A 43,011-nucleotide genomic window follows, 5' to 3' on the forward strand; every position below is an offset into this window, starting at 1 on the left:
GACGCCTGCAGAAGCTCTGGACGAATACCTAAAATCTGTTCAACAATCCAGTGTTGCGACGACCGGTTGAATCCGCCCTATATACGGACGGCGGGATGATCCACGATACGGCAGGCAGCGTGCCCTTCTGGATGTCGTCGCGAAACGTTTCGAGAAAGCCTTGTGGCATGGTGTTGCCGAAGCCTTTCGCGAGCGGACTCAGGGCGTCGTCGATCGATGAATCGTAGAACGCGCCCGCCGCCGTCACGGGTTGCGTGATGTCCGTATTCGCCACGTACACCGGTCGCCGTGCGGCGGGCATCTGCTCGATTGCGGTGCGCCAGTGGCGAAAGCTCATCATCTCGTTGCAGCCGAAATTGTCGATGAGGCTTTGATACACCTTCCAGCTCACGCCCGCGTTTTGCAGACGGTCGGCATAGGTCGTCCAGGTCCAGCCGGTTGACGACGAGCCAATGTCATTGCCGCCATTGAACTCGTTGTTCAATGCGGCCACCTTGACCGGCGCGTTGGTCGACGGACTCAAACCGTTGGGACCGTTCGTGCCGGTCCAGTAGAAGAGACGGTTTGCAATCGTGCCGGTGTGCATGCCGCAGTGATACGAATCGCACAGCGTGAAGGCGTCGGCGAGCGCGCGATGAAAGGGCACTTCGACCGTTTCGTAATAGCCCATCGACAAGGGCTTCTTCGCGGTCGGCCATGCGGCCATGCGGCCGTTGTCCCATGCGGCCTGCGAGTCGGACCACGTATGCGGTGTGCTGCCCGCGCGCAGTGCGTTGCCTTTCGACTCGTCGAGATGATAGGGAATCAGCGTGCTCGTCGAGCCGGAACTCGTGTAGTTCTGATAGAAGACGTTTGCGCCGTTCGGCGAGGGAATGGCAAAGCGGTCGCCATAACCGCGCACGCCCTTGAAGGTGCCGAAATAGCTGTCGAACGAACGGTTTTCCAGCATCAGCAACACGACGTGCTGAACGTCCCTGATCGTGCCCGTGACGTTGTTCGCGTCGATGGCGAGCGCGCGCCGAATAGCAGGCGGGAACGTCGAAAGCACGGCGGCGGAAGCGGCGGTGCCAAGCGACGTCTTGATGAAGCTTCGTTTAGATGGACTGAATGTCATGCCATTGATGAGTTTTTGATGTGGGAATGCGACTCAGGGAGCCGGCGCGCAGTGGCTGATCTTGCAGGACGACGCGTTGGTCGAGGCGGGCGTTGCCGACTTGTCGTCGCCTCCGCAAGCGGCGAGCGTAAGCGCGATGCAAATCAGCGCGCTTGCCAGCGACGGTCTGCCGAGCGCAGTCAGGTGGGGCATGGTTGTCGTCATCAGAAAAAGAACGAGTGAGAAACTGGATGGAATTTTCCGGCCGGACATTCCATGTTCGTAAGCAGGCGCCTAATTTCTGACGGAAATGTAAAGGTAATTTTTGGCAGAAATATGAAGGTTCAAGAAAGTCGTTCGAAATTCGGTAGGCTTGATGCCTTTCGGACGGCGGGCGCCAGGCTCGCTGCTTGCGCTGCACGCCAGGTTCATCGCGCTTCGACTTCACTCGTACTCAAGGAAACTGACTCATGCTGAAAATCCATCACCTCGGGCACTCGCAATCCGAGCGTATCGTCTGGCTGTGCGAGGAACTCGATGTTCCATACGAGCTCGTCAAGTACACGCGCGATGCACGCACCATGTTGTCACCGCCCGAACTCGTCGCGTTGCATCCGCTGGGCGCGGCGCCGCTCATCGAAGTCGATGGCATGTTGCTCGCCGAGTCCGCGGCTATCGTCGAGTTCATTCTCGCGCGCCATGGCGACGGCAGATTGCAGCACGCGCCGGATCATCCCGACTTCGCGTCCTATCTCTACTGGTTTCACTTCGCGAACGGCAACCTGCAGCCGGTCATGGGACGCTCGATGATGATCGGCCGCGCCGGTTTGCCGGTGGATCATCCGGTGCAAACCGCCGTGCAGGGACGGCTCGATAAAGTGCTGGCGCTCATCGAAGATCGGCTGGGACAGGCGGACTATCTTGCGGGCAGCGACTTTACGGCCGCCGACATCATGAGCGTATTTTCGTTGACTACCATGCGTATTTTTCAGCCGCTGGACCTTTCGCCGTATCCCAACATACGGGCTTATCTGCAGCGAATCGGCGAACGCCCGGCGTATCGGCGAGCGATGAAGAAGGGCGATCCCGACCTGACGCCGATGCTTACCTAGGGACATCGATGAAACGCCGGGCGCAGGCCGGTTCCGGCGTTGTCGTTCCTCGTTGCGCGGTCTCGCCCAAAGCCCGCTACGCCGAAAATCCAGTAGTAGATCGCATTTTGGCGCAGTAACGTCGATGCACGGAGCGACCCTCTGTCGGACGCAGCTCAACGTTACCGAGGAAAACGATATGGTTTCCAGAAGCGACGGCCGCCTCGCCGGCAAGGTGGCGATCATCAGCGGCGGCGCGGGTGGATGCGGCGCGGCGGCATCGGAACTGTTCGCGCAACAGGGCGCGAAGGTCGCCATCATCGACCGGGACGTGGATGCCGCCATTGCGCTCGCCTCCCGGCTCAACGAAACGGGATTCGAAGCGCTAGGTCTGGGTGCGGACGTCTCGCGTCAAGCCAATGTCCGGAAAGCCGTCGCAGCCGCGAAAGAGCAATATGGCAACGCGGACATCCTCTTCAATCACGCCGGCACGCTGATCGTCAAACCGTTCCTCGAAATCGAGGAATCGGAATGGGACTGGCTGATGGGCGTGAACGTCAAAAGCATGTTCCTCATGACGCAGGCGGTCCTGCCGCAGATGCTCGAAAAGGGCAAGGGCAGCATCGTGTGCACCTCGTCGATCTCGGCGGTCTACGCCACGCCCGGCGAAGTGCTCTACGACGCGACCAAGGGCGCATGCCACATGTTCGCCCGCGCGATAGCCGTCGAATACCGCGATCGGGGCATTCGCTGCAACGCCGTTGCGCCTGGATTCATTCGCACGCCGCACGGCATGCGCGAGCTTCGCGACCTGCAGGCAATGGGTGTCGATGCCACTGAGGCCGCCATCGCGCTTCAGCAGGGCAGGCTGTGCGAGGCGTCCGAAGTCGCTGCTGCGGCGCTCTTTCTGGCATCCGACGAAGCAAGCTTCGTCAACGGAACGCATCTCTTCGTGGATAACGGCTTCTCCGCCGTGTAAAGAATCCGGTAGCGCTTCGAAATTTGGCTACTTACCGTGCCTGTTGCGCGTTGCGCGTCGCGCGTCAGCGTGACAGGCAATACGGACGTCGAATTCTGGTTCCTTCCCGGCAGGCATTCGTGACGGAGTGAATATGAACGCAAAGCACCAGTCTGAAGCAAGCAGCGACAGCGACGTGAGCCTGTTGCACAAGATGGGTTATGCGCAGGAGTTGTCCCGGCGCATGAACGGCTTCTCGAACTTCGCGGTCTCGTTCTCGATCATCTGCATCCTGTCGGGCGGCATCACCGCTTTCCAGCTGGCGCTTTCGGCGACGGGCGGCGCGTCCGTCGGGCTCGGGTGGCCGCTTGGCGCGTTGTTCGCGTTGATCGTCGCGGTGTCGATGGCGCAGATCGCGTCCGCGTTTCCCACAGCGGGCGGGCTGTATCACTGGGGCTCGATCCTCGGCGGCAAGCAGTTGGGATGGCTCACGGCATGGCTCAACCTGATTGGTCTGATCTTCGTCATCAGCGCGATCAACTTCGGCACCTACGATCCGTTCTTCAAGACGCTGATCGCGCCGATGTTCGGCGTTGCGCCCGAAAGCCTGACGTGGTGGCACCAGACCGCGTTCCTCGCGATCATCACGTTGTCGCAGGCGCTGCTCAATGCACGCGGGATCAAGATCGCCAGCAAGATCACCGATCTCTCGGGCTATCTCATCTTCGTCGTCACTATCGTTCTGGTCGTGGCGCTGCTCTATTACTCGTCCGTGCCGCTCGATCTGCATCGGCTCGTCACGTTCACCAACTTCACGGGCGTCGATGGCGGCGCGTGGCCGAAGCAATCGACGCCGCTCGCGTTTCTCGCGGGCCTGCTGCTCGTGACGTACACCATCACCGGCTTCGACGCTTCCGCGCACACGTCCGAGGAAACGCACGATGCCGCGCGCAACGTGCCGAAAGGGATCATCGGCTCGGTGTTCTGGTCGGCGGTCTTTGGCTACGTCATGGTCTGCACCTTCGTGCTCGTCATGCCGGATCTCACGGCAGGCATGAAACAGGGCACCGGTTTCTTCGAAGCCATTCTCGCGCCGATTCCGACGACGTTGCGCGTGTGTCTCGAACTCGCGATGTTCTTCATCAACTATGTCTGCGGGCTTGCGGCCATCATGTCCACCTCGCGCATGATGTACGCGTTCGCGCGCGATGGCGGGCTGCCCGGCTCGAAGTTTTTGCGTCACGTGAGCCCGAAGCATCGCACGCCGGGCGCGGCGATCTGGACTTGCGCCATACTTGCCATTCTCATCACGCTGTATGGCGATGCCTTCTCCGTGCTCAGCGCCGGCAGCGCGGTCTTCCTGTACATTTCCTACGCGATGCCGATTGCGCTCGGCATGTTGGCCGAAGGCCATCGCTGGACAGAAAAGGGACCGTTCCAGCTCGGCCTCTGGTCCAAGCCGCTCGCGTTGCTGGCGACGGTCGGCGCGTGCGTGCTCGCGTATGTCGGCATTCAGCCGCCGAACGAAAAAGTGCTGTACGTGCTCGTTGGATTCGTGATCGCGTTGCTCGTCATCTGGTACGGCTTCGGGGTGCGCAAGACCTTTGCCGGTCCGCCGTCGATGAAGTCGGATGCGGATATGGCGCGCATCGGCAAGCTCGAAGCCGACGTCGATCAGGCAGTGCGATAGTGCTGCATGCCCGTCATGTCCCGCTTCATGCGCTGCCTCGCTCGACAATGGTAAAGCCCAGGTCGATACGCGGATTCGCGGGGCGCTTGCCTTCGAGATAATCGAGCAGCATGTCGCCCGCCAGCTTGCCGATTTCAAGCGATGGAACGCGGATCGTCGTGATGCCCGGATGCGTCGCCGCCGCGATGGGCAAGTCCACGAAGCCCATGATGGCGACGTCTTCCGGCACGCGTATGCCGCGCCGCTGACACTCGAACAGCACGCCAGCGGCGAGCATGTCGCTGGAACAGAACACGGCGTCGAGGTCCGAGCAGCGTTCGAGCAGCCTGTCGAAGATCTCGGGCGCGTCGTTGATGCCCATTGGCCGGTCGAGCGTGATGGCCTCGATCTTGTGAAGCCCCGACTGTTTCGCGCCCGCCCGAAAGCCTTGCAAGCGGCCGGTCGAACGGACATCCATGCTGCCGAGAAAACCGAGATTGCGTCGTCCCTTGCTTGCGAGATAGCGCGCCACTGCAGCACCGGCATCGCGATGCGAGAAACCGATACGCATGTCGATCTGATCGTTGGACGTGTCCCATGCCTCGATCACCGGAACGCCGCAACGGCGAATGCGCTTGTCCACTTCCGCCGGCGTCGATGTGCGTATGAGCATGATGCCGTCGACGCGGCGCCCGACGAAGGCATCGATGAGCCGCATTTCCTCGGCTGCGTCGTAACGGCATTGACCGAGCAGCAACTGATAGCCCTTGTCGGCCAGCGCTTGCGACAGCCCGCTGATGGTGTCCGAAAAGAACGCGTTCTCGATAGTCGGAATGACCGCGCCGATGATCTTCGACCGGTTCGACGCCAGGCTTCCTGCATTCAGGTTCTGCACGTAACCGAGTCTTTCGATGGCGGCCTGCACCGCCGCCAACGATTCGGGCGATACGAGCTCGGGCTGATTCAACGCGCGCGAAACGGTCATGCGCCCGACCTTCGCCTCGCGAGCGACGTCTTCCATGGTGGGCCGGGGCAAGGTGGGTTCGGACGCGGTGGCGCTTGTTTTCATAGTGCTTCGTTTCGTTTCGTTGGTGATCTGTGTTTCGTGCGCAAAGGGTCGATCAGGGAAGACCGCTGCTTGACACTCCGACGGTTCCACTTTACCTTGAATGGGAGCGCGCACATAGCTGGGTGCGAACCGAGCATGATGCAGTGCAATGACGTTGCCAAAGCGCCGCGTCGGCGCCAACGAATGGGAGCGCTCCCAAAAGGCAGGTCCGTTCTTTCAGGAGATGAAAGTGCTTACGAACGAGCAAGTAGAGCAATACGCCAAGGAAGGATACGTAGTCGTCACCGACGTTTTCAGCGATGACCTCGTGGAGCGCATGCGCCGCGTCACGGATGAACTCGTCGAGCAGTCTCGCGCGCTCACGGCATCGAACGATGTATTCGATCTCGCGCCCTCGCATACCGCGCAAAAGCCGCGCGTGCGGCGCATCAAGGACCCGATCAAGGTCGATCCGGTGTTCATGGAAGCGCTCAAGCATCCCAAGCTGATCGCCGCGCTGACGAGTCTTCTAGGGCCGAATCTGCGCGTGCGCAACACCAAGCTGAACCTGAAGGAAGCGCATGTCGGCGACCCGGTTGAATGGCATCAGGACTGGGCGTTTTACCCGCACACGAATCAGGACGTGCTCGCTGTCGGCGTGATGCTCGACGATTGCGAACTGGAAAACGGCCCGCTGCTGATCATTCCGGATAGCCACCAGAGCGAGATTCATAGTCATCACACGGACGGCTATTTTTGCGGCGCGATGGACCCGACGACATCCAACGTCGACTTCGGCAAGGCGGTGCCGTGCACGGGCAAGGCGGGATCGTTCTCGATTCATCATGCGCGCGCAATCCACGGTTCCGCGGAGAACACGTCGAACCGGCCGCGCCGCTTGTTGCTGTATGAGATTGCCGCCGTCGATGCCTGGCCGCTTATCGGCGGTCCCACGCAGGACAAGAGTCTCGCGGAGTTCAACGAGCGGATCATCGCGGGCGAGCCGACTATCGTGCCGCGCATGGAGAACGTTCCGATCATCCTGCCGCTGCCGCCCGCGCCGAAGCAAGGCTCGATCTACGAGAACCAGACATCGCTCAAGAATCGCTTCTTCGCCACGACAGCTGAGGCGATGTAGCGCGGCGTCGGAAAGGAAACCGCATGCAGCAACTCAAGGTGTATCAGTCGCTATGGGCCATGGAACGACGCCGCCCGGACGGACATGAGTGGCCGCTCGACGAGCAGTTGCGCATGATCCGCGATGCCGGCTTCGACGGCGTGGGCGTGCGCTTCTTCGATTACGCGTATGCGAGCCGCGTCACGCACACGCTGAAGGAATACGGCATGACGTGGCAGGCGCAGTGTTATCCGCAAACCGTGGATGACCTGAAGCCGATCATCGAGCACGTGCAGGCGCTCGGTGCCGATCACATCAATCTTCAGCCGGACGTGCGGCCGTACTCGATCGAGGAGTGCATTCCGCTCATCGAAGGATGGCGCCGGCTTGCGCACGATGCGGGCATCGCGGTTCATATCGAAACGCATCGCGACCGCATGACGACGGATTTGCTATTCACGCTGCGTCTGCTCGATTGCTTTCCTGACCTGCGTCTGACCGGCGACATCTCGCATTACCTCGTGGGCCGGGAATTCGCGTGGCCGGTATCGGATGACAACCATCGGCTCATGCATCGCATTCTGGACAACTGCTGGGGCTTTCATGGACGCGTGGCAAGCCGCGAGCAGATACAGGTGCAGATCAGCTTTGCGCATCACAAGGAATGGCTCGATCTATTCCTCGGCTGGTGGGAATACGGTTTTCGCAGCTGGCGAAAGCGTGCTGGAAGCGATGCCGTGCTCACGTTTCTCTGCGAACTCGGCCCGAAGGAATACGCGATGACCGATAGAAATGGCTACGAGTTATCGGATCGTTGGGAAGAAGCGCAATTGCTCAAGGGCCTGGTCGCGGACATGTGGACACGGCTCGAAAGAGAGGAAGCAACGCCGGTATAAGCAAAAGTTTGAACGAAGGAAAGCGATGAAGTGCGTCATGCCCGAACGCATCGAGGACAGCAGAGAAGCCCGCCCCAATCACAAGCAGCCGAAGAAGTCTCGAAGACACGAGACGAAGGAGACAAGCGATGAAGGATGCAGCCCTCGAGAGAGCCGAGTCATCGGGTTCAGCTCGCTGGATCAGGATCACGCTCGTGATCTTTCTCATGTACACCATTTCGTATTTCGACCGGACCAACATCGGCCTCGCGCTGCCGTTGATCCGGCGCGATCTCGGCATGGATGCGACCCACGCCGGACTTGTCGGCGGCATCTTTTTCTGGGGCTACGTCATCACTTTTCTGGCGGGCGGATGGCTCGTGTCGCGCTTCGGCGCACGCAAGGTCGTGCTCGTGTGTCTCATCTGCTGGGGCGCGGCGGCGATGGCCACCGGGCTCGTGCGCACGATGAACGAGTTGATGGCGGTGCGGCTCGTGCTCGGTGTGGCGGAAGGGCCGGTGTGGGCGTCCGCTTCGAGTCTCACGGCGTCGTGGTTCACGCGCCGCGAACGGGGCAAGGCTTTCGGCTTCTGGACTGTCAGTTCGCCGCTCGGCGCGCTGCTTGCCGGACCGATCTCGGGCTTTCTGCTCGCGCATCACGACTGGCGCGCGATGATGATCATCGAAGGCTTGCCTGCGTGGATTTGGGCAGTGGTCTGGTGGTCGAGCATTCCGAAGAACATCACGGCCGCCAAGTGGCTCACCAACGAGCAAAAGGCCGGACTTTCGCGCGTGCTCGCCGACGAGCAGGCCGAATTCGTGGATGTCTCATCGCAATCGGGCATCCGTCGTGTCCTGGGGCTGAAGGCGACGTGGTTCCTCGGATTCGGCTTCGCGATGATCAACCTCGTGGTCTATGGCTTCATGCTGTGGCTGCCGAGTTCGATTGCCGCGGCGGCGCCGAACCTGGGGTCGGTGGAAGTCGGCTTGCTTTCGGCGTGCCCGTGGGCGGCGTGCATCGTCGGCATTCTGGTGGCGACGCGCAGTTCGGATGCACGTCAGGAGCGGCGGCTGCATGCGGGCGTGCCGATCATCCTTGCGAGTGTGTTGTTGCTCGCGGCGGCCAACGTGCCGGCGACATCGCTCGTGTTGCGAATGTCGTTGTTCACCGCCATGGGCTTCTTCCTCGAAATGTTCCTTCCGCTCATCTTCACGTACGTGACCGAGCTTTTGTCGGCCGCCGATGCGATCGTCGCGACTGCCGTCATCGGTGCGTTCGGCAATCTCGTCGGGGGTTTCGTCGGGCCCACGCTCGTCGGAATGCTCGCGGGGAAGGGCAGTGACTTTCAGTATCCGTTCTCGGTCCTGGCGTGTTTCGGGGCGCTCGGCGGCGTGCTGATACTCTGCGCGCGGCCGCATCGAGAGGTTGCTGCGGAGGTGCTTGCTACAAGGTAAAGAGTTGGGTGATGCACGTTCATGCACGTTTACATTCTTGTTCGTGCACGTTATGCTGCGCGCATGAACCCCGATCTCCCACTCGCCCGTCGCGACGAACTGGCCAGCCGTCTGTCTTCCGGCCAGTCGCTCGTCGCCGCTAATCTCGCCGTCGAATTCGCCGTATCTGAAGACGCCATCCGCCGCGATCTTCGGGCGCTGGCGTCCGAAGGCAAATGCCGTCGCGTCTACGGCGGCGCGCTGCCGGTTTTGCCGGCTGCGCTTCCCATGGCGGCGCGCATCGACATGGACGCCGACCGCAAGCGCATCCTCGCGCAAACGGCCGCGTCCCTCATTCAGCCGGGCCAGTTCCTGTTCCTCGACAGCGGCAGCACCAACCTCGCGCTTGCGAACATCCTGCCTGCGGAATTCGAGCTCACGGTGGTCACGAACTCCGTCGATATCGCTGCTGCGGTGTTGCGACGAACGGACCTGCAACTCGTCATGACCGGCGGCTTGGTCGATCAACACGTAGGCGGCAGCGTCGATCCCACTTCGGTGGAGTTCGTCAGGCGCATGAGCTTCGATATGTGCTTCATCGGCGCGTGCGCGGTATCGACGTCACGCGGCATCGGCGCATTCGGCTTGAGCGACGCTGCGTTCAAACGCGCGGTCGTCGCTGCAAGCGCGCAGAAGGTCGTGCTCGCCACGACCGCGAAACTTCATGCGCGCGCGCCTTATAGCGTGGCGAACATGAAGGAAATCGACTTCCTTATCATTGAGGAAGATGCACCGGGTGATGTGCTCGCGGCGCTGTCGAAGTCCGGCCCAACGGTGATGACCGCGGTGGAAAAATCATGAGCGAGGCCAATCTGGGAGTATCGTCCAATCGCTCCGGGACGCGTCTTGCCACACGTCTTGCGTTTCTCGTGGCCGGCTTCAGCATTGCGTCGTGGGCGCCTCTCGTGCCGTTCACGAAGGGCAGGCTCGGTGTCGACGACACCACGCTCGGCCTGCTGCTTTTGTGCATCGGCTTAGGCTCGGTCCTGGCGATGCTTCTCGCGGGCATGCTCACCGCGCGCTACGGCAGCAAGCCGGTAATCGTGGCCGGAGGCGTGGGACTCGTCCTGACCTTGCCGTTTCTCGCGGTCGTCAATACGCCGGCTGAATTAGGCATAGCGCTGTTTTTGTTCGGTGCATCGCTAGGCTCGCTCGAAGTGGCAATGAACGTTCATGCCGTCGAAGTCGAACGTGACGCGGGACGGCCGCTCATGTCGGGGTTCCATGCCCTGTTCAGCGTAGGTGGGTTCGCCGGATCGAGTCTCATGACGTTCCTGCTGTCGATGCATGTCGGCACGCTGGCGGGCACCCTCCTTTGCTCGGCACTCGTGCTCGGAACGTTGGTCCTCGCAACGCCCAGACTTCTGCCTTATGCAAAGAGCGAAGGCGGGCCTATCTTTGCCGTGCCGCGCGGCATCGTGCTGTTGCTCGCCATTCTCGCTGCCATCACGTTCCTCGCCGAGGGCGCGGTGCTCGACTGGAGCGCGCTGCTCGTCTCGGACACGGGTCTCGTCGGCAAGAACGAAGCGGGGCTCGGATACGTCCTCTTTTCGATTGCAATGACAGGCGGGCGTTTATGCGGCGATGCCGTCATCAAGCGGCTCGGCGAGCGCGCGGTCATGTTCTGGGGCGGCGTGCTGACCATCGTCGGATTCGTGCTTCTGCTCACGGGTCCCATCGCCTTCGTTGCGCTTGGCGGCTTCGTGCTGGTGGGGCTTGGAGCATCGAACACGGTGCCGATTCTTTATCGTCGAAGCGGAACGCAGCGGCTCATGCCACCCGCGCTTGCGGTAGCCGCGGTGACGATAGTGGGTTACGCCGGGATTCTGTCAGGGCCTGCGGGAATCGGCTTCATAGCGGGACAAGTGGGCCTTCCCGGCGCCTTCTGGGTCGTCGTCGTTTTGCTGTGTCTCGTGCCGTTATGCGCGCGGACCGTGACGGCCAAGCAAAGCGACGCTCGATGAAGATGCAGCCAGCTATCGTGGCTGCATCCCGACGAGCGCTCGAACCAATCAGAACCGATGCCGCAGCCCAACCGTTCCGACCACCTGGTTGGCCGTGGACGAAGCGCCGCCCGAGGTATTGATGAAGGCCACGTATTGCGCGCCGATTGCGTGCTGATACATCGCTTCGGCGTACACGTCCGTGCGCTTGGAGAACGAGTAGATGGCTTGCAGATCGACCTGGTTGTATTTCGGATCGTCGCCGAAAGTGCGGCTGTTGGCGGCGTGGCCGTCGGTATAAGTATCGGCTATACCGAGACTGATCGCGGGCGTCAGCGCATACTTCGCGTTCACTTCGTAGTTATAGAAGCTCATCGCGCCGTTCACCGAGTTGAACGATGTCGTGCCTTGATAGACGCTGCGCGTGAACACGAAGCCGATGAGCGCCGGACCGTACGCATAGTTCGCGCCGGCGCCGAGCACCCATTCGCGCGATGCACCGACCACGAAGCCGCCGGTGCCATTGGCGGTCGCTTCGGCGACATCGATGGCACCGGCCGTGTTCGCGCCGTTCGAGCCATTGATCTGCAGATAGCCGACCGCGACGTTGAACGGTCCGTAGCTGTAACTGCCGCCCGCGCTGTAGGCGCGGTTCATCGAAAAGTCCGTGCTGTTGGAGAACGCGTACAGTGCTCCGAACTTGAGTCCGGCGTACGAACTGCTCATGTACTTGACCGCGTTGCTCATGCGGACCGAGTGATTGAGGTTGTCGTTATCGAACGGATGGGCGAAGCCCGTGTCGCCGAACGAGCCTGCGGTTGCGGACAGCGGCGCGACGAAATCGACGAGCGAATCGTACTGGCGTCCCAGCGTCAGCGCGCCATAGTCGCTCGATGCAAGGCCCACATATGCCTGACGGCCGAACTCGCGTCCGTTCTGGCCCAGGCGGCCGGTCTGCAGGTTGAAGCCGTTCTCGAGCACGAAGATGGCCTTCAATCCGCCGCCGAGATCTTCCGAGCCACGCAGTCCCCAGCGGCTGCCGTTGATATTGCCGCTCGTGGCCTGCCAAAGCGAGCCTTGCGAGCCCCCTTTGGCGACGTTATTCGTGTACATCAGGCCGGCATCGATCAAGCCGTACAGCGTGACCGAGCTCTGCGCCCGTGCGTTAGCGCCGATCAACAGCAATGGCAGCATCCATGCGATTCGCGTTTTTTTCATGCCTGCACTCCGGACGAGTTGACGGGGACTCTGTCGAGAGGTTAGCGACCGAATCGTCAAATGCAAAATAGCCGCTTGAACACATGATGAAGATGTTGCGATATCGCCGATTCGGCTCGCGGTCGAGCGCGCTGTCGTAATGACGAAATATTGGCGGACTATCGTTTTCGCGCGTTTCGGGCAAACGCTGGTACAAGCGCATTTACCGCATTCATCAGATGTACGGATTGGCGAAAGCCGTTGCAGAGCGCCCCAGAAAGAAGGATTGTCACCGGCAAAGCGACAAGCCGCACCAGTGCGATACGCTCGAGCATGTACGCAGCTTCAATGCCCGACCATCTTGCCGAAGTCATTGTCGAGCCGCGCCAGCGAACTCGCGATATGCGCGCGATTGCTCTTGATCCACTTGTCCTGCTCGGCGATACGCGCATTCGCATCTTTCAGCATGCGCGTCATTTCCGAAGGCTGCGGGCCGCCCACGGTCGCGCGATCGTTCACGATCGCCACCGGGTCCAGCGTCGAGCGGAACTCGGCTTCGCTCATCGGAAAATCGCCGGCGTAGGGCGTGCCTTCGACCGTTTGCCTGTAGATGCGCTGCGCATCGGCGTAAGGAAAGTCGAGCGGCTTGATGTCCTTCTGCCGCGCATATTCCACCACGTTCGACGCAAAATGATGGCCGACCCGGAACGGCAGTTTGTACTTGCGCATGAGGACATCGGCCACTTCCTGCGATGCCGTCCAGTCGCTATTGAGCTCTTCGAGTGCGCGGTTCGGGTCGATGACGAGCGAGTTCAGCACCTCGTCGAAGCCCTTGAGCGCTGCAATGCCGCTTTCGACCATCTCGTTGTTGGCCTTCACGTCCTTCGGATCGCTCATGCCCGGCGGCAGGTTATGCGCTTGCATCACGACGCCTTCCGCCTGCGAGATTGCCGTCGATGCGTCCGAGCGCGTGCGAATCAAAAGCCCCGGGTTACGCTTTTGCGGCATGGCGCTCGATACGTACGTATTGGCGCCGCCTTCCTGCAAGAGAATCCAAGGGCGCGACTCGGCGTATTGCGTCATCACGTCCTGAATGAAGGCGCCGGTATGCAGCGCCACGCTCGTGACGACCGCACCAGCCTCCACGGGTTCATCGACGGAAGAAATCTGCGACGCGTCGTACGCGTTGTCGACGAGCGCATTGAAGCCGAGATACTGCGCCATGCGCTCGCGATCCAGCGGCCAACTCGTACCGTTCAGCACTGTCGTTCCCATCGACGAACGGTCCACGCGCTTGTATGTCTCGCGAATTCGCTGCGCATCGCGGTCGAGGCCGGCGGCGAAGCCTAGCAAGTAATGGCCATAGCTGTTGGGCTGCGCGGCCACGCCGTTCGTGTAGTTCGGCACGACCACGCTCTTGTATTTGTCGGCGAGGCGCACGATGGTGGCGGTCGTGGTGTTGAGCTGATCGGCGAGATTGAGCAGGTCGTCGCGCAGGATCGCGGAACGGTAAGTCGCGTGCATGTCCTGACTGGAGCGTCCGGCGTGCAGTAGCGTGATGTCTTCGCCCGCTGCCTTGATCAGAAGCGGCTCGAAGGTAATGACGGTTCGCGGTCGCTTCGCGCCAGGCTGGTCGCCGTCGGCGATCACCTTGGCGACGCCAGCGGCCAGGCGCGGCGCCATCGATTTGTCGAGCAAGCCTTCGCTCGTGTTGATGACGACGGTCGCCTTGTTGATCTCGCCGAGCCAGAAGAATTCATCGTGAGGTGGAACCTGCTGCGCAAACGCCGGCGACGCGGCAAACATGGCAAACACGACAGCAGCAATCGATGCGCGTCCAAGCAATCTCATGGTAGGAATTCGCGGATTGGGAAGTCGCGATTATAGGAGCGCAACCGCTTTGTTTGCTGGGCGCCTGGCCTGGACGGATTTGTTCTGCATTCCCCGAGCGCCCAATTCACGCGTCATGCCAATCCGTCAGTCAACTGCATCGACTTCGCCAGCGCGAGCGCCGTGTCGCCGTCGATAACGAGCCCCTTGACGATGCCACTGCGCAGCAACGCAATCGTCGCGCGTACTTTTTCCAGACCGCCCGTCAGAAGCACGACATTGCGACCGCGTAATTCGTCCGTGGCGATGGCGACCGTCCGTTCGCTGAGCGGATGCTTGATCTCGCGGCCGTCGATATCGAACAGCTTGCCGAGCGAATCGCAGACGGCGCCGCTTTCCTGGATATTGCGCAGCTCGTCCGCCGTCATGATGTCCTGTGTCCGCAGCACCGACGTTTCCTCGAGTTCGCCCACGCTGATGAGATAAAGATCGGCGTTCTGCGCGAGATGCATTGCGTCCTGCACGATGCGCTGCTCGAAAAAGACCTTCCGGTCCGCCACCGAATTGGCGATGAACGGAACGGGCAAAAAATGCACCTCGCCGCCGGTGCGCGCCGCGAAGAACTGCACGACTTCGAACGGGTTCGATGTCGAGTTCCGCTTGAGCGACCCGAGCAGCGAGACGAATCGCGCCTGCGGATTGCGCACGCCCGCAAGCTGCGTCGCCACTTGTTCTATCGTGCGTCCCCAGCTCACGCCCACGGTAATGGGCCCGTCCAGCAGCTTGCCCTTCAGAAAGCTCGCGCCCGCCGCGCCGACCGCGCGCCGGCTGATGGCCGCGCGAATGCGATCCGCTTTGGGATCGGCGGGCCCGTCGGCGAATCCCAAGGTTGGCGTGGCAATGCAGAAGTCGAGGCCGAAGCAACGCGCAATGGCCTGTTCGACTTCGATATCGCGCGCGGATTCATGGTTGATCGTCACGTTGATGAGCCCGCGATCGCGCGCCTCGGACAGCAGGCGATTCACGCGGCTGCGATGCAGACCGAGCCGCGAGGCCGTCTGCTCCTGATTCAAACCACCGACGTAATACAGCCACGCAGCGCGGACGATCAGCGCGTCGTCGGACTCGTGGGCAAGGTTCAGCTCCAGCATTTAGGTGTTTCCCCTCGTTTATGCACACCATCTTGACAAAGCCCACCCTGAAAATCAAACTCATCACAAATGTCGCGCATGACGACAAATGTGCAAAACGATGGCTGGAGACACGGAGACAGCATGAGCCACGTAATCGGCGTCGATGGTGGAACGGAAAGCATTCGTGCACGCGTTTTCGATTTGACCGGCTCCTGTCTTGGATCGGCCGCGCAGCCGTACGCCACGCAGTTTTCGGCGGGCGCGCGCGCCGAGCAGAATCCGGAAGACTGGTGGAATGCCATGGGCACGGCGGTTCGGCATGCCGTAAAGGAAGCGGGTATCGCGCCCGCCGACATCGATGCCATGGCGCTAGCCACCACGAGTTGCAGCGTCGTCGCGCTCGACGCGCAAGGCGCGGCGCTGCGTCCGGCCATCATCTGGATGGATGTACGCGCCGAAGCCGAAGCCGCCGACGTGCTCGCCACCGGCGATCCGGCGCTCGTCGTCAACGGCGCGGGCGAAGGTCCGGTATCGGCGGAATGGATGATCCCGAAAGCATTGTGGATCGCGCGTCACGAGCCCGAGATATACGAACGTGCGGCGACCATCTGCGAGTATCAGGACTTCATGAACTTGCGGCTCACGGGCCGGCGTTGCGCGAGCCTCGATAACGCGTCGATCCGCTGGCATTACTCGACCGAGCGCGGAGGTTACGCGAAGAGTCTGCTCGCGGCGCTGAAGCTCGATTCGCTGCTCGACAAGTGGCCCGACGCCGTTATTGCGCCAGGCGAAGTGGTCGGGACGTTGAGCGCGCGTGCCGCCGAACATTTGCAGTTGCCGCAGAGCGTCAAGGTCGTGCAAGGCGGCGCGGATGCGCTCATCGGCATGATCGGAATCGGTGTTGCGAAGCCGGGACAAGTGGCGCTCATCACCGGGTCGTCGCATCTGATGTTCGGCGTCTCCGACCGCTCGGCCGCCGCCAAGGGCCTGTGGGGCACGTATGCCGATGCCGTCTATCCCGGCCGGCACATCATCGAAGGCGGACAGACATCGACGGGCTCCATCGTCAACTGGTTGCGGCGGCTCGCGGGCGGCAATCTCGATCTCAAGGCGCTCAACAACGAAGCCCGCGAGATCGCGCCGGGCTGCGACGGTCTGCTCGCGCTAGATCATTTTCAGGGCAACCGCACACCTCATGTCGATGCGCTGTCGCGCGGCGCCTTCGTCGGACTGACGCTCGCGCACGGCATGCCGCATCTGTTTCGCGCGACCATCGAAGGCATCTGCTTCGGCTCGCGCCTGATCTTCGAGCGCATGGCGCAGGCGGGTTTTCCCGCGAGTGAAATCACCATCGGCGGTGGCGTGGTCGCGTCCGACCTGTGGCTGCAACTCCATGCCGATATCGCGGGCTTGCCGGTGAGCGTGCCCAAGGCGAGCGAAGCGCCGTCGCTCGGCGCGGCCATTCTTGCCGCGACGGGCGTCGGCCATTTCGGCTCCATCGACGAAGGTATTTCGGCCATGGTGAAACCGGGCCGCCGCATTGAACCGAGAGCAGCGGAAGCCGCCCGCTACGACGAGATTTACGAACGGTATCAGAAGCTTTATCCGGCCCTGCGCGGCTTTAGCGAGCGACCTTCCGCGTAAGCGAGGCCTGCCGAAGCCCGCACGCCGAGATACCGGTCCGCGCATTCATCGAGAACCCTCCAATCAGAGTCGAAACCATGCTTTCGCAATCCAAGCCTCCATTGCTAGACCTTTATCGCACGATGCGCCGCATCAGAACCTTCGAGGAACATGTCGCCGAGCTGTATGCGCGCGAGCTGTCGGCGGGGTCGATGCTGCATCTGTCCATCGGCGAAGAGGGCGCGGCGGCGGGTGTCGTCGGCGCGTTGCAGCCGCAGGACAGCTTCACGACGCACCATCGCGGCCACGGCATCTTTCTCGCGCGCGGCGCCGAGCCCAACCGGATGATGGCGGAAATCGGCGGCAAGGCTTCCGGGTACTGCCGTGGAAAGGGCGGCTCGATGCATATCGCCGACATGGCGTTGGGTCACCTCGGCGCGAATGCGATCGTCGGCGGCGGCATCTCGCATGTGGTCGGCGCGGGCCTGAGCTACAAGCTCCTGAAGAAAGATGCGATATCGGTGGCGTTCTTCGGCGATGGCGCCATGCAGCAAGGCATTCTCTACGAGAGCATGAACATGGCGGCGCTGTGGGACCTGCCGGTGCTTTTCGTGTGCATCAACAATCAATATGGCATGGGCACGCGGATCGACAAGGCGACACGCTCCACCGCCTTCGACAAGCGCGCCGAGGCGTTCGGCCTGCGCACGGGCATGGTGGATGGCGAGGATGTCGAAGCCGTGCTCGACGTGGCGGAAGACCTGGTCTCGGGCGCGCGCGCTGGCAAGCCCGGCTTCATGGCGATCTCGTGCTTCCGCTTCTTCGGTCATGGCCGCATGGACAAGAGTCCGTACCGCACGCCCGATGAAGAAGAAGTGGGACGCAAGCGCGATCCGATCGTCCGTGCGCGCGGCACGCTGATCGAGCGCCACGCGGTGACCGCCGCCGAGATCGACGCACTCGATGCCGAGATCAGCCGCGAGATGAGCGACGCGATCGACTTCACCGCGAACTCTGCCGCGCCTGCGCTCGACACCATGTTCGAGGATGTCTACGGCGTCGGCGAGCCGCAACCGGAATCCGTTCGCTCGCGTCTGGAACGCGTGCTGGCAAGGAGCTGATATGTCCAGTCTGACCAGAATCACTTACCGCGACGCGCTGCGCCAGGCGTTGCGCGACGCCATGCAGGCCGATGACACCGTCGTCGTGATCGGCGAGGAAGTCGGCGTGTACGGCGGCGCGTATGGCGTCACGAAAGACCTCATCAAGGAATTCGGTACCGCGCGTTTGATCGATACGCCGATCAGCGAGCCCGCCATCGTCGGCGCGGCCGTGGGCGCGGCGATGACCGGCCTGCGACCGGTCGCGGAACTGATGTACGTGGACTTTCTCGGCATGACGATGGATCAGGTCGGCAATCAGGCAGCGAAAATCCGCTATATGTTCGGCGGACAGATCGGTGTGCCGATGGTCTTGCGCACGCAAGGCGGCACGGGCCGGTCGGCGGGCGCGCAGCATTCGCAGAGTCTCGAAGCGCTCGCCATGCACACGCCCGGCTTGCGCCTTGCCATGCCCGCCACGGCTTCCGATGCCTACCATCTGCTGCGTCACAGCCTGACCTTGCCGGACCCCGTCGTGTTCATCGAGCACAAGGCGCTCTATGCACGCAAGGAAGACGCGGACCTGACCACGCCCATCGCGCCATGGGGCAAGGCAGCGGTGCGGCGCAACGGCAAGGACGTCACGCTCGTCACGTATTCGCGCATGGTGTATGTCGCGCTCGAAGCCGCCGAGGCGCTGGCGCGCAATGGCGTCGATGTCGAAGTGATCGACTTGCGCACGCTCAATCCGCTCGATATGGAAACCGTGGTGGCGTCGGTGAATCGCACGGGGCGCGCGGTCGTCGTCACCGAGTCGGCTTCGACGTGCGGCGTCGCCTCCGAGATCGCGGCGCGCATCTCGGAGGAGTGCTTCGACTTCCTCGAGGATCCGGTGCTCAGGCTCGCGGGCGAAGACGTGCCGATCTCGGTGTCGCCCGCGCTCGAAAGCGCGAGTATTCCGACGGCGCAACTCATCGTCGACATGATCTCGAACATGGTGCCGGCATGAGCAAGTCCCTGTTGCTGCCGCGCCTGGGCGAAACGATGGAGCAGGGGCGCGTGGTCGAGTGGTTCAAGAAGCCGGGCGAGTCTTTCACGCGCGGCGAGACGCTCGTCGAAATCGAAACGGACAAGACGGTCGTGGAGATGCCCGCGCTCGCCGATGGCGTGTTGCGCAAGATCGTCGCCGAGGTGGGCGACGATGTCGATGTCGGCGGCATGCTCGGCGAATACGACGTGATCGGCGAAGAGAGCAGCGCCGTGCCCGAGGAGGCCGCCGCCGCCGCGCCTGCCGTTGCCGCTGCTCCTGCGCCTGAAATGCGTTCGCAGGCAGCGAGCACCCGCCAGGACGTCACGACCGGCTTGCGCGCCACGCCCGCCGCACGACGCGTGGCGCGGCAAGGCGGTATCGCGCTCGACGACATCGCCGGAACGGGACGACGCGGGCGCATAGAACGCCACGATGTCGAAGCACGCGTGAACGACACAGGTTGCGTCGGCGACGCAAATCAGGCACGCGAAGTCTCGGCAGAAGGCGTGCTCTATCGCAATCTGCCGCGCGGTCGCGTGGCGTATCGCGAATGGCGCGCGCCGAACGCGAGCGGCGCCCCGCTCGTGCTGCTGCACGGTTTCTCCGGCGACGCGCAAGTATGGTCCGCGCTCGCAAGCCAGTTGCAGCGGCGTGGCAAGCACGTCATCGCACCGGACTTGCCTTCTCACGGCGCCACCGATTTCGACAGCGCCGACGTGGATGGCATGGCTGCCGCGATCCTCGCGCTGATCGAGGATCTAGGGCTCGGCGGCATCGAACTCGCCGGGCATTCGCTGGGCGCGGCGGTCGCCACGAAAGTCGCAACGGCGCTCAAGTCGAAAGTGCGGCGCCTGACCTTGATCGCGCCCGCCGGATTCGGCACGGAGATCGACGACGACTTCATCGACGGCATGGCGCACGTGCAAAAAGGCGGCGGGCTCATGCATCTGCTGCGCCGCTCCGCGCTCAATCCGCCGCTTCTGTCCGCGCAACAACTCGATCAGATGGCGGGCGCCATCAGCAAGCGCGGCGCGCTGGCGGCGCTAGCGGGCAATCTCGTCAGCAGCGGGCGTCAGCAGATCGATATCCGCTCCGAACTGTCCGCGCTCGCCGCGCCTTCCCGCGTGATCTGGGGGCTTGACGATCAGATCATCCCGTGGCAGCACGCGAGCCGCGCAGGGCCGGACATTCCCGTGCACTTCATCCCCCAGGCGGGTCACATGCCGCATTGGGATCAACCGCAGAAGGTGGCGGCGCTCTTCATATAACACGCAGTCGAATAGAACAGGAGACAAACATGGAAGACAGCAACAGCCAGGAACCGGAGTTCTCGCGCCGCCGTCTGCTTGGCATGGCGGCCGCCGTCGGCGGTACGCAGTTCGCCCAGATGCTGTTCGGGGCGACGAGCGCCCAGGCGCAAACGCCGGCATCGTCGCCGCAAGGCGGCAAGCCGCTGAAGATCGCGGTGGTGGCGCAGCAGATGTCCGCGCAATCCGACCAGCGCTCGTGGAACGGCCTGCAGCAGTGGCTCAAGAAGTCGGGTCTCGACAAGACCTGGCAGATCAAGCAGACCGATGCAAAGGGCGATCCGGGTCAGCTCGTGAGCCAGATCGAGGATGCGATCACCGCGAAGTCCGATGCCATTCTCGTGCTGTACGGCACGTTGACTGCGGCGAAGAGCGCGCTCGATCACCTCACGGCATCGAAGATTCCGTTCTTCAGTCTCGACTCGGGATGGCAGGCGCCCGCCATTGCGGACATCACCAGCAACAACTACGCAATGAGCGCGCAGACCTCGCAGTTCATGATCGATACGTTATTGGCCCAGGGCAAGACCAAGGCCAACATGTGCGCGATCATCGCGAACTTTCACCACGGTACGCGCAAGCGCGGCAAGGTGATGAAGACGGCCCTCACGGAAAACGAATGGATTTCGCTCAAGAACGAACGCGTGATCCAGTATTCCGGTTTCTACGAGGCGACGCAGAACACCGTCAACGACTGGCTCACGACCTACGGCAAGGATCTCGATGTGATCTGGTGCCCGTGGGACGAACCGGCCATGGCGGCGGCAGAAGTCGTCATGTCGCGCGGCATGCAGGACAAGATCATGGTGATCGGCCACGACGGGCATCCCACGGCACTCGACCGCATGCGCAAGCCGAACTATCCGTTGATCTGCACGACGGCGCAGGCCTTCGAAGTCTGGGGCGCCTACACCGGCTGGCTCATCAACGAGATCGTGGCGAAGGGTGGCGACGCGAAGAAGCTCGTGCCGGTTCCAACCGTTGAATTCCCCGCGCCTCTCTTGGTGCGCGGCGTGAATATCCCCGGGCCGAACGAGCCGACCTATAACGCGAAAGATCTGTACTACATCTATCGCGACCGCGCCGTGGCCGGCATGTGATGGGCGGCGGGCCGGCCGCGCGTATCCACGCCGGCCCGCCGTGTCAGGAGACAGACACATGAATGACAATCTGGCGAAGGGAACCCCTCGCCTGAGCGCTCGTGGCGTGGAAAAGAGCTTCCACGGCAATCCGGCGCTGCGCGGCGTCGATCTCGACTTGTGGGGCGGCGAAATGCTCGCGCTCGTCGGCGCGAACGGCGCGGGCAAATCCACGCTGGTCAAGATCATTTGCGGCGCGCAGCAAGCCGATGCAGGCAAGCTCTCTATCGACGGCAAGCCGGTCTCGATGAAGAGCGTCGGCGACGCGCTCGCCTCGGGCATCGCGGTGGCGCATCAGCAGATCGCGGTCATCTCGACGCTGACCGCCGCCGAGAACATCATGCTCGGACGCGAACCGTTGAGCGGCGGCCTGATCCGCTCGCGCGCCTTGCGAGTCGAAGCGAGCCGCTTCGCGCAGCGCTTTGGCATCGATATCGATCTCGACCGGGAATGCGGCGATCTCACGCTCGGCGAGAACAAGATTCTCGACATCCTGAAGGCGCTGGTGAGCGAGCCCGCCATTCTGATTCTCGATGAACCGACCGCCTCGCTCACGCTCAACGAAAGCCGCAAGCTCTTCAGCTTTCTGCGCGATCTCAAGTCGCACGGCTTGTCGATTCTTTTCATCTCGCATCACCTGAACGAGATTTTCGAGCAGTGCGATCGCGTGGCCGTGCTCAAGGACGGCGCAAAAGTGCACGATGGCCTCGTCGCCGAAACGACGTTGCAAGAAGTGGTGCATCTGATGGTCGGACGCAGGATCGAGGATCAGAACTGGTCGTCTTCCGCGTCTCGCGACACTGTCACGACGCGCATTCAAGACGCGCGCATCGGCAATCTCGATGTGCCCGATCTCGTCGTGCATGCGGGCGAGATCGTCGGCATTGCAGGCGTGATGGGCGGCGGGCAGACCGGCGTGCTGGAAGCGCTCGCGGGATCGATGAGCGCGAAGGTCACGGGCGAATGCATCGTCAATGGCAAACGCGGATTGCCGCGCGATGTCGCCGATGCGATCGGCCGTGGCGTGTATCTGGTCGCCGATGAGCGCTTGCGCAAGGCGCTCTTTCCGGGATTGACCGTCGAAGAGAATCTGATGACCGGCACGCTCGAACAAACGAGCCGCGGCGGCTTCATGCAGCACACGCTCATGCGCGGGCTCGCGCACGACACCGTGAAGCAACTGGGTATCAAGTGCAGCGGCATCGGGCAGGACGTGCTTCAGCTATCCGGCGGCAATCAGCAGAAAGTCGCGTTCGGCCGCTGGCTGATTCGCATGGGCCGAAGTCACGCGGCGAAGCAGCCGCTGCTGCTGCTCGACAATCCGACCGAGGGCGTGGATGTCGGCAGCAAGGCGGAAATCTATGCGCTGATTCACGAACTGGTCAAGGCGGGCGCGAGCGTGCTGATTGCGAGCGCCGAGTTCGAGGAAATGCTCAAGCTATGCGACCGCATTTACTGCATCGCCGATGGCGTGGTGGGCGAATGTCTCGACCGCACCGAATTTTCCGAAGCAAGACTCTTGCTCGAGGTGAACTGAAATGAAAGGACAGACCTTGGCCGCCAAAAGATCCGAAGACCCCGCCGCTCACGCGCCACGCAGCTTCGACTTCAGTCATCTCGCGAGCCGCTGGGGCACGGTCGCGGCGGCGGTGATCATTTTCATCGCGTTCGCGCTCGGCACCGACCGCTTCGTGTCGATCGACAACATCAGCAATGTGCTCGTGCAGATCTCCGTGCTGATGGTCATCTCGTCGGGGCTGACCGTGGCAGTGGCAAGCGGCGAATTCGACTTGTCTATCGGTCAGGCAGCGAGTCTCGCGGGCGTACTCGTCGCCGGCATGCTCGTGCTGGCGCACTTGCCAGTGCCGCTTGCCATTGCGGTGGCAATCGTTTCGGGCGTCGTGATCGGGCTCGTCAACGGCCTGCTCGTGACCATGCTGCGCATTCCCTCGCTGATCGCGACGCTCGCGATGGGACCCATCGCGCTCGGTGTCAATTACGCGTACACGGGCGGCGATTCGATCTATGCGCAGATGCCCGACAGCTTCTACGCCATTGCCAAGGGCACGGTGTTCGGCGTGATCCCGATGCCTATCGTCATTGCGCTCGTTACCGTGTTCGTCTTTTACGTGCTGCTCAATCGAACGCGGCTCGGGCGCAGCGTCATCGCGACGGGCGCGAACATTCAGGCGGCGCGTCTGTCGGGCATCAAGGTGAACCGCGCGCGTGTCACGGCGCTCGTGCTGTCGGCGGCGGGCGCGGCGCTCGGCGGCGTGATGCTGACCGCACGACTCGGCACGGGTCAATCCGGTGCGGGCGATGCTTACCTCATGGACAGCCTCACCGCCGTGTTCCTCGGCATGACCGCATTCAAGCCGGGACGCGCGACCATTCAGGGCACGTTGGTCGGCGTCGTCATCATCGGCATGCTGGATAACGGCCTGAATCTGATCGGCGCGCCGTTCTATTTGCAGAACATCGTGCGCGGCATCGTGATGATCGCGGCTGTCGGGCTGGCGGTCTTACGCGGCGAGATTCGCTTCTTCCGCTAATCGCCTCACGTGCACGAATACCTCACGAAACAAGGAGTCGGACATCATCATGAGCAAAGCATCGAATGGACGGGTGGCGCTGGTGACGGGCGCGAGCAGGGGCATTGGCCGGGCGCTGGCGTTGGGACTAGCCGACGATGGCTTCGATGTCGTCGTCAACGATATCGAACGGCAGCGCGATGCGCTCGAAGGCGTGGCAAAAGAGATTCGCGGCAAGTCGCGGCGCGCGTTCGCGCTCTATGCCGATGTCAGCGACAAACAGCAGGTAACGGACATGATCGCGGCGGCCATCGCTCAGGCGGGTCAGGTCGACGCCGTCGTCAATAACGCGGGCATTCTGATCGCACGGTCGGTGGATGAACTCGCCGAGCACGAATGGGACGCGGTGCTCGATGTCAACGCGAAAGGCACGTTCCTCGTGACGCAAGCCTTGTTGCCGCACATGAAGGCGCGCGGGTACGGACGCATCGTGAATATCGCGTCGATTGGCGGCAAGCATGGCGCGCCGCTGCAAGCGCATTACTCGGCATCGAAGGCGGCGGTCATGGGCTTCACACGCGTGCTCGCGCAGGAGATAGGCCCGTTCGGCATCACGGCCAACGCGGTGTGTCCGGGCATTATCGTGACGGACATGGGGCGCACGAATCTCGAGGACCCTGCAATCGCGAAGCAGTGGGTCGACAAGACCGCGCTCGCGCGGCTCGGACAACCCGAAGACGTGGCCGGGCCGGTGTGCTTCTTTGCCTCCGATGCCTCCGCTTTCGTGACCGGACAATCGCTCAACGTGTGCGGCGGGATCGTGCTGAGTTGACTCGTTTCTCAAGGCAGATTCCATGTATCTCGACAAACTCAGACTCGATGGCAAGCGCGCGGTCGTAACGGGCGCGGCGCGCGGCATCGGCCAGGCGACAGCCGAAGCGCTGGCCGAAGCAGGCGCCGAAGTCGTGCTCACCGATCTTGATCCCGCCGCGCTCGCTGCCGCCGTCGATGCTTTAAACACGAAGGGCTTCGCGGCTCACGGCGTGCCCTTCGACGTGACCGATCCGGCCGCGCCGCAACGTATTCACGATGACATTGCCGCGCGTATCGGCGCGATCGACATTCTCGTCAACAACGCGGGCATCGCCATCTCAAACGAGCCGGCGGAGACGATGTCGGATGAGGTGTGGAACAAGGTCCTCGACGTGAATCTGAATGGCTTGTTTCGCTGTTGCCGCGCGTTCGGTAGATCGATGCTCGAACGCGGCAGCGGGGCAATCGTGAACGTCGGTTCGATGGCGGGGTTCATCGCGACGCGACCGCAGGAGCAGGCGAACTACAACGCGTCGAAGGCGGCGGTGCATCATCTGACGCGCTCGCTCGCGGTGGAATGGGCATCGCGCGGTGTGCGGGTCAACGCGGTTGCGCCGACGTATATCGATACCGATCTCGTCAGGAAGGTATCGATGGACCCGAACTTGCGACAGTATTGGGTAGGCGGCACACCGATGGGCCGCCTCGGACGCGTGGACGAAATCGCGTCCGTCATTTTGTTCCTTGCCAGCGACGCCGCGAGTTTGATGACTGGGTCCATCGTCGTGGCGGACGGCGGTTATCTTTGCTGGTGAGATGCGGTCGCTGTCTTCAGGTAACGCTCTGGCGCATCAAGCCTTGGCAATGCGCGCGGCGTGGATTTTCAAGGTCAATCCTGCGCCGCGAACTGCATCATGCGCTGCCTCAAGTCTTCCGGCAGCGCGACCGAAGCCTGATCGTCGAACGAAAACAGCACGACGGTCTGCTCGATTTTCGCGCGCAACTCATCTTCGACCGCAGCTTCAAGACGGAGTTTGATCGAACTTCTGCCCAGATCGCGGACCTTCAGGGAGCAACGAAGCGTTTGTCCATGCTTGCTCGGCGCGACGAAATCCGCCTGAATATGCACCGTGGGAATGCCGAGTCTTTGCGTGCCGATGAAATGTGCGTAATCCACGCCCAGTCCGTCATTGAACCAGTCCTCGAGCACCTCATGGAACAGGACGAAGTATTGCGGATAGAACACGATGCCGGCAGGATCGCAGTGCTGAAACCGCACGAGCTTGTCGCAATGAAAGGTCCTGTCTGTCGTCATGTCGCGGCTCCGGTCGAAAGTAGATGTCGGCGACATCATCACATGAGAGAAAAACTGGAGCTATCCTTGGCAATGCGGATGGCTTCATCGAACGATGCAGCCGTCGCCACGTGCCGATGGTTCACACTCACGAGCCAGCCCTCCGAGGCAAGGCACCAGCGAATCTTTCCGCTGTCCATCAGCGCCGAAAACCAGCGCCAAAGGGAAGCGTCGTCCGCATTCGCGCACGCGGCCGCCAGCGCGCGCGTTTCGCGAAGTTGCTGAACGTCGATCATCGACGTCGCTTTCTTGGTCATGGTCGTGCTAGCGGTTGGCATGAGACAGCACCTCGTCGATCACAAGCTGGTTGCCGAGCGAATTTTCGAGCGTGAATGCAAGCGGTTCGCCCGGCCGAAGCACCGCCGCGCCGAAGTTTTCGACCATCGACTGATACTGATCGACATCGCCGAACTCGACGGTCTCCGCTTTGCCCGTTCCATCCAGGCGGATATGAACCTTCGCGTCGCCGTACACGCCAGGGTTGAACGGCGCATCGAGCGAGAGCCAGCCTTTCGATCCATGAAAGATCATATGCTGGCGGCGCGCGAGTTGAGTGCCGCAGTAAAAGTGTAGATCGAAGCCAGAAAACGTGAGGTCGCAGACCGCGAGCTTGTCGGTGCCGTAACGCGGATCGATGGTGATGTCCGCGCCGATCGCAAGCGGCTCGAGACCAGTCGCCATGCGCGTGGTGACGACCGGATAGACGCCGATATCACGCACACCGCCGCCGCCCAATGCGAGATCGTTTTTGAGTGCATGGGGATCGTCGTTGAAATACGTAAAGGAGCCTTCCACGAGCCGCAGTTCGCCAAGTGTCCCGCGCGCGATGCACTCCTGCACAAACGCCCATTGCGGATGGTGCGCCACCATGAACGCCTCGCCACAGACGAGACCCGTCGAATCGCGCAGCGCGATCAACTCCCGAACTTGCGAAGCCGTCATGGCGATGGGCTTTTCGCACAGCACATGCTTGCCGGCGAGAAGCGCTTTTTTGCACCACTCGAAGTGACTCGCCGTTGGCAGCGGAATGTAGATGGCATCGACCTGATCGCTGGCGAGAACTTCGTCGTAACTTGCATATGCGTGTGCGATGTCGTGTCGTGCAGCGAAAGCGGCCGCGCGCTCGCGATCGCGTGCCGCCACGCACACCACGCGGCCATTGGACGACCGCTGAATGGCGGGCACCACGAACTTGTCGGCGATTTTCGCGGCGCCGAGCACGCCCCAACGAACTGTCTCTTGCATGATGATTGTCCCTTGCAGTCAGCACACTGTTTGCAAGCGATCCGCGCAGATGCGCAGCACTTCGTCCGGATCGCGCCGCCACCAGTTTTCTTTCGAGAAAATCTCGACTTCGACGAGTCCGTCATATCCGGCTTGCTCGACGTTACTGCGCACGGCCGCCAGGTCGATGCCGCCATCGCCCATCATGCCGCGATCGAGCAACAGATCGCGTGTCTCGCGCAACCAGTCGCATACATGAAACGCGAGCAGGCGATCGTCTTGTCCCGCCCGCCCGATCGATGCCTGAAGCGCCGGGTCCCACCAACAATGATAGACATCGACGGCAACGCCGAGAAAGCCGCCATGTCCGGGATCGACCTGCGCGCAGATATCGAGCGCCTGCGCGAGCGTGTTGAGCACGGCGCGATCCGCCGCGTACATCGGATGAAGCGGTTCGAGCGCGAGCGGCACGCCGCACTCGCGCGCCGTATTCAGCAATTCGGCGATGCCTTCGATCACCTGTGCGCGCACGCCATTCAGATCGCGACTGCCCTCGGGCAAACCACCGACGACCATCACGAAGCAGCGTGCGCCGAGTGTCGCGGCATCGCGCAGGGCTGCCTTGTTCGCTTCGATATTCGCCTTGAATTGCGCGCGATTCGCCGCCGGCAGATATGTCGAACGGCAATAGCCCGTGACGCTCAACCCGAGCGCCCTGATCTGCCGCGCGATGTCGACGACGTTCGCGTTCTCCACCTCGTGACGCCACGGCGCGATGCCGCCAAATCCCGCTGCGGCGATGCGGTCGATCGTGACGCTCAACGCCTCGCGATGGCCAAGCGTCGCCGTGTTGATCGAGCACAGATCGAGTCTTCCCTGCAGGTTTCTCATGTTGATCCCCGTGTGATGTCGAAGGCGATCCGCCGCGATTACTCGGCGCAACCGAGCGCTGCCATGACTTTCCGCACTCGGCCGATGGCGTCGTCGGGATTGCGCAGCAGGCCGGCCTGATCGGCGAGACGAAAGACCTCGGCGAGATAGGCGGGCGGACGCATGCCGTGGTGGCCGCCAAGCATGAAGAAGTGGTCCTGAAAGCCGTTCAGATACGCGAGGAATACGACGCCCGTCTTGTAATACTGCGTCGGCGCACGAAAGATATGGCGTGACAGCGGCACGGTCGGCGCGAGCAGCGTGTGAAATGTATGGAGGTCGTCGTTGGCGAGCGCGGCGAGCGCCTGCGAAGCGGCTGGGGCAATCGCATCGAAGATGCCGAGCAGCGCATGCGAGAAGCCTCGTTCATCGCCCGCAATCAGACTTGGATAATTGAAGTCGTCGCCGGTGTACATCTTCACCTTGGGCGGCAACTGACGCCGGAAGGAAATTTCCTTGGCGTCGTCGAGCAGGGAAATCTTGATGCCATCGACATGATCGACGCTGTCGCCGATCACATCGAGGCACACTTGCGCCGCGCGCTCATACGACGATTCGCCCCAGTAGCCGGCGAGTTCCGGATCGAACATCTCGCCGAGCCAGTGCAGAATCACGGGCTCGTTACACATGGCGAGCACTTCGCGATAGACGCGCCGATAGTCGTCGGTCGAGCGCGCGACTCGCGCGAGCGCGCGGCTTGCCATGAGGATGACGCGTCCGCCGACGCGCTGCACGGCTTCGAGTTGCTCGGCGTAGGCGCGAATGACCTGATCGCAGTTGGTGATCGAACCGGGTGAGACGTGATCGGTGCCGCAGCCCGATGCGATCGACGCGCCGGGAATATCGCGCGTGCCTTCCATGGTACGCGTGATGAGTTCGAGGGCGCTGTTCCACGTCAGACCCATGCCGCGTTGCGCGGTGTCCATTGCTTCGGCAATGCCGAGACCTTGCTTGATGAGATAGCGCCGATAGTCGAGCGTGCGTTCCCAGTCGATGGCGGGTGGCGCGTTCAGTTCGCCCGCGCGCAGCGGATTGGCCACGACATGCGCCGCCGAATACGCGATGCGATTGAACGGCCGCGCGGGCGTACGCACATCGAGCGGTGTGCCTTGCAGACGGTAGCTTTCTATCGTGCCGAGCGAGGTCGGCAGCTTGAGCGTTGAGTTCATATGCGGTTCAGTATTTGTTGACGAGTAAGCCGCCATCGACACGGATGGCCTGTCCGACGCTGTATGGCAAGCCGCCGGTCGCGAGCGAGCGCACGGCCGTCGCCACTTCCCGCGGCGTGCCCCAGCGTTTGATGGCGGTGAGCCCTTGCTCCATTTGCGCGTCGTAGCGCGCGCGGGAAGGCGCTGTCATCTCGGTCTCGATCAGGCCGGGCTGCACTTCGTAGACGGCGATTCCGTGTTCGGCCAGGCGCAGCGAAAACAACGTCGTGGCCATAGACGATCCCGCCTTCGACACGCAATATTCGCCGCGCAAGGGCGACGCCGCGACCGCATTCGACGAGGTGATCGTGATGACGCTCGGATGCGCCGCCATGCTCTTGCGTATGCGAGACAGAAAGTGCCGCGCAAAAGCCTGCGTGAGAAAGAACGTGCCGCGTGTGTTGATGGCCATGCACCGGTCGAAGCTCTCGGGCGTTACATCGAGCAGATCGCCGCGCGACATGACCGACACGCCCGCGTTGTTCACGAGGCAATCTATAGGAGCGTCGAGCCGCGTTTCGATATCGTTCAGCGTGGCGTGATGCGAGGCGATATCCGCCAGATCGGATACGACGGCAATGGCACGCGCGCCGGTTTCTTCGACATCGGCGACGGCTCGATCGAGTTCGTCGGAAGCCACGGCGTCGGTCAGCGCGATATCGAAGCCCGCGCGGCCCATTTCGACGGCAATCGCATGGCCGATGCCGCGCCGGCTGCCCGTGACGAGCGCAACAGGACGCGCGCTCATAACGATGCTCCGTTCGCAATCAGATCGCGCGCAATGATCGTGCGCTGAATCTGGTTCGTGCCTTCGTAGATCTGCGTGATCTTCGCGTCGCGATAAAGCCGCTCCACTTCGTAGCCGCGAATGTAGCCGCTGCCGCCGAATATCTGCACGGCGTTGGCGCTGTGCTTGACGGCCGTGTCGCCCGCGAAGCACTTGGCCATCGAGCAGGCGATGCTCGCGCGCTCGCCGGATTCGAGACGCGCGGCGGCATCGTGCACGAGCAGGCGCGCGGCCTGAATGTCCTTCGCCATGTCGGCGAGCATCCACTGAATGCCCTGGAATTCGGCGATATGCGTGCCGAACTGCTTGCGCGTCTGCGCGTATTCGAGCGCCGCTTCGAGACCCGCCTGCGCAATGCCGACCGCGAGCGCGGCGATGCCCACGCGGCCCTTGTCGAGTGCGCTCATCATCATGTGAAAGCCGCGTCCTTCTTGTCCGAGGAGCGCGTCTTCGGCAAGCTTCACGCGGTCGAAATGAAGCTCGCCCACCTGCGATGCGCGCTGTCCCATCTTGTGTTCCTTCGGCCCCTTCGATACGCCCGCCAAGTGGCAATCGACGATAAAGATGCTCATGCCGCGCTTGCCCGCAGCCGGGTCGGTACGCGCGAGCACGAAGGCGAGGTCGGCGACGGGCGCGTTATGAATCCACAGTTTCGCGCCGCTGAGTTCCCAGCCGTCGGCGGTGCGCGTGGCCGTGGTGCGGATGCCGGAAACGTCCGTTCCCGCGTCGGATTCGGTAATGCAGTAGGCCGGACGCAACTCGGCGCGCAGCAAAGACTCCAGGTACTTCGCACGTTGCGCGTCGCTGCCATGCGCGCTCAACAACGTGCCGACGAGTTCGAGCAGGCCGCATTGATCCGCCACCGACGCATAGCCGCGCGACAACTCTTCCATCACGAGCGCGTAAGCCGTGACGTCCATTCCCGCGCCGCCGAACTGCTCCGGCACGGTGATGCCGAAGAGTCCCAGTTCGCCCATCTGCTTGTAGATCTCCGCTGGAAAACGCTCTTCGCGATCCAGTTCCTCGGCCAGCGGCCGGATGACTTCCTGCGCAAACCGCCGCGTCGTGTCGCGAATTTGCTCGTGCGTTTCCGAGAGTCTCATGTTGTCTCCATGCATATCGTCAGATCAGATATTTGCGGCAGGACTTGCGTTGAAGGTTTACCCGCAGCCAGTCGAAATACCGCTTGAATTCAGAGGTTTCGTGTGCCAACATTCGCAGCAAGTAACCATCTGGTGGGTTATTTAAGACCAACGAATGGCCGCTGTCAATGGCTTTTGCGGCTGCTTCCCAAAGGAGCTTTCAGTGAACAAGTGGACGGATGCTGCCGCTGCGGTCGGGCAGATTTTCGATGGCGCGACCATCGCACTCGCGGGTTCCGGCGGCGGGCTGCTCGAAGCCGACGCCGTGCTTGCCCAACTCGAAAAGCGCTTTCTCGAGACGGGACATCCGCGGGATCTGACCATCGTCCACGCGCTCGGCATCGGTGACGCAAAAGGCAGCGGCCTCGGCCGCTTTGCGCATGAGGGCATGGTCAAACGCGTGATCGGCGGACACTGGAGCTGGGCGCCCGCCATGCAGAAGCTCGCTCGCGACAACGCCTTCGAGGCCTACAGCTTTCCCGCCGGCGCCATCAGCACGTTGCTGCGCGAGATTGGCGCGGGGCGGCCCGGACTCGTCACGCATGTGGGACTGCGCACCTTCGTCGATCCGCGTATCGATGGCGGGAAGATCAACGAGCGCGCAAGCGAAGACCTCGTCGAGCTGATCGAACTCGATGGCCGCGAATTCCTGCGCTACAAGCCGTTCAAAGTGGACTTCGCCATCGTGCGCGGTTCATCGGCGGATGAGAGCGGCAATGTCACGCTGCGCCGCGAACCGGCCGACCTCGATGTCTACGCCGCCGCGCTCGCCGCGCATAACAGCGACGGCCGCGTGATCGTGCAGGTGAAGGAGCGCGCCCCGGAAGGCTACGTGCCGGCGCGGCTCGTGCGCATTCCGGGCATTCTCGTCGACACGCTCGTGGAGACACCGGAGCAAGTGCAATGCGTGGTGTCGGACTACGACGCGGCCTTGAGCGGTGAAGCGCTATGTACCATCGGCGAAGGCTTCTACGAAGTGCCGACGGGCATTCGCCGCATCATCGCGGCACGCGCGGCGCTCGAACTGTACGAAGGACAATCGGCCAACTTCGGCTTCGGCATTCCGGGCGGCATTCCCGCGCTGCTCGCGGAGCAAGGGCGTCTCGGCACGTTTTGGGGATCGGTCGAGCAGGGCATTCACAACGGCGCGATGCTCGACGGCCCCATGTTCGGCACCGCGCGCAATGCGCACGCCATTCTGTCGAGTGTCGATCAATTCGATTTCTACAGCGGCGGCGGCGTCGATGTCTCCTTTCTCGGCATGGGCGAAATGGATGGCGCAGGCAACATCAACGTGTCGAAGCTCGGGTCGACGGTCGTCGGACCGGGTGGCTTCATCGACATCACGCAAGGCGCACGCAAGATCGTGTTTTGCGGGAGTTTCGAGGCGAAAGGGCTGGATGTCGAGCAGGCGGGAACGCGCTTGAAGATCGTGTCGCCGGGCAGCGTGCCGAAGCTCGTCGAACGCGTGCAGCACATCACGTTCAGCGGCGAGCAGGCATTGCGTAGCGCGCAGGAAGTGCTTTACGTGACCGAGCGGGCGGTGTTCCGGCTGGAAGCCGAAGGCGTGCGGCTGATCGAGGTTGCGGACGGCGTGGATATAGAGCGCGACGTGCTGGCGCGCATGGCGTTTCGTCCGCTCCTCGATGCAGCGTTGCTCGCGCGTATGTCGGCGGCGCAAGAGAAGGTGGCGTGACATGGCAACGCCGCTGCCCAAGATGCTCGCCGTGCCGTTTTCAGGGCCGCACGAGCCTAAGGATGGTGTCGATATTGAAGTCGAGACGGCTCTTGAGTGCAGCCTTGTCCATGAAGTCGATGTCGAAGATCACGCCGCTCGTGAAGCGATTCGTGAGGTAGTAATAGCCGATGGCGGCCATGGTGATATGCAGTTGCCGCGCATCGACGCCACTACGAAACACGCCCGCTTCGACGCCGCGATCGAGGATACGTTGCAGCATCGAAATGAAGCCCTGATGCAATTCCTTGAAGCGCTGCGACTTCTTGACGTGCCGCGCGCGATGCAGGTTCTCGCTGTTCACGAGCGTCATGAACTCGGGGTTCTTCAGGTAGTAGTTCCAGGTATGCGTGGTGAGCGCGACGATGGCTTCCTCGGGCGAGAGATGGTCGAGGTCGAGCTTGAGTTCGGCGGAGCGGATGTCGGCATACACGTCTTCGAGCACCGCGACGAACAACTCCTCCTTGCTGCCGAAGTAGTGATAGATCATCCGCTTGTTGGCCTTGGCGCGCGTGGCGATGGCTTCCACTCGTGCGCCCGCCATGCCGAGCTTGGCGAACTCTTTTTTCGCGGCATCGAGAATCCGGGCCTTCGTTACTTCGGGGTCCCGCTGTCTGGGTTGACGGGTGACGACGGCTTCGGCGGACTTGGATGCGCTTCTCGGCGTAGCGGGGGTGAGGGTCATGTGCGTGGTCGAAGGATGAGCGGTCGGGATGCCTGAAGGCACTCGGTATGTCAGCGACTATAAACCAAAAATCGGCTTGTACGGAAGTAACCGGATGGTGCAGAATGGGTTCCGTTGACGTGAGGCAGTGACCTTGTTCTCATGCTTGCAGCGAATGCCGGGCGCACCGCGGAAATGTTGAATGGAGACGGATATGAGTGATTTGAGCGAACTCGCAGCCTCGCTGCATCTTCCCGACGAGCCGCTGCGCACGCCGATGTTCATCGACGGAAAAAGTCATGCGGGCTCATCCGCCGAATGGGTGACGCGCAAGAGTCCGGGGCACGGCGTGGGCGTCACCGCGACGCTGCGTGCGTCATCCGGCGATCTCGATACAGCGGTTGCCGCTGCCCGCCGCGCTTTCGACGATGGCCGCTGGTCGCGCTTATCCGGCGAGCAACGCGCAACGGTCCTTTTGAAAGCCGCGCGCCTGATTCGCGACAACGTCGAGACGCTGGCGTATCTCGAAACGCTCGAAAGCGGCAAGCCTGTCGGCCAGTCGCGCGGCGAAATCACGGCGGCCGCGGGCATCTGGGAATATGCGGCGGGCCTTGCACGCGTGGTCCATGGCGACTCGCACGACACGCTCGGGGCCGACATGTTCGGGCTGGTCATGCGTCAGCCGGTGGGAGTCGTCGGCATCGTCACGCCGTGGAATTTTCCGTTCTTCATTCTTTCGGAGCGTCTGCCCTTCGCGCTGGCTGCGGGATGCACGGTGGTCGTCAAGCCGTCCGAACTGACATCGACCACGACGCTCAAGCTCGCCGCGTTGCTCACCGAAGCGGATCTGCCGGACGGTGTGGTCAACGTCGTGACCGGTCTCGGTCCGGTGGTCGGGCAGGCGCTTGCCGAACACATGGACGTCGACATGATCTCGTTCACCGGTTCGACGCAAGTGGGCCGTTCGGTGCTCGCGGCGGCGGGCGGCAACATGAAGAAGGTCGGGCTTGAACTCGGCGGCAAGAATCCGCAGATCGTGTTCGCCGATGCCGATCTCGACGACGCCGCCGACGCCATCGCCTTCGGCATCGCGTTCAACGCAGGACAGTGCTGCGTGTCGGGCAGCCGGCTCGTGGTGCATCGCTCGGTCGAAGCGGAGCTCGTCGAACGTATCGGCGCGGTGCTTGCCAAGGTGCGCATGGGCGATCCGCTCGACGCGTCGAATCATGTCGGTGCAATCGTCGAGGCGCGGCAGTTCGACAAGATTCGCGGCTTTATCGATGCAGGCACGCACGACGGCGCGCAACTCGTTTGCGGCGGTAACGCCAGCAGCGATGGCGAGCGCTTCTTCATCCAGCCGACGGTGTTTCGCAACGTACAGCCGGGCAGTTCGCTCGCGCAGGACGAAATCTTCGGGCCGGTTCTTTCAGTGACGCCGTTCGACGGTTTCGAGGAGGCTATCCAACTCGCGAACGGCGTGCCGTACGGTCTCGCGGCGAGCATCTGGACGCGCGACCTGCAAGGCGCGTTCAAGAGTCTGCGCGATGTGCAAGCCGGACGCATCTGGGTCAATTGCACGATTACCGGCGGACCGGAAATGCCCATCGGCGGATTCAAGCAGTCGGGTATCGGCCGCGAGACGGGACGCTACGGCGTCGAGGAATACACGGAGATCAAGTCCGTGCATGTGCAGCTTGGCAATCGGCCGCGCTGGATCGCATAGCGCGAGTGGTTCACGAGAGCGGCCTTCGAGAGCCGCGCGGACGGCCACGCGCGACTCGTGGCGAACAAAGAATCGGAGACAGCAATGTATGACTTTGTGATCGTTGGCGGCGGCGCGGCGGGTTGTGCGCTCGCGGCGCGTCTGAGCGAAGACGCAAGCAGCCGTGTGCTGCTGCTCGAAGCCGGTCCCGCCGATACCGACCCGTACATCCATATGCCGGTCGGCTTCTTCAAGATGACGAGCGGTCCGCTGACCTGGGGCTATCGCACGGTCGCGGCGGCGGAAACGCAACGGCGGCAAATTCCGTTCGCGCAAGGCCGCGTGCTCGGCGGCGGCGGTTCCATCAACGCGATGGTCTACACGCGCGGCCAACCCGCCGACTACGACGCATGGGAACGCGAAGGCTGCACGGGCTGGGGTTTTCGCGATGGCGTCCTGCCTTACCTTCGGCGCATGGAAGACAACGAGCGCTTGTGCAACGAATATCACGGCGTGGGCGGGCCGCTCGGCGTGTCCGATCTCATCAGCGTCAACGAACTGACCAAGGCCTTCGTGCTGGCGGGTCAGGAAGCGGGCCTGCCGTATAACAGCGACTTCAACGGCGCGCAGCAGGAAGGCGTCGGCGTGTATCAGGTCACGCAGCGCGGCGGCAGGCGTTGCAGCGCGGCGGTCGGCTATCTGCAACAGGCGCGCTCGCGCGGCAACCTCACCGTGAAGACGAACTGTCTCGTGTCGCGCATCGTGATCGAAAACGGTCGCGCGGTGGGCGTCGAATATGCCGATCAGAACGCGCGCTCGAATGTGATCGTGGCGCGCGCCGAGCGCGAGGTGATCGTGACGGCGGGTGCAATCGGTTCGCCCAAGATACTGATGCTCTCGGGCATCGGCCGCGCGGCGGATCTCGAACGCGTCGGCATCGAGCCGCTGCATGCACTCGACGGCGTCGGCGCCAATCTGCAGGATCACTTCGACATCGACATCGTCTATGAGCTGAACGGTCCGTACAGTCTCGACAAGTATGCGAAGAAGCACATGATGCTGCTCGCCGGTCTCGAATACAAAATCTTCAACAAGGGACCGGTGACATCGAATATCGCGGAAGGCGGCGCCTTCTGGTATTCGGCCAGCGACGTGCCGACGCCCGACCTGCAGTTCCATTTTCTGCCGGGCGCGGGCGTGGAAGCGGGCGTGCCGCCGGTGCCGTCCGGTTCGGGCTGCACGCTGAACTCGTATTTCCTGCGTCCGAGGAGCCGTGGAAACGTCACGCTTCACAGCGCCGATCCCGCCGATGCACCGGTCATCGATCCTGCCTACATTCGCGACCCCCACGATCTCAAGGTGGCCGTGGAGGGCATTCGCCAGAGCCGCGAAATCATGAGTCAGAACGCGCTCGCCAAGTACATCAAGAGCGAGCACTTTCCGGGCGGCTCGGTACGCACGCAAGCCCAATACGAGGCATACGCGAAGCAATACGGACGCACGGGCTATCACCCGGTCGGCACCTGCAAGATGGGTATCGACGAAATGTCCGTGGTCGATCCGCAGTTGCGCGTGCATGGCATCGAAGGGCTGCGCGTGGCGGATTCATCGGTGATGCCGCGTATCGTCAGTTCGAACACGAACGCGCCGACGCTGATGATCGCGGAGAAAGCCTCGGACCTGATTCGCGGACTCGTTGCGGCGAAGGCGCCCGCGACGGGCCAACTGGCGGCGCACGCGGGCCGCTCGCTGCACGACGTCACCGTGAGCGTGGCGTAGGCGCCTGAAGGGTTCGGCAGCATCGGATTCTTCGAGCCATAAATAACTATCCGTCTATTTATTCCATTCGTGGGAGACATCATGTCTGAACAACATCAACGCACGGCTTTCTCGCGCCGGGACTTCATGAGGCTGGGCGCCGGAGCCGCATTCGCGGTGGCGGGTGGCGGCTTGTCGAGCCTGTCGCTCGGCGCGGACAAGACGACGCTCGCCTGTTCGTTCCGCTCGCTCACCAATCCCTATCACGCGGCATTCAACAAGGGCGCGCAGGGCTTTGCCGCGAGCGCTGGCCTGCCTTATGTACCGCTGACGACCGAAGGCAGCTCCGAGAAAGGCATTGCCGACATTCGCGCGCTCCTGCAACGTACCAACGGCAATCTCGTCCTCAATGTCGATCCCAACGACTCCGCCGATGCCCGCGTGATCGTCGAAGCCTGCTCGAAGGCGGGCGCGTTCGTGACGACGATCTGGAACAAGCCGAAGGACTTGCATCCGTGGGACAACAACCCGAACTACGTGGCGCATCTTTCTTACGATGGCGTCGCGTACGGCGAGGAAGCGGCGACGCAACTTTTCAAGGCGATGGGCGGCAAGGGCGGCGTCGTTGCGCTCGGCGGCATCTTCAGCAATGTCCCGGCGATCGAGCGCAAGGCCGGTCTCGAAGCCGCGCTAAAGAAGTTCCCCGACATCCAGTTGCTCGACTTCCAGGTGGCCGACTGGAACTCGCAAAAGGCGTTTCCGATCATGCAGGCGTGGATGACGCGCTTCAACTCGAAGATCAAGGGCGTATGGGCCGCGAACGACGACATGGCGCTCGGCGCCATCGAAGCGTTGCGCGCCGAAGGGCTCGCGGGCCAGATGCCGGTGACGGGCATGGACGGCACGCCGCCCGGACTCGCCGCGATCAAGGCGGGCGAACTGATCGCGTCGGTGGACTGGGACCCGTATTGGCTCGGCGGCATCGGCTTGTCGATGGGCTTGCAGGCGAAGGACAAGAAGATCGACGTGGCCGCCCTGCCGAAGGACCGGCGCGAATCGTATTGCAAGGCCACGTTCGTGACGAAGGCGAACGTCCAGGACGTCATCAAGCGGGCGGCCGCGCCTGGCGGTGACTGGAACAACCTCTATGCCCGCGTGTCGGGTCCGGTGATTTATCGATGAACAAGTTGACCGTGGCGCCCACCCGGCAGGCCGTCCGCATAACAACAACCGGGACTCCATTGGTATCGAAGCAGGCTTTGCTGCGACGATTCGCACCCGTTCTGGTGCTGGTGGCGCTCGGTCTTTGCATCGGCGCGCTGAACCACGATTTCTTCGATCCGATGAACCTGTCGCGAATCGCGGTGGGCGCGGCGATTCCGTTGACCATCGCCTTGGGCGCCGCGTTCGTGATTCAGCTCGGCAGCATCGACCTGTCGGCGGAAGGCATCGTCGCGGTCGCGGCGATTGCCGTGTCGATGCTGGTCGAGAACTCGTACAACGATAACCACTACGGGCTGTGGGTGCTCGCCGTGGCGATCGCGGCGGGCGCGCTGCTCGGCCTCGTCAATGGCGTGCTGCACGTGTTCCTGCGCATCCCTTCGTTCATTACGACGCTTGCCGTCGGCTTCGTGGCGACGGGAATCGGCACTGCGTGGCTGTCGGGAAACACCATCCGCGTAAGCGACCCGATGTTGCGCGCCATCTCCATCACGCGTTATTTCGGCTTGCCTTTGTCGGTGTGGATCGCGGTGCTGGTGCTGGGAATCGCGTGGTTCGTCTACAAGCACACGCTGCTCGGCCGGCATACGCTTGCCATCGGCGGAGGCGAGGACCTCGCGCGTCTGAGCGGCGTGCGGGTATCGCGCGTGCGCATTGCGGTCTTCGCGCTGGCCGGTGCGTTCTATGGCGTCGCGGGCATTCTGGCCGTCGCGCAATACGGTCAGGGCCACGCGCGTATCGCCGATGGTCAGTTGTTCGTGGCGATCACCGCAATCGTGGTCGGCGGCACGTCGCTCGCGGGCGGCAACGGCAGCCCGATGAACACGCTCGTCGGCACGCTCATCGTCATCGTGCTCGGCAATGGCATGGTGCTGCTCGGCGTTCCGCCTTACGTGCAGCAGGGCATTCAGGGCGTGCTGATCATCGCGGCGGTAACGCTCGCGCTGAATCGTTCGCGCCGGCGCATCGTCAAATGAGCGTGAGGAGATGAACATGCTGTCACTCAAGAATGTCACCAAGCGCTTTCCGGGCGTACTTGCGCTCGACGATGTGTCCATCGACGTGCGGCCCAACGAGATCGTCGGTCTGATCGGCGAGAACGGCGCGGGCAAGTCCACGTTGATGAAGCTCCTGACCGGCGCGTATCGTCAGGATGCGGGCGAGATCACGCTGAACGGCAAGCCGCTCGTGATTCGCAATCCGCGCGATGCGACCTCCAAGGGCATCGCCATGGTGTATCAGGAGCAGTCGATCCTGCCGAACCTGACGGTCGCGGAGAACCTGTTTCTCGGGCGCGAAGAACAGTTCGTGACCTTCGGCCGCATCAACTGGTCGAAGCTCAAGCGCGCGGCGCAGAAGGAATTGGCGACCGTGCGCTTGAATATCGATCCATTGACGCTCTGCGAAGACATGTCCTTCGGTCAGCGGCAGATGGTGGAACTCGCGCGCGCCTTGTCGCTGGCGAGTCGCACGGGCGGCACGCCGATCATCTTGCTCGATGAGCCGACCTCCGTGCTCGAAGCAGGCGAGATCGAGATTCTCTTTGGCCTCGTGCGCGAACTGAAGTCGCGCGCCTCGTTCGTGTTTGTCTCGCATCGGCTCGACGAGCTGTTGTCGCTTTCCGATCGCGTGTATGTCATGAAAGACGGCAAGGTCGTGTCCGAGATGGCGTCGGGAACGGCGTCGGTGACGAAGCTGCATGAACTGATGGTGGGCCGTACGCTGCATGGCGAGTATTACCGCGAGAATCTGCAGAAGCCTTGCCGCGACGATGTAGCGCTTTCGGTGCGTCACGCATCGCTCGGACATGTGCTCGATGACGTGTCCTTCGATGTCCGCTGCGGCGAAGTCTTCGGAGTCGCGGGCGTGGTCGGCTCGGGGCGCGAGGAACTGTGCCGCGTCATCGCGGGACTCGAAAAACTCGATCGCGGCGAAGTGCTGGTGGGCAGCACGCATCTGAAGCCGCATGCGAATCATGCCGTTGCATTGGGCATTGGCTACGTGCCGCGCGAGCGCAAGGTCGAAGGTCTCGTCACGCAAATGAGCGTCGCGCAAAACCTGACCTTGCCGCGTCTCAATGCGGTGAGCCGTGGCGGCATCGTGAAGAAGGCGCGCGAGCGTGCGTTTGCCAACGAATGGATCGAACGTCTGCACATCAAGACGCCCGGCGCCGATGCGTCGTGCCGCAATCTCTCTGGCGGCAATCAGCAGAAAGTGGTGCTCGCGAAATGGCGCTTCGCGGGCAGCCGAATCCTCGTGCTCGATCATCCGACACGCGGTCTCGATGTCGGCGCGAAGGAAGAGGTTTATCAGCTGATCCGCGAACTGACGGCGGACGGCGTGGCGGTGGTGCTGACCGGCGACACGCTCGAAGAGATCCTCGGCCTCAGTCACCGCGTGATGGTGATGCGCGACGGCCGCGCCGAAAAAATCATGCCGTGCGAAGTCGGGCGCAAGCCTTCGCAGGTCGAAATCGTCGAACACATGGTCTGAGGTCGATATGCCACAACTAAACGCTTCCCTCGCGGCGAAGCTGCGCGACAATGCGCCGTTTCTCGCACTCGTCGTGCTCTACGTGTTGATCGAGATTGCACAGCCGAGCTTTCTCGCGCCATCGACACAACTCGGTTTGCTTGCCGATAGCTCGACGCTTTTCATCATGGCGGCCGGCACGACATTCGTGGTTTTGCTCGGCAGCATCGACCTTTCGTTGCAGGCGGTGGCGTCGTTGTCGAGCGTGATCGTCGCGATGCTGCTGCCGCGTCACGGCGCGATGGCGGCGGTGATCGCGCTTGCGGCTTCGTCCGGCATCGGGCTTTTGAGCGGCGTCATTCAGACCGTGCTGCGCATTCCCTCGTTCATCGCGACGCTCGCGGTCGGCGGCATTGCATCGGCGGCGGCGTTGACGTTGTCGGGTACGCGTTCCATCGGCATCAGCGACGAGATGCGCAATGCATCGCTTGGATGGACCACGGGTACGTCGTTCGGCGTGCCGCATGAAATCCTGCTTGGCGTGGCCGTGTTTTTGTTCTGCCTGTTCCTGCATCGCTCGACGGTGTTCGGCCGTCGCACCGATGCCATCGGCGCGGGCGAACCCGCCGCCATTGCCTCGGGCGTGCGCGTGTCGGTCACGAAGTGCCTCGTGTTCGGCACCTCGTCGTTCTTCGCGGGACTGGCGGGCGTCGTGATGGCAGGGCGTCTTGGAAGCGGTTCGCCCACGCTTGCCGATCAATTCCTTTTGCCGGCCATCGCCGCCGTGATCGTCGGCGGCACGGCGCTGACGGGCGGCGCGGGCGGCATTGGACGGACGCTCGTCGGTGCACTGCTGGTGTCGGTGGCGCGCGTGGGCATGACCTTCGTCGGCATCAGCGTATTCGCGCAGCAGATCGTGTTCGGTCTGGTCCTGATCGTCGCCGTCACGGTGGCTTTCGATCGGTCGAAGGTGTTGATCATCAAGTGAGACTTGCATTCGTTGAAGGACGGTTAGCTCATGAAAATCCTCGTGGCAGTGAAGAGAGTGGTGGATTACAACGTGAAGGTGCGCGTCAAGTCCGACGGCAGCGGCGTCGAACTCGCCAACGTGAAGATGTCGATGAATCCCTTCGACGAGATCGCGATGGAAGAAGCCGTGCGCCTGCGCGAAGCAGGTGTGGCGACGGAAGTCGTCGCGGTATCGTGCGGCGTCGCGCAGTGCCAGGAGACTTTGCGTACCGCGCTGGCGATTGGCGCGGATCGCGGCATTCTCGTCGAGTCCGGCGATGAACTGCAACCGCTCGCCGTGGCGAAGATACTGAAGGCGCTCATCGACAGGGAACAGCCGCAGCTCGTGATTCTGGGCAAGCAGGCTATCGACGACGATTGCAATCAGACCGGCCAAATGCTCGCCGCGCTGGCTGCGTTGCCGCAAGCGACGTTTGCATCGAAGGTGGTGGTGACGGACGGCAAGGCGACGGTATCGCGCGAGATCGACGGCGGCGCCGAAACGTTGACGTTGAAGCTGCCTGCGGTGGTGACGGCCGACTTGCGCCTGAACGAGCCGCGCTATGTCACGCTGCCCAATATCATGAAGGCAAAGAAAAAGCCTTTGGAGACTTTGAAGCCCGCTGATCTTGACGTTGACGTGACGCCGCGACTGAAGACGCTGAAAGTCGCGGAACCGCCGAAGCGTTCGGCGGGCGTGGTGGTGCCGGACGTGAAGACGCTGGTCGAGAAGTTGAAAAACGAAGCGAAGGTGATCTGATGACGATTCTGGTAATTGCGGAACACGACAACGCGTCCATCAAGGCCGCGACGTTG

Annotated in this window: 38 protein-coding genes and 1 pseudogene; 25 read left to right on the plus strand and 14 right to left on the minus strand. The window is 62.5% G+C overall.

All coding sequences use genetic code 11. The features are described 5' to 3' along the window. Nucleotides 1–79 precede the first annotated feature (79 nt). Nucleotides 80–1,114 (minus strand): annotated as a pseudogene (locus NCT04_RS31055) (alkaline phosphatase family protein); the annotation flags it as partial. Nucleotides 1,115–1,147: 33 nt separating this feature from the next. Beyond that, nucleotides 1,148–1,306, minus strand: a complete 159-nt coding sequence (locus tag NCT04_RS31060) for a hypothetical protein (RefSeq protein WP_244830596.1) — start codon at nucleotides 1,304–1,306, stop codon at nucleotides 1,148–1,150. 257 nt (nucleotides 1,307–1,563) lie between these two features. On the opposite strand from NCT04_RS31060, the gene NCT04_RS31065 reads away from it, so the two are divergent. The 3 genes from NCT04_RS31065 (at nucleotide 1,564) to NCT04_RS31075 (ending at nucleotide 4,832) form a co-directional block, all read left to right on the plus strand. Further along, on the plus strand, nucleotides 1,564–2,205 hold the full coding sequence (locus NCT04_RS31065) for a glutathione S-transferase family protein (protein ID WP_250469697.1): 642 nt from the start codon (nucleotides 1,564–1,566) through the stop codon (nucleotides 2,203–2,205). A gap of 178 nt (nucleotides 2,206–2,383) precedes the next feature. Next, nucleotides 2,384–3,163 (plus strand): SDR family NAD(P)-dependent oxidoreductase, encoded by a 780-nt coding sequence (locus NCT04_RS31070; protein ID WP_250469698.1) that lies wholly within the window; start codon nucleotides 2,384–2,386, stop codon nucleotides 3,161–3,163. 133 nt (nucleotides 3,164–3,296) lie between these two features. Beyond that, nucleotides 3,297–4,832, plus strand: a complete 1,536-nt coding sequence (locus NCT04_RS31075) for an amino acid permease (RefSeq protein ID WP_250469699.1) — start codon at nucleotides 3,297–3,299, stop codon at nucleotides 4,830–4,832. A 25-nt stretch (nucleotides 4,833–4,857) separates the two neighbouring features. Here NCT04_RS31075 and NCT04_RS31080 read toward each other — a convergent pair whose 3' ends face one another. Next, nucleotides 4,858–5,880: a LacI family DNA-binding transcriptional regulator gene (locus NCT04_RS31080; protein ID WP_250469700.1), complete on the minus strand. Its 1,023-nt coding sequence runs from the start codon at nucleotides 5,878–5,880 to the stop codon at nucleotides 4,858–4,860. A 148-nt stretch (nucleotides 5,881–6,028) separates the two neighbouring features. Here NCT04_RS31080 and NCT04_RS31085 point away from each other — a divergent pair, with 148 nt between their 5' ends. The 5 genes from NCT04_RS31085 (at nucleotide 6,029) to NCT04_RS31105 (ending at nucleotide 11,308) form a co-directional block, all read left to right on the plus strand. Beyond that, a complete protein-coding gene (locus tag NCT04_RS31085) occupies nucleotides 6,029–6,997 on the plus strand; it encodes a phytanoyl-CoA dioxygenase family protein (RefSeq protein ID WP_250469701.1) in 969 nt (322 codons plus the stop codon). Between the two features lie 23 nt (nucleotides 6,998–7,020). Continuing rightward, nucleotides 7,021–7,872, plus strand: a complete 852-nt coding sequence (locus tag NCT04_RS31090) for a sugar phosphate isomerase/epimerase family protein (RefSeq protein WP_250469702.1) — start codon at nucleotides 7,021–7,023, stop codon at nucleotides 7,870–7,872. A gap of 77 nt (nucleotides 7,873–7,949) precedes the next feature. After that, on the plus strand, nucleotides 7,950–9,305 hold the full coding sequence (locus NCT04_RS31095; protein ID WP_255784903.1) for an MFS transporter: 1,356 nt from the start codon (nucleotides 7,950–7,952) through the stop codon (nucleotides 9,303–9,305). Nucleotides 9,306–9,326: 21 nt separating this feature from the next. Then, nucleotides 9,327–10,145, plus strand: coding sequence for a DeoR/GlpR family DNA-binding transcription regulator (locus tag NCT04_RS31100; RefSeq protein ID WP_250469703.1), 819 nt, complete (start codon nucleotides 9,327–9,329; stop codon nucleotides 10,143–10,145). Beyond that, nucleotides 10,142–11,308 (plus strand): MFS transporter, encoded by a 1,167-nt coding sequence (locus NCT04_RS31105; RefSeq protein WP_250469704.1) that lies wholly within the window; start codon nucleotides 10,142–10,144, stop codon nucleotides 11,306–11,308. The genes NCT04_RS31100 and NCT04_RS31105 overlap by 4 nt, the downstream gene beginning before the upstream one ends. A 48-nt stretch (nucleotides 11,309–11,356) precedes the next feature. Here NCT04_RS31105 and NCT04_RS31110 read toward each other — a convergent pair whose 3' ends face one another. The 3 genes from NCT04_RS31110 to NCT04_RS31120 all read right to left on the minus strand — a co-directional run bounded on the left by NCT04_RS31110 (nucleotide 11,357) and on the right by NCT04_RS31120 (nucleotide 15,465). After that, the gene (locus tag NCT04_RS31110; RefSeq protein ID WP_250469705.1) at nucleotides 11,357–12,505 is read right to left on the minus strand and encodes a porin; all 1,149 of its coding nucleotides are present in this window, start codon (nucleotides 12,503–12,505) and stop codon (nucleotides 11,357–11,359) included. Between the two features lie 324 nt (nucleotides 12,506–12,829). After that, nucleotides 12,830–14,335, minus strand: a complete 1,506-nt coding sequence (locus NCT04_RS31115; RefSeq protein ID WP_502800716.1) for an argininosuccinate lyase — start codon at nucleotides 14,333–14,335, stop codon at nucleotides 12,830–12,832. Between the two features lie 113 nt (nucleotides 14,336–14,448). Then, complete coding sequence (locus NCT04_RS31120) at nucleotides 14,449–15,465, minus strand: sugar-binding transcriptional regulator (RefSeq protein WP_244830574.1); 1,017 nt, start codon at nucleotides 15,463–15,465, stop codon at nucleotides 14,449–14,451. A gap of 123 nt (nucleotides 15,466–15,588) precedes the next feature. Here NCT04_RS31120 and NCT04_RS31125 point away from each other — a divergent pair, with 123 nt between their 5' ends. From NCT04_RS31125 to NCT04_RS31165, 9 genes are all read left to right on the plus strand, one after another. After that, the gene (locus NCT04_RS31125; RefSeq protein WP_250469706.1) at nucleotides 15,589–17,091 is read left to right on the plus strand and encodes an FGGY-family carbohydrate kinase; all 1,503 of its coding nucleotides are present in this window, start codon (nucleotides 15,589–15,591) and stop codon (nucleotides 17,089–17,091) included. Between the two features lie 77 nt (nucleotides 17,092–17,168). Beyond that, nucleotides 17,169–18,191, plus strand: a complete 1,023-nt coding sequence (locus tag NCT04_RS31130) for a thiamine pyrophosphate-dependent dehydrogenase E1 component subunit alpha (protein WP_244830572.1) — start codon at nucleotides 17,169–17,171, stop codon at nucleotides 18,189–18,191. Nucleotide 18,192: 1 nt separating this feature from the next. Next, entirely contained in the window at nucleotides 18,193–19,179 is a 987-nt protein-coding gene (locus NCT04_RS31135) for an alpha-ketoacid dehydrogenase subunit beta (protein ID WP_250469707.1), read from the plus strand. Further along, a complete protein-coding gene (locus tag NCT04_RS31140) occupies nucleotides 19,176–20,468 on the plus strand; it encodes an acetoin dehydrogenase dihydrolipoyllysine-residue acetyltransferase subunit (protein WP_250469708.1) in 1,293 nt (430 codons plus the stop codon). Before NCT04_RS31135 ends, NCT04_RS31140 begins: the two co-directional genes overlap by 4 nt. 29 nt (nucleotides 20,469–20,497) lie before the next feature. Further along, entirely contained in the window at nucleotides 20,498–21,607 is a 1,110-nt protein-coding gene (locus NCT04_RS31145; RefSeq protein ID WP_250469709.1) for a sugar ABC transporter substrate-binding protein, read from the plus strand. A gap of 58 nt (nucleotides 21,608–21,665) precedes the next feature. After that, nucleotides 21,666–23,183 (plus strand): sugar ABC transporter ATP-binding protein, encoded by a 1,518-nt coding sequence (locus NCT04_RS31150; RefSeq protein WP_250469710.1) that lies wholly within the window; start codon nucleotides 21,666–21,668, stop codon nucleotides 23,181–23,183. Nucleotides 23,184–23,199: 16 nt separating this feature from the next. Beyond that, entirely contained in the window at nucleotides 23,200–24,198 is a 999-nt protein-coding gene (locus NCT04_RS31155; protein WP_244830564.1) for an ABC transporter permease, read from the plus strand. A gap of 49 nt (nucleotides 24,199–24,247) precedes the next feature. Next, nucleotides 24,248–25,009, plus strand: coding sequence for an SDR family NAD(P)-dependent oxidoreductase (locus tag NCT04_RS31160; protein ID WP_244830562.1), 762 nt, complete (start codon nucleotides 24,248–24,250; stop codon nucleotides 25,007–25,009). Between the two features lie 22 nt (nucleotides 25,010–25,031). Further along, entirely contained in the window at nucleotides 25,032–25,805 is a 774-nt protein-coding gene (locus NCT04_RS31165; RefSeq protein WP_250469711.1) for an SDR family NAD(P)-dependent oxidoreductase, read from the plus strand. A 74-nt stretch (nucleotides 25,806–25,879) separates the two neighbouring features. Here the strand turns inward: NCT04_RS31165 and NCT04_RS31170 are convergent, their stop codons facing one another. The 7 genes from NCT04_RS31170 to NCT04_RS31200 are packed head-to-tail and all read right to left on the minus strand — an operon-like array spanning nucleotide 25,880 to nucleotide 31,596. After that, nucleotides 25,880–26,305, minus strand: a complete 426-nt coding sequence (locus NCT04_RS31170) for an acyl-CoA thioesterase (RefSeq protein ID WP_250469712.1) — start codon at nucleotides 26,303–26,305, stop codon at nucleotides 25,880–25,882. 38 nt (nucleotides 26,306–26,343) lie between these two features. After that, a complete protein-coding gene (locus NCT04_RS31175; protein WP_250469713.1) occupies nucleotides 26,344–26,622 on the minus strand; it encodes a hypothetical protein in 279 nt (92 codons plus the stop codon). Beyond that, complete coding sequence (locus tag NCT04_RS31180) at nucleotides 26,609–27,589, minus strand: Gfo/Idh/MocA family protein (RefSeq protein ID WP_250469714.1); 981 nt, start codon at nucleotides 27,587–27,589, stop codon at nucleotides 26,609–26,611. The genes NCT04_RS31175 and NCT04_RS31180 overlap by 14 nt, the downstream gene beginning before the upstream one ends. An 18-nt stretch (nucleotides 27,590–27,607) precedes the next feature. Continuing rightward, nucleotides 27,608–28,459 carry a sugar phosphate isomerase/epimerase family protein gene (locus NCT04_RS31185; protein WP_250469715.1) on the minus strand — a complete coding sequence of 284 codons (852 nt, stop codon included), beginning with the start codon at nucleotides 28,457–28,459 and terminating at the stop codon, nucleotides 27,608–27,610. 38 nt (nucleotides 28,460–28,497) lie between these two features. Further along, on the minus strand, nucleotides 28,498–29,667 hold the full coding sequence (locus tag NCT04_RS31190; RefSeq protein ID WP_250469716.1) for a dihydrodipicolinate synthase family protein: 1,170 nt from the start codon (nucleotides 29,665–29,667) through the stop codon (nucleotides 28,498–28,500). Nucleotides 29,668–29,674: 7 nt separating this feature from the next. Continuing rightward, a complete protein-coding gene (locus tag NCT04_RS31195) occupies nucleotides 29,675–30,454 on the minus strand; it encodes a 3-ketoacyl-ACP reductase (protein ID WP_250469717.1) in 780 nt (259 codons plus the stop codon). After that, nucleotides 30,451–31,596 carry an acyl-CoA dehydrogenase family protein gene (locus tag NCT04_RS31200; protein WP_244830549.1) on the minus strand — a complete coding sequence of 382 codons (1,146 nt, stop codon included), beginning with the start codon at nucleotides 31,594–31,596 and terminating at the stop codon, nucleotides 30,451–30,453. Before NCT04_RS31200 ends, NCT04_RS31195 begins: the two co-directional genes overlap by 4 nt. A gap of 202 nt (nucleotides 31,597–31,798) precedes the next feature. On the opposite strand from NCT04_RS31200, the gene NCT04_RS31205 reads away from it, so the two are divergent. Continuing rightward, nucleotides 31,799–33,331 (plus strand): acyl CoA:acetate/3-ketoacid CoA transferase, encoded by a 1,533-nt coding sequence (locus NCT04_RS31205; protein WP_502800717.1) that lies wholly within the window; start codon nucleotides 31,799–31,801, stop codon nucleotides 33,329–33,331. Nucleotides 33,332–33,371: 40 nt separating this feature from the next. On the opposite strand, the gene NCT04_RS31210 is transcribed toward NCT04_RS31205, so the two are convergent. Next, complete coding sequence (locus NCT04_RS31210; RefSeq protein WP_244830546.1) at nucleotides 33,372–34,055, minus strand: TetR/AcrR family transcriptional regulator; 684 nt, start codon at nucleotides 34,053–34,055, stop codon at nucleotides 33,372–33,374. 193 nt (nucleotides 34,056–34,248) lie between these two features. Here NCT04_RS31210 and NCT04_RS31215 point away from each other — a divergent pair, with 193 nt between their 5' ends. The 7 genes from NCT04_RS31215 (at nucleotide 34,249) to NCT04_RS31245 (ending at nucleotide 42,955) form a co-directional block, all read left to right on the plus strand. Beyond that, nucleotides 34,249–35,757 carry an aldehyde dehydrogenase family protein gene (locus NCT04_RS31215; RefSeq protein WP_250469719.1) on the plus strand — a complete coding sequence of 503 codons (1,509 nt, stop codon included), beginning with the start codon at nucleotides 34,249–34,251 and terminating at the stop codon, nucleotides 35,755–35,757. Between the two features lie 84 nt (nucleotides 35,758–35,841). Further along, nucleotides 35,842–37,515: a GMC family oxidoreductase gene (locus tag NCT04_RS31220; protein ID WP_244830543.1), complete on the plus strand. Its 1,674-nt coding sequence runs from the start codon at nucleotides 35,842–35,844 to the stop codon at nucleotides 37,513–37,515. Nucleotides 37,516–37,596: 81 nt separating this feature from the next. Further along, nucleotides 37,597–38,676, plus strand: a complete 1,080-nt coding sequence (locus NCT04_RS31225) for a sugar ABC transporter substrate-binding protein (protein ID WP_244830542.1) — start codon at nucleotides 37,597–37,599, stop codon at nucleotides 38,674–38,676. A gap of 77 nt (nucleotides 38,677–38,753) precedes the next feature. Next, a complete protein-coding gene (locus NCT04_RS31230; protein WP_250469720.1) occupies nucleotides 38,754–39,692 on the plus strand; it encodes an ABC transporter permease in 939 nt (312 codons plus the stop codon). 16 nt (nucleotides 39,693–39,708) lie between these two features. After that, a complete protein-coding gene (locus NCT04_RS31235; protein ID WP_250469721.1) occupies nucleotides 39,709–41,208 on the plus strand; it encodes a sugar ABC transporter ATP-binding protein in 1,500 nt (499 codons plus the stop codon). Nucleotides 41,209–41,215: 7 nt separating this feature from the next. After that, entirely contained in the window at nucleotides 41,216–42,175 is a 960-nt protein-coding gene (locus NCT04_RS31240; RefSeq protein ID WP_250469722.1) for an ABC transporter permease, read from the plus strand. 30 nt (nucleotides 42,176–42,205) lie between these two features. Further along, nucleotides 42,206–42,955, plus strand: a complete 750-nt coding sequence (locus tag NCT04_RS31245; protein WP_250469723.1) for an electron transfer flavoprotein subunit beta/FixA family protein — start codon at nucleotides 42,206–42,208, stop codon at nucleotides 42,953–42,955. Nucleotides 42,956–43,011: the final 56 nt, after the last annotated feature.

The sequence above is a fragment of the Caballeronia sp. GAFFF2 genome (assembly GCF_023631485.1).
In the GTDB taxonomy this organism is placed as follows: domain Bacteria; phylum Pseudomonadota; class Gammaproteobacteria; order Burkholderiales; family Burkholderiaceae; genus Caballeronia.

Coding starts and splice junctions, on each gene's coding strand:
- NCT04_RS31060 (WP_244830596.1), bottom strand. CDS start 1,306: ATGCCCCACCTGACTGCGCTCGGCAGACCGTCGCTGGCAAGCGCGCTG.
- NCT04_RS31065 (WP_250469697.1), top strand. CDS start 1,564: ATGCTGAAAATCCATCACCTCGGGCACTCGCAATCCGAGCGTATCGTC.
- NCT04_RS31070 (WP_250469698.1), top strand. CDS start 2,384: ATGGTTTCCAGAAGCGACGGCCGCCTCGCCGGCAAGGTGGCGATCATC.
- NCT04_RS31075 (WP_250469699.1), top strand. CDS start 3,297: ATGAACGCAAAGCACCAGTCTGAAGCAAGCAGCGACAGCGACGTGAGC.
- NCT04_RS31080 (WP_250469700.1), bottom strand. CDS start 5,880: ATGAAAACAAGCGCCACCGCGTCCGAACCCACCTTGCCCCGGCCCACC.
- NCT04_RS31085 (WP_250469701.1), top strand. CDS start 6,029: ATGACGTTGCCAAAGCGCCGCGTCGGCGCCAACGAATGGGAGCGCTCC.
- NCT04_RS31090 (WP_250469702.1), top strand. CDS start 7,021: ATGCAGCAACTCAAGGTGTATCAGTCGCTATGGGCCATGGAACGACGC.
- NCT04_RS31100 (WP_250469703.1), top strand. CDS start 9,327: ATGCACGTTTACATTCTTGTTCGTGCACGTTATGCTGCGCGCATGAAC.
- NCT04_RS31105 (WP_250469704.1), top strand. CDS start 10,142: ATGAGCGAGGCCAATCTGGGAGTATCGTCCAATCGCTCCGGGACGCGT.
- NCT04_RS31110 (WP_250469705.1), bottom strand. CDS start 12,505: ATGAAAAAAACGCGAATCGCATGGATGCTGCCATTGCTGTTGATCGGC.
- NCT04_RS31115 (WP_502800716.1), bottom strand. CDS start 14,335: ATGAGATTGCTTGGACGCGCATCGATTGCTGCTGTCGTGTTTGCCATG.
- NCT04_RS31120 (WP_244830574.1), bottom strand. CDS start 15,465: ATGCTGGAGCTGAACCTTGCCCACGAGTCCGACGACGCGCTGATCGTC.
- NCT04_RS31125 (WP_250469706.1), top strand. CDS start 15,589: ATGAGCCACGTAATCGGCGTCGATGGTGGAACGGAAAGCATTCGTGCA.
- NCT04_RS31130 (WP_244830572.1), top strand. CDS start 17,169: ATGCTTTCGCAATCCAAGCCTCCATTGCTAGACCTTTATCGCACGATG.
- NCT04_RS31135 (WP_250469707.1), top strand. CDS start 18,193: ATGTCCAGTCTGACCAGAATCACTTACCGCGACGCGCTGCGCCAGGCG.
- NCT04_RS31140 (WP_250469708.1), top strand. CDS start 19,176: ATGAGCAAGTCCCTGTTGCTGCCGCGCCTGGGCGAAACGATGGAGCAG.
- NCT04_RS31145 (WP_250469709.1), top strand. CDS start 20,498: ATGGAAGACAGCAACAGCCAGGAACCGGAGTTCTCGCGCCGCCGTCTG.
- NCT04_RS31150 (WP_250469710.1), top strand. CDS start 21,666: ATGAATGACAATCTGGCGAAGGGAACCCCTCGCCTGAGCGCTCGTGGC.
- NCT04_RS31160 (WP_244830562.1), top strand. CDS start 24,248: ATGAGCAAAGCATCGAATGGACGGGTGGCGCTGGTGACGGGCGCGAGC.
- NCT04_RS31165 (WP_250469711.1), top strand. CDS start 25,032: ATGTATCTCGACAAACTCAGACTCGATGGCAAGCGCGCGGTCGTAACG.
- NCT04_RS31170 (WP_250469712.1), bottom strand. CDS start 26,305: ATGACGACAGACAGGACCTTTCATTGCGACAAGCTCGTGCGGTTTCAG.
- NCT04_RS31175 (WP_250469713.1), bottom strand. CDS start 26,622: ATGCCAACCGCTAGCACGACCATGACCAAGAAAGCGACGTCGATGATC.
- NCT04_RS31180 (WP_250469714.1), bottom strand. CDS start 27,589: ATGCAAGAGACAGTTCGTTGGGGCGTGCTCGGCGCCGCGAAAATCGCC.
- NCT04_RS31185 (WP_250469715.1), bottom strand. CDS start 28,459: ATGAGAAACCTGCAGGGAAGACTCGATCTGTGCTCGATCAACACGGCG.
- NCT04_RS31190 (WP_250469716.1), bottom strand. CDS start 29,667: ATGAACTCAACGCTCAAGCTGCCGACCTCGCTCGGCACGATAGAAAGC.
- NCT04_RS31195 (WP_250469717.1), bottom strand. CDS start 30,454: ATGAGCGCGCGTCCTGTTGCGCTCGTCACGGGCAGCCGGCGCGGCATC.
- NCT04_RS31200 (WP_244830549.1), bottom strand. CDS start 31,596: ATGAGACTCTCGGAAACGCACGAGCAAATTCGCGACACGACGCGGCGG.
- NCT04_RS31210 (WP_244830546.1), bottom strand. CDS start 34,055: ATGACCCTCACCCCCGCTACGCCGAGAAGCGCATCCAAGTCCGCCGAA.
- NCT04_RS31215 (WP_250469719.1), top strand. CDS start 34,249: ATGAGTGATTTGAGCGAACTCGCAGCCTCGCTGCATCTTCCCGACGAG.
- NCT04_RS31220 (WP_244830543.1), top strand. CDS start 35,842: ATGTATGACTTTGTGATCGTTGGCGGCGGCGCGGCGGGTTGTGCGCTC.
- NCT04_RS31225 (WP_244830542.1), top strand. CDS start 37,597: ATGTCTGAACAACATCAACGCACGGCTTTCTCGCGCCGGGACTTCATG.
- NCT04_RS31235 (WP_250469721.1), top strand. CDS start 39,709: ATGCTGTCACTCAAGAATGTCACCAAGCGCTTTCCGGGCGTACTTGCG.
- NCT04_RS31240 (WP_250469722.1), top strand. CDS start 41,216: ATGCCACAACTAAACGCTTCCCTCGCGGCGAAGCTGCGCGACAATGCG.
- NCT04_RS31245 (WP_250469723.1), top strand. CDS start 42,206: ATGAAAATCCTCGTGGCAGTGAAGAGAGTGGTGGATTACAACGTGAAG.